At 56.0% G+C, this 44,365-nt stretch carries 36 protein-coding genes; 27 read left to right on the top strand and 9 right to left on the bottom strand.

Going from position 1 to position 44,365, the window contains the following annotated elements:
• The first annotated feature begins 197 nt into the window (after positions 1-197).
• The gene (gene carB / locus WCO56_10035) at positions 198-1,703 is read left to right on the top strand and encodes a carbamoyl-phosphate synthase large subunit (protein ID MEI7729899.1); all 1,506 of its coding nucleotides are present in this window, start codon (positions 198-200) and stop codon (positions 1,701-1,703) included.
• A gap of 86 nt (positions 1,704-1,789) precedes the next feature.
• The gene (locus tag WCO56_10040; GenBank protein ID MEI7729900.1) at positions 1,790-4,435 is read left to right on the top strand and encodes a DUF3516 domain-containing protein; all 2,646 of its coding nucleotides are present in this window, start codon (positions 1,790-1,792) and stop codon (positions 4,433-4,435) included.
• Between the two features lie 133 nt (positions 4,436-4,568).
• Here WCO56_10040 and WCO56_10045 read toward each other — a convergent pair whose 3' ends face one another.
• Both WCO56_10045 and WCO56_10050 read right to left on the bottom strand, forming a co-directional pair.
• Positions 4,569-5,093 (bottom strand): hypothetical protein, encoded by a 525-nt coding sequence (locus WCO56_10045; GenBank protein ID MEI7729901.1) that lies wholly within the window; start codon positions 5,091-5,093, stop codon positions 4,569-4,571.
• 396 nt (positions 5,094-5,489) lie between these two features.
• Positions 5,490-6,275, bottom strand: a complete 786-nt coding sequence (locus WCO56_10050; GenBank protein MEI7729902.1) for a hypothetical protein — start codon at positions 6,273-6,275, stop codon at positions 5,490-5,492.
• Between WCO56_10050 and WCO56_10055 the strand changes: the two genes are divergently transcribed.
• The 4 genes from WCO56_10055 to WCO56_10070 all read left to right on the top strand — a co-directional run bounded on the left by WCO56_10055 (position 6,186) and on the right by WCO56_10070 (position 12,897).
• Positions 6,186-8,726, top strand: a complete 2,541-nt coding sequence (locus WCO56_10055) for a DNA methyltransferase (protein ID MEI7729903.1) — start codon at positions 6,186-6,188, stop codon at positions 8,724-8,726. The genes WCO56_10050 and WCO56_10055 overlap by 90 nt on opposite strands.
• Positions 8,727-8,738: 12 nt before the next feature.
• Positions 8,739-9,476 carry a hypothetical protein gene (locus WCO56_10060; protein ID MEI7729904.1) on the top strand — a complete coding sequence of 246 codons (738 nt, stop codon included), beginning with the start codon at positions 8,739-8,741 and terminating at the stop codon, positions 9,474-9,476.
• Positions 9,466-12,639: a GH116 family glycosyl hydrolase gene (locus WCO56_10065; protein MEI7729905.1), complete on the top strand. Its 3,174-nt coding sequence runs from the start codon at positions 9,466-9,468 to the stop codon at positions 12,637-12,639. The genes WCO56_10060 and WCO56_10065 overlap by 11 nt, the downstream gene beginning before the upstream one ends.
• Before the next feature lie 78 nt (positions 12,640-12,717).
• Positions 12,718-12,897 (top strand): hypothetical protein, encoded by a 180-nt coding sequence (locus WCO56_10070; protein ID MEI7729906.1) that lies wholly within the window; start codon positions 12,718-12,720, stop codon positions 12,895-12,897.
• A gap of 75 nt (positions 12,898-12,972) precedes the next feature.
• Here the strand turns inward: WCO56_10070 and WCO56_10075 are convergent, their stop codons facing one another.
• The 5 genes from WCO56_10075 to WCO56_10095 all read right to left on the bottom strand — a co-directional run bounded on the left by WCO56_10075 (position 12,973) and on the right by WCO56_10095 (position 19,084).
• Positions 12,973-14,187, bottom strand: coding sequence for a hypothetical protein (locus WCO56_10075; protein MEI7729907.1), 1,215 nt, complete (start codon positions 14,185-14,187; stop codon positions 12,973-12,975).
• 59 nt (positions 14,188-14,246) lie between these two features.
• Positions 14,247-17,576, bottom strand: a complete 3,330-nt coding sequence (locus tag WCO56_10080; protein MEI7729908.1) for an efflux RND transporter permease subunit — start codon at positions 17,574-17,576, stop codon at positions 14,247-14,249.
• Between the two features lie 6 nt (positions 17,577-17,582).
• Positions 17,583-18,617, bottom strand: a complete 1,035-nt coding sequence (locus WCO56_10085; protein MEI7729909.1) for an efflux RND transporter periplasmic adaptor subunit — start codon at positions 18,615-18,617, stop codon at positions 17,583-17,585.
• Positions 18,618-18,719: 102 nt separating this feature from the next.
• Positions 18,720-18,887: a DUF6132 family protein gene (locus tag WCO56_10090; protein ID MEI7729910.1), complete on the bottom strand. Its 168-nt coding sequence runs from the start codon at positions 18,885-18,887 to the stop codon at positions 18,720-18,722.
• Entirely contained in the window at positions 18,875-19,084 is a 210-nt protein-coding gene (locus WCO56_10095; GenBank protein MEI7729911.1) for a DUF2892 domain-containing protein, read from the bottom strand. The genes WCO56_10090 and WCO56_10095 overlap by 13 nt, the downstream gene beginning before the upstream one ends.
• 238 nt (positions 19,085-19,322) lie before the next feature.
• On the opposite strand from WCO56_10095, the gene WCO56_10100 reads away from it, so the two are divergent.
• From WCO56_10100 to WCO56_10155, 12 genes are all read left to right on the top strand, one after another.
• Positions 19,323-21,272, top strand: a complete 1,950-nt coding sequence (locus tag WCO56_10100; protein MEI7729912.1) for a M48 family metallopeptidase — start codon at positions 19,323-19,325, stop codon at positions 21,270-21,272.
• Between the two features lie 245 nt (positions 21,273-21,517).
• On the top strand, positions 21,518-22,858 hold the full coding sequence (gdhA, locus tag WCO56_10105) for an NADP-specific glutamate dehydrogenase (protein ID MEI7729913.1): 1,341 nt from the start codon (positions 21,518-21,520) through the stop codon (positions 22,856-22,858).
• Between the two features lie 208 nt (positions 22,859-23,066).
• Complete coding sequence (locus WCO56_10110) at positions 23,067-24,023, top strand: exosortase/archaeosortase family protein (protein ID MEI7729914.1); 957 nt, start codon at positions 23,067-23,069, stop codon at positions 24,021-24,023.
• A complete protein-coding gene (locus WCO56_10115) occupies positions 24,020-24,769 on the top strand; it encodes an exosortase-associated EpsI family protein (protein MEI7729915.1) in 750 nt (249 codons plus the stop codon). Before WCO56_10110 ends, WCO56_10115 begins: the two co-directional genes overlap by 4 nt.
• Before the next feature lie 61 nt (positions 24,770-24,830).
• Positions 24,831-26,207, top strand: coding sequence for a sugar transferase (locus WCO56_10120; protein MEI7729916.1), 1,377 nt, complete (start codon positions 24,831-24,833; stop codon positions 26,205-26,207).
• Positions 26,208-26,237: 30 nt separating this feature from the next.
• Positions 26,238-27,227 carry a UDP-glucuronic acid decarboxylase family protein gene (locus WCO56_10125; protein ID MEI7729917.1) on the top strand — a complete coding sequence of 330 codons (990 nt, stop codon included), beginning with the start codon at positions 26,238-26,240 and terminating at the stop codon, positions 27,225-27,227.
• Between the two features lie 108 nt (positions 27,228-27,335).
• Positions 27,336-28,505 (top strand): aminofutalosine synthase MqnE, encoded by a 1,170-nt coding sequence (mqnE, locus tag WCO56_10130; GenBank protein MEI7729918.1) that lies wholly within the window; start codon positions 27,336-27,338, stop codon positions 28,503-28,505.
• A gap of 6 nt (positions 28,506-28,511) precedes the next feature.
• The gene (locus tag WCO56_10135) at positions 28,512-29,399 is read left to right on the top strand and encodes a menaquinone biosynthesis protein (protein ID MEI7729919.1); all 888 of its coding nucleotides are present in this window, start codon (positions 28,512-28,514) and stop codon (positions 29,397-29,399) included.
• A 335-nt stretch (positions 29,400-29,734) separates the two neighbouring features.
• The gene (locus WCO56_10140; protein MEI7729920.1) at positions 29,735-30,085 is read left to right on the top strand and encodes a type II secretion system protein; all 351 of its coding nucleotides are present in this window, start codon (positions 29,735-29,737) and stop codon (positions 30,083-30,085) included.
• 168 nt (positions 30,086-30,253) lie between these two features.
• Positions 30,254-31,276 carry a DUF362 domain-containing protein gene (locus WCO56_10145; protein MEI7729921.1) on the top strand — a complete coding sequence of 341 codons (1,023 nt, stop codon included), beginning with the start codon at positions 30,254-30,256 and terminating at the stop codon, positions 31,274-31,276.
• Positions 31,277-31,320: 44 nt separating this feature from the next.
• Positions 31,321-33,198, top strand: coding sequence for a M6 family metalloprotease domain-containing protein (locus WCO56_10150; GenBank protein MEI7729922.1), 1,878 nt, complete (start codon positions 31,321-31,323; stop codon positions 33,196-33,198).
• Positions 33,195-33,380 carry a hypothetical protein gene (locus WCO56_10155; GenBank protein MEI7729923.1) on the top strand — a complete coding sequence of 62 codons (186 nt, stop codon included), beginning with the start codon at positions 33,195-33,197 and terminating at the stop codon, positions 33,378-33,380. The genes WCO56_10150 and WCO56_10155 overlap by 4 nt, the downstream gene beginning before the upstream one ends.
• An 8-nt stretch (positions 33,381-33,388) precedes the next feature.
• Here WCO56_10155 and WCO56_10160 read toward each other — a convergent pair whose 3' ends face one another.
• Positions 33,389-34,861, bottom strand: a complete 1,473-nt coding sequence (locus WCO56_10160; GenBank protein MEI7729924.1) for a PA14 domain-containing protein — start codon at positions 34,859-34,861, stop codon at positions 33,389-33,391.
• 231 nt (positions 34,862-35,092) lie between these two features.
• Here WCO56_10160 and WCO56_10165 point away from each other — a divergent pair, with 231 nt between their 5' ends.
• The 9 genes from WCO56_10165 to WCO56_10205 all read left to right on the top strand — a co-directional run bounded on the left by WCO56_10165 (position 35,093) and on the right by WCO56_10205 (position 43,603).
• Entirely contained in the window at positions 35,093-36,388 is a 1,296-nt protein-coding gene (locus WCO56_10165) for an SUMF1/EgtB/PvdO family nonheme iron enzyme (GenBank protein MEI7729925.1), read from the top strand.
• A gap of 26 nt (positions 36,389-36,414) precedes the next feature.
• A complete protein-coding gene (locus WCO56_10170) occupies positions 36,415-37,086 on the top strand; it encodes a YbhB/YbcL family Raf kinase inhibitor-like protein (GenBank protein ID MEI7729926.1) in 672 nt (223 codons plus the stop codon).
• A 13-nt stretch (positions 37,087-37,099) separates the two neighbouring features.
• Positions 37,100-38,809 carry an aryl-sulfate sulfotransferase gene (locus tag WCO56_10175; protein ID MEI7729927.1) on the top strand — a complete coding sequence of 570 codons (1,710 nt, stop codon included), beginning with the start codon at positions 37,100-37,102 and terminating at the stop codon, positions 38,807-38,809.
• Positions 38,775-39,134, top strand: coding sequence for a hypothetical protein (locus WCO56_10180; GenBank protein MEI7729928.1), 360 nt, complete (start codon positions 38,775-38,777; stop codon positions 39,132-39,134). The genes WCO56_10175 and WCO56_10180 overlap by 35 nt, the downstream gene beginning before the upstream one ends.
• Positions 39,135-39,518: 384 nt before the next feature.
• The gene (locus tag WCO56_10185) at positions 39,519-39,728 is read left to right on the top strand and encodes an addiction module protein (GenBank protein MEI7729929.1); all 210 of its coding nucleotides are present in this window, start codon (positions 39,519-39,521) and stop codon (positions 39,726-39,728) included.
• A gap of 122 nt (positions 39,729-39,850) precedes the next feature.
• On the top strand, positions 39,851-40,021 hold the full coding sequence (locus WCO56_10190; GenBank protein MEI7729930.1) for a hypothetical protein: 171 nt from the start codon (positions 39,851-39,853) through the stop codon (positions 40,019-40,021).
• Between the two features lie 208 nt (positions 40,022-40,229).
• Entirely contained in the window at positions 40,230-42,575 is a 2,346-nt protein-coding gene (locus WCO56_10195; protein MEI7729931.1) for a protein kinase, read from the top strand.
• Positions 42,576-42,694: 119 nt separating this feature from the next.
• The gene (locus tag WCO56_10200) at positions 42,695-43,246 is read left to right on the top strand and encodes a hypothetical protein (GenBank protein ID MEI7729932.1); all 552 of its coding nucleotides are present in this window, start codon (positions 42,695-42,697) and stop codon (positions 43,244-43,246) included.
• 84 nt (positions 43,247-43,330) lie between these two features.
• Positions 43,331-43,603 (top strand): hypothetical protein, encoded by a 273-nt coding sequence (locus WCO56_10205; protein ID MEI7729933.1) that lies wholly within the window; start codon positions 43,331-43,333, stop codon positions 43,601-43,603.
• A 21-nt stretch (positions 43,604-43,624) separates the two neighbouring features.
• Here WCO56_10205 and WCO56_10210 read toward each other — a convergent pair whose 3' ends face one another.
• Positions 43,625-43,783 carry a hypothetical protein gene (locus WCO56_10210; GenBank protein MEI7729934.1) on the bottom strand — a complete coding sequence of 53 codons (159 nt, stop codon included), beginning with the start codon at positions 43,781-43,783 and terminating at the stop codon, positions 43,625-43,627.
• Positions 43,784-44,365 lie beyond the last annotated feature (582 nt).

The raw sequence follows: 44,365 nt of genomic DNA on the forward strand, positions 1-44,365 counted from the left end.
ATGTCCGGGCTTCTTAAAAAAACTGCTTTTCTAAGTCCGACAGGCTGCTAGCGCCTCAGTCACTGAGGCCAACAACGTCGTCGCATTCATGTTCATGAATTAACCCTCATTTTACCGGCCTGGCAAGAGCCGGTTTCAAAATCCTCGCAGAAAGGGGATGACAAGCGGGCCAAAATGGGTTTAAGTCGCTCGGTTTTATGCCGAAGCGCACGGACATACATTCGATTCTGATCGTCGGTTCCGGCCCAATCATCATTGGGCAGGCTTGTGAGTTTGATTATTCCGGTACCCAGGCGTGCAAGGCCCTCCGCGAAGAGGGGTACCGCGTCATCCTGATCAACTCCAATCCGGCCACCATCATGACGGACCCGGAATTTGCCGACCGCACCTATATTGAGCCGATTACGCCGGAGTGCGTGGAGAAGATCATTGTCCGCGAGAAAGCGACGATGGCGGCCATGGGTGCCCAGGGCAAACTGGTGCTGCTGCCCACCCTCGGCGGACAGACCGCCCTCAACACCGCCATGTCCCTTCACCGCAACGGCGCATTGGAGCGGCACGGCATCGAAATGATCGGCGCCAACGCGCACGCCATTGAACGAGGCGAAGACCGTCAGGTCTTCAAGGATTTGATGATTTCCATCGGGTTGGATGTGCCTGTCAGCGGCACCGCCCATACCTTGGACGAGGCCCGCACGGTGGCGGAGAGGATTGGCCGGTTTCCGGTTATCATCCGACCCGCGTACACCCTGGGTGGCACCGGCGGCGGTATTGCGTATAACCGCGAGGAATTCGAGGAAATTACCAAGCGCGGGCTCGACCTTTCGCCGGTGACCGAAATCCTCGTCGAGGAATCCCTGCTCGGCTGGAAGGAATTCGAAATGGAAGTGATGCGCGACAAGGCGGATAACTGCGTCATCATCTGCTCCATCGAAAATTTTGATCCCATGGGCATCCACACCGGCGACTCCATCACCGTGGCGCCGGTCCAGACGCTGACGGACAAAGAGTACCAGATCATGCGCGATGCCTCGTTCGCGGTCATTCGCGCGGTAGGCGTGGAAACCGGCGGATCGAACATCCAGTTTGCGGTGAACCCGGACAACGGGCGCATGACGATCATTGAGATGAATCCGCGGGTGTCGCGCTCTTCGGCGCTGGCCTCAAAAGCCACCGGCTTCCCGATTGCCAAGATTGCCGCCAAGCTCGCCGTGGGCTACCTGCTCGACGAAATCCGCAACGACATCACCCGCGAGACCCCGGCCAGCTTTGAGCCGACCATTGATTACGTGGTCACCAAGGTGCCGCGGTTTGCCTTCGAGAAATTTCCGCAGGCCGATCCCACCCTCAATACCCAGATGAAATCCGTGGGCGAGGCCATGGCCATTGGGCGCACCTTCAAGGAGTCTCTGCAAAAGGCGCTGCGTTCGCTGGAAATCGGGCGCTCCGGCCTGGGCGGCGACGGCAAGCCATGGCGCATTGGCACCGAGGTGTACGGCGACCGGGATATTCTCCCGCGCGATGTCATCACGCGCAAACTCAGCGTGCCAAACGCCGAGCGCATTTTCTTTTTGCGTCACGCCCTGCGGGCGGGCTTCACGCTCGAAGAAATTTTTGAGCTGACCAAGATTGACCGTTGGTTCCTGACGCAGCTCAAAGAAATCGTGGATTTCGAGGAAGTGCTGGCCGCCGAAAAACAGTAGGGAACGGGCAAAGCCGATGTTGTCCAGTATGAGTTAGCTCCCTATTTCCGCCTTTCCTATTCGTATGACGACGGTAGAGTCGCGGTGTGGCTGATAAACTTTACGATCTTCTACCGCGCGACGAGTGTCCCGGCAACGACCTGTTGCTGGGGCGGTTCCTGGAGTATGCGGAAGGCCGGGGGCTGACGCTGTATCCCGCCCAGGAAGCCGCCCTGCTCGAATTGTTCGAGGAAAAGAACGTCATCCTGAACACCCCCACTGGTTCCGGCAAATCGCTGGTGGCGGCGGCGTTGCATTTCAAGGCGATTGCCCAGGGCCGGCGCTCGGTGTACACGTGCCCGATCAAGGCGCTGGTCAATGAAAAGTGGCTGGCGTTGTGCCGCGAGTTTGGACCCGAAAATGTCGGGCTCAGCACCGGGGATGCCTCGGTGAACCGGGACGCACCCATCCTGTGCTGCACGGCGGAAATCCTGGCCAACATTGCGCTGCGCCAGGGGGAGAAAGCGCCCTTCCTGGATGTCGTCATGGACGAGTTTCATTATTACGCGGACCGCGAGCGCGGCGGGGCCTGGCAGATACCGTTGTTGACGCTGCCGCAGTCGCGGTTCCTGCTGATGTCCGCCACGTTGGGAGACACCGCCTTCTTCGAAGAAGAGTTGACGCGGTTGACTGGCAAAACCACGGTGGCGATTCAATCCGTGGATCGTCCGGTGCCGCTGGAATACTCATATGCGGAAACGCCGCTGGCGCAAACGTTGGAAATCCTGGTATCCAATGGGCGTAGTCCCGTCTATGTGGTGCATTTTACGCAACTCGAAGCCGCCCAAAGCGCGCAGGATTTCACCAGCATCAATGTCTGCACTCGCGAGGAAAAGAACGCCCTGGCCGCCGCGCTGGAAGGTTTCAAGTTCACCAGCCCGTATGGACCGGATTTGAAGAAATGGCTGCGGCACGGCATTGGCCTGCATCATGCCGGACTGTTGCCAAAGTATCGCGTACTGGTGGAACAACTCGCGCAAAAGGGCCTGCTCAAAGTGATCTGCGGCACGGACACCCTGGGGGTCGGCATCAACGTCCCCATCCGCACCGTGCTCTTCTCAAGGCTCTGCAAGTATGACGGCCAAAAGACCGGCATTCTCAGCGCGCGGGATTTCCATCAGATTGGCGGACGCGCCGGACGCAAGGGGTTCGATGACAAGGGCTGGGTGGTGGTACAGGCGCCCGAGCATGTGGTGGAAAATTTGAAGCTCGAGGAAAAATCCGCGCGCGACGGCAAGAAGTTTGTCAAACGCCGGCCGCCGGAACAGAACTTTGTCAACTGGGACAAGAACACCTTTCGCCGGCTCATCACCGCGCCGCCGGAGCGGTTGACCTCGCGTTTTCAGGTCACGCACGCCATGTTGCTCAACATGCTCAGCCGCGAGGGCGACGGTTGCCGGGCGATGCAGCGGCTCATAAAATGCTGCCATGATGCCCCCAAAGCCAGGGCTGTGCACCGCCAGCGCGCCTGGCAGTTGTTTCGCTCGCTGGTGGAACGCCGGATCATCGAGTTCATTCCCCGCACCGAGGCGGGCGCGCACCTGCGCGTCAATGTCGCGTTGCAGGATGATTTTTCGATGGATCAAACTCTGTCGCTCTACCTGCTCGACACGATTCCGTTTTTAACCACGCCGTCCACGGCCAACCCGGACACCGCCGCTGTGCCACCCGCTACGAATCAGGCACCCGGTGAGACCACGCCCGTCCCGTCGGAGCCACCCGCGCCGTCCACCGATAATTTTGAACTCGATCTGCTCACCCTCGTCGAATCCATTCTGGAAGACCCAGACGTTATTTTGCGCAAGCAACTCAACCGGGTGAAGGATCACAAGATGGCTGAGATGAAGCAGCAGGGCGTGGAATATGACGCGCGCATGGAGGAGTTGGAAAAGTGCGAATACCCCAAGCCGAAGCGGGAGTTTATTTACGCCACCTTCAACGCGTTCGCCGCCAAACATCCCTGGGTGGGCCAGGAAAATATCCGTCCCAAATCCATTGCCCGGGAGATGTTCGAGCAATTCCGCACCTTTGCCGATTACATAAAGGATTACGAGTTGCAACGCGCCGAGGGCGTGCTCCTGCGGTACTTGTCCAGCGTTCACAAGGTCCTGGCGCAAACCGTGCCGGACGCCGCCAAGACGGATACCCTGCGGGAAATGGAACTGTACCTGTACACCATGATCCGCCAGGTGGATTCCAGCCTGCTTGATGAGTGGGAAAAAATGCGGAATCCCAACTACCAGCCGCTCGCGCCGCAACCCGAGGCGCGGCCGCCGGGCGCAGAAGCCGCCGCCGCCGACATCACCCGCGACACCAAGGCGTTCACGGCCCTCATCCGCAACACTGTCTTTACGTTCTTGCGCGGACTCGCCGTCGGCGAATACGAACTGGCGCTGGGGCAATTAACCGCGCCGGAACCACCAGGTGAACCATGGACGGTCGCCCGCCTGGCGACGGCCATGGACCAATACTTCGCCGAGCATCAACAGCTTTGTCTGGACCCCAACGCGCGCAATGCACGCCACACCTACGTGACACCTTCCGAAGACAAAAGCGCCTGGCACGTTCAACAAATGCTGGTGGATCCCGAGGGGCACAACGATTGGGTGGCGGAATTTACCGTGGATCTGGCTCAATCACGCGCCGCTGGCGCACCAGTACTGCGGTTAATCAAGCTGGGCAGCCTCGGTTGACAGAAGGAACATGGCAGGAGTACGCCACTCAGGCCAACGGTCGGCACGCAGGATGGAAAAAAGGCGGCGAACGTTTACGGTGCCCGTTGGCAGGGTTATTGGGATTGGCTAAAGACCAAAACGTTTTGACCTCTCAACTGACGGCACGGTGCCGATCCAGCCAGCCGCGCCACAGCACCCACAGGCTGATCCCGCTCATGCCAAGCCAGCCCATGATTTTCACTGCGGCGGCAATCCGGGTATCATAGGAGAGGATTCCCCAACTGAAAAAGATGTGATTCCAATCATGGCCGCCGCCGCCCACCAATGGCAGCAACAAGGCACGGGAATCCGCCATATAGCGAGCAATGCCAATAAAGTTTTCAAAAAACCACACGAGCGCGATCGCATAAGAAATCGGTTGTTGTTTCCGCCAGAAAGTAATCGCCAACACGATAGGGAAGCACAACTGGCCGAAGGTGCCGCCATAAGGTTCCAGCCGACTACTGAAAATCCCAATCACCGGATGCCCGGCTTCATGAAACACCAGGTTGGCGTGATCCAAAAGGGGCAAGCCTTCATCCCCGGCCCGCCAGAGCAGGTAAAATAGCGACAGGATACCCAGGCCGAAGAGAATCAGCCGTCCTTTGGTTACCGGATTCCATTCATTCAGTGACATCCGCCCCAACTAACCACATCTTTTCACTGGCCGCCAGTGCTTAAATTCAGCCTCACAGGCATAACCCCGTCTCCCGTGACCGGGCAACCCTGAAGGTGGTTGGGCAATACAGACACCGTAAACAGCGGCGTGCAGGAGCGGAACCATGGGCGGTCGGTGATACCACGTTGATGGCGGATATCCCGGTTCACGATCTGCCGCAACCCGTATTGGGTAGGCGGGGAACCGGCGTGATTATGGATAAATTGTTGCTGGTGGATGAATTGAGGTGGATGACTTCCCATTGACCGCGCCGCCCCGTTTGGTATGGTTTGCCCATGCCGTTTTCATGGAATGAAGTCCGAGAGTGGGCAAGCGCCTTTGCCAACGAAGGGAAAGGTGGAATCCGCAAGCCTGTTAATTTTGCGGCATTACCGCCTTTCTAAAATGACAATCGCCGAGTTTAAAAAGAAATGGGCCCGCTACCAGGGCAAGGAATCCTCCGGTTACGTGGAGCATTTCAACGACCTTTGTCGTTTGTTGGGCCACAAGACCCCAGTGGAGGCCGATCCGACCGGCAATGATTTTTTCTGTTTCCAGAAGCGCGTCATCAAGGACGCCGAGTTGTTCAATATTGAATCGCCAGATTGCGGTGACCCTACTGAACGCGGGTTTGCCGATGTGTGGAAAAAGGATTGCTTCGGCTGGGAATACAAGGGCAAGAAGAAGAATCTGGATGAAGCGTACCAACAACTCCAGCGGTACCGGGAGGCGCTCTTTAATCCGCCTTTGTTGGTGGTGTGTGATTTCAACCGGTATATCATCAAGACCAATTTCAACGGCACGGTCCAGGAACCCCACGAGTTCACCAACGACCAGATTGACCGCCCTGAGAACTGGCGGATTCTGCGGGCCGTGTTTGAAAATCCCGAATTCCTCAAACCCCAGCGCACCACCGCGCAGGTCACTGAGAAACTGGCGCAGACCATTGCCGAGGTGGCCAAATCCCTGCAAAAACGGGAGGCCGAGGAATTGACCGATGCCAAAACGCGGGCCGAAGCCAACTTTGCGCAGCGCAAAAACCTGCGCATCGCCCGTTTCCTCAATCGCATCGTGTTCTGCTTTTTTGCCGAGGATACCGGGCTGCTGCCCAAGAATCTGTTCACGGAGGTGCTGAAATGCGGGCTGGATGATTTGCATCACTTGGCCATAAGCCTCGAAAGCCTGTTCGCCGTCATGGCCAGGGGCGGCGTGTTTGGCAAAGATAAAATCCGCCATTTCAACGGGCACCTGTTTGAAGACTCCTCCGTGTTTGAACTGACGGAGGAAGAACTCAAGAAGCTGGCCGAGGCCGGGGAGGCCGATTGGCAGTTCATTCAACCGAGCATCATGGGCACGCTCTTTGAACGCGCCCTGGAGCCGGAGCAGCGCTCGCAGTTGGGCGCGCACTACACCAGCGAGGGCGATATTAAAATGCTGGTGGAGCCGGTGCTCATGGCCCCGCTGCGCCGCGAATGGTCCGCACTCAAGGGCGAACTCACCGCCGCTTTTGCCAAAGGCAAAGGGAGCCCGGAGCAACGCCGCAAACTGGATGGCTTTCTCAAAAAGCTGCGCGACACCGTGGTGCTCGACCCCGCCTGCGGCAGCGGTAACTTCCTCTACGTGGCGCTGCAAATGCTGCTGGGCCTGGAAAAGGAGGTCATCACCTTTGCCACGCAACTCGGCTGGCGCATTGATCCGGAAGTCAGCGTGCAGCAACTCCGCGCCATCGAGATCAATCCCTATGCGTATGAACTGGCGCAGGTCTCCGTCCAGATCGGTTTCCTGCAATGGCGGCGCGATAACGGTTTTCTCAATGATCGGACACCGGTATTGCAAAATCTCGACGGCTTCCAAAACGAAGACGCGCTGCTAGTGCCGCACTTCCGCAACAAAGCCAAGACGCTAAAGGAAGCCCAGGCCGGCGAACACGTGGGCGATGATAATTTGAAGTTCTACACCGAACGCGAATGGCCGGAGTGCGATGTGATTGTGGGGAATCCTCCATTTCTTGGTGGCAGCGAAATAAAAGAAGAGCTTGGCCTGCAATACCAAAAAGAGCTTTGGCGAATTTTTGATGGCCGGTTACCTGGATTTGCTGATCTATGTTGTTATTGGTTTGAAAAGTCGCGCGAGCAAATCAAAAACAATAAATGCAACCGTGCAGGACTTCTTGCAACACAATCCATTCGTGGAGGCGCCAACCGTGAAGTCTTAAAACGAATAAAAAATGATGGGAATATTTTCTTTGCTGAGAGTGATCGTCCATGGATTCTTGCAGGCGCGTCCGTAAATGTCAGTATGATTGGGTTTGACGATGGTAAAGAGACAATACGAATTCTTGATTCAAAACCAGTGCCGGAAATAAATGCAAACCTGACCTCAAAAATAGATATTACATTCGCTGTTGCGCTTCATGCAAATCATGGGATTAGTTTCCAAGGGTCTCAAAAAATAGGGGCTTTCGATATTTCAGAAACACTTGCAATCGAATGGCTTGATCTTCCGAATCCACATGCTCGCCCAAACAGTGATGTTTTGGTGCCGCTTTGTAATGGCATCGATTTAACAAGACGTCCAAGAGGTATTTGGATTATTGATTTTGGATTATATACACCAGTCCAACAGGCAGCACCCTATGAAATACCTTTCAAATATGTTATTGAGAACGTCAAACCAGAAAGGGATCTAAATCCACGCGATGTTCGGCGTATTAATTGGTGGAAGCATGGAGATGGCCAACCAGCGATGCGTTCTGCGATTTCAACATGTCATAGGTTTATGGCAATCTCAGCACACACTAAACACACAACGTTTACATGGTTAAACGCCGGAATTTTGCCAGATAAAGCACTTATCGTTTTTGCTCGCTCAGATGATTTCTTTTTCGGTGTTATTCATTCACGCATCCACGAGATTTGGAGTTTGAAACTCGGTACCCAGTTAGAAGATCGTCCTCGCTACACACCCACAACCTGCTTCGAGACGTTTCCCTTTCCATTCCCGGATGATTTGCAGGCATCAGCTCTCCCCGCTCCGGAGCCGCTAGCGGCGAATGGTGGCTGGGACACTGTGATGACGACCCGATTCTACGAGGTAAAAGAAGATGCGTCACCTTACGGCGGTCCGCCCACCACGCCCGAGGGGCATCGCGCCGCGATTGCCGCCGCCGCCAAGGAACTCAACGATTTGCGCGAACGCTGGCTCAACCCGCCGGAATGGACGGAGACCCGTGTGCTCCAATTCCCAGGCACGGTGGACGGTCCCTGGGATCGCTATATTGACCGCAGTACCGTTCGGGATTGCGGCACCTTCCAAATCGGCACCGTGCGTTATCCGCGTTTGGAACCGCTCGACGCCGAATGCGCCGCCAAACTCAAGAAACGCACGCTGACCAATCTCTATAACGAACGTCCCATGTGGCTCGATCTGGCCCATAAGAAACTGGACGCCGTCGTCGCCGCCGCCTACGGCTGGCCCGCCGACTTGACCGATGAACAAATCCTGGAACGGTTGCTGGCGCTGAACTTGGAACGTGCCGCCCAAGAGGAAAAACTGGCTAAAACCAAAAAAACCAAAACATCCCGTGAGAAAGCGGATGATGAACTGATATAACGAGGCAAACTTATGGGCCTGACCATTCATTATACATTGTTTGCCCCCGAGACCACCGATGCAGCGGGGGCGCGTGAAATCGTCCTCCGAATGCGCCGCCGTGCCTTCGGCTTCAAGCAGCGCGGGCGAGTGGATATGGTGCATCCGCTGGGCGACGATCGCAAATCCCTGCGTTGGGCGCGGGAATGGATGTTCCGCCGTGATCCGCACCATCCCACTCGCGAGTATCAAGCTGAAATTATGCCGCGGGCGGGTTGGATATTCCCGGTCAGCGTGGGCAAAGATTGCGAACCGCTTTGGCTGGGGTTGTGCCAGTATCCGCAGGAGGTGTTGCTGGGAGGCAAATGGGCGCGCACACGGCTCAAAGGCTGGCGGTTGCACGGTTTCTGCAAGACGCAATATGCCAGCTTGCACGGTTGGGAGTATTTCCAACGCTGCCATTGCGCGGTGATTGATCTGTTGGTGGAGGCTCGATCATTGGGGATGCGAGTGGTCATTAACGACGAGGGCGAGTATTGGCCGCGTCGTTCGCTCAAGACCTTGCGTGTGGAATTGGATCAGATGAATGGCGTGGTCGCCGCCGCTGCCGGTGCGCTGAAGGACTTGGCTGGGGATGACGCTGGAACAGCGCCCGTCCAATCGCCCATCTTCAAACATCCCCACTTTGAGCATTTGGAAGCCGCAGGAGCAAAACACACCGCACATCTGACGGAAGCAGTCGAATTGATAAAACAATCCTATGAAACATAACCCTTCAACTAACGGCGAGGCAAATGCCCCTCACCCAAGGAACGCCCTGGAACGTCGCGATTTCCTGAAAACCATTGGCCTCGGTTCGGCAGTGTTGGCGTACGCACCTTGGCGGGCCATGGCCGGGCCGTTTGATCCGAAAGAGTTTGAGAAACTGGTCCCCGCCGATAAGAAACTGGCGCCGGAATGGGTGAAGTCCCTGTTTGAACGCGGGACCCGTACGGTCTATCGCGGGGCGGAGTTGGAAAAGATCGGGATGCCGGTGGGCGGGATTTGCGCCGGGCAACTCTACCTGGGCGGCGATGGCAAGCTGTGGCATTGGGATATCTTCAATAAACATATCGGGACGGGCGATAGCCATTATCGCAATCCGCTAAAGCCCTCGTCGCCATTGGATCAGGGGTTCGCGTTGTTGGTGTCGGCGGGAGGTAAGTCGCAGTTGCGTCCGCTGGACGGCACTGGGTGGAGCGACGTGTCGTTCACGGGAGAATATCCCATTGGTTATGTGGAGTATCGCGATCCGGAATCGCCGGCGAGCGTATCTCTGGAGGCGTTCTCGCCGTTCATTCCGCTTAATCCCGAGGATTCGAATCTGCCAGCTACGGTCATGCGGTTCACGGTCAAGAATACCAGCGCGCAGCCGTTGGAGGCGGAGCTGGCCGGTTGGCTGGAGAATGCCGTGTGCCTGTACAGCAGCGAGACGCGGGACATCGTGCGGCGTAACCGGGTGGTGAAACGCGACCAATACGTGTTCCTCGAAGCTTCCGCAGAAGCGGCCCCGATGGAGAAGAGCGCGCCCAAGCGGCCAGAGATTGTGTTCGATGATTTCGAACGGGAGACCTACGAGAGTTGGATTGCGACGGGCACGGCGTTTGGCACCGGCCCGGTTGAGAAGAGCAAGGTGCCCGGTTACCAAGGGGAGCTGGGCATGCACGGCACGCACGTGGTGAATTCGCATGCCGCCGCGCCTGGCAACAATACTGGCGGGAAAGACGGTGCCACCGGTACGCTCACCAGCAAACCGTTTACCATTGAACGCCATTACATCACCTTCCTCGTTGGCGGCGGATCGCACAAAGGCAAGACCTGTGTGAACCTGCTAGTGGATGACAAGGTCGTCCTCTCCACCACTGGCGCGAGTGACAATAAGATGAGCCCGGCCAGTTGGAACGTGCGCAAGTGGGAGGGCAAGGTGGCAAAGATTCAACTGGTGGACAACGAAACGGGGGCCTGGGGCAACATTGGCATAGATTACATCGTGTTCACGGATCAATCCGGCGAGGCGGCGGGGACGCTGGCCGAGGAATCGGATTTCGGCACGATGGGGTTGGCGTTGCTGGATCCCAAACCGGATGATCTGGCCGTCACGTCGTTGCCGGAAACGCCGGTGCCTTCCGGTCTGTTTTCAAAAAGCGCAATCGTTTCCGATGCGCTGGCCTCCAAACCGGCCGGGCACAAACTGGTCGGCTCGCTCACGCGCAAGCTGTCCCTGGCACCGGGGCAATCGGGCACCGTGACGTTCCTGGTCACGTGGCATTTCCCGAACGACAAGATCAAGGGCTTGAAAGCCACGCCGGTCCGGCATTACGCCGTCCGCTTCAATTCAGCGGTGGCCGTGGTCGAATACCTGGCCCGGAACCTGGAATTGCTCGCCAGCCAGACGCGACTCTGGCACGACACCTGGTACGATTCGACGCTGCCGTATTGGTTCCTGGATCGCACGTTTCTCAACACCTCCATCCTGGCCACCTCCACGTCGCACTGGTTCCAGGACAACCGTTTTTATGGCTGGGAAGGCGTTGGTTGCTGCCCTGGCACCTGCACGCACGTCTGGCATTACGCCCACGCCATGGGCCGCCTCTTTCCGCAACTTGAACGCAGCCTGCGCGAGTTGACGGATTATGGCACCGGGTTCGAGGAAGAGACCGGGCGCATCCGGTTTCGCGCCGAGCACAACAACCACTGGGCGGTGGATGGCCAGTCGGGCACGATCCTGCGCGTGTATCGCGAACACCAGGCGAGTGCCGACAACCAGTTCCTGAAAAAAATCTGGCCGCGCGTGAAGAAGTCCCTCGAATTCATGATCAGCAAGGACGAGGGCGGCGACGGCATCATGGATGGTCCGCAGCATAACACGCTGGATGCCGATTGGTGGGGGCAGGTGGCCTGGCTCAGCGGCTTGTATCTCGCCGCGTTGCGGGCCGGGGAAGAGATGGCGAAGGAATTGGGCGATGAGGCGTTTGCCCGGCAGTGTCGCGAGATTTTCGAGAAAGGCCGGCGGAACATCGGGGAGAAACTGTTTAACGGCGAGTACTTCGTTCAACAGGGTGATCCGGCTCACGCCAAATCCGTCGGGTCTTATGACGGCTGCGAGATTGACCAGGTGTTCGGCCAAAGCTGGGCGTGGCAGGTCCACTTGGGGCGCATCCTGGATGAGGACAAGGTGAAGACGGCGTTGCGCTCCTTGTGGCGTTACAATTTCACGCCGGATGTCGGCCCGTATCGCGAAGCGTACAAGTCGGGCCGCTGGTACGCGATGCCGGGGGAAGCCGGGTTGCTGATGTGTTCCTGGCCGAAGGGCGAGGCTGCGCGCGTCAAGGTGAGTTACGATTATTATTTCAACGAATGCATGAACGGGTTCGAGTACCAGGTGGCCGGGCATATGATCTGGGAAGGGATGGTGCAGGAGGGGCTGGCCATCACGCGTGCCGTTCATGACCGTTATCACGCATCCCGGCGCAACCCGTGGAACGAGGTGGAGTGCGGCGATCACTATGCGCGGTCCATGGCCAGCTACGGTGTGTACCTGGCCGCGTGCGGCTACGAGTATCATGGCCCTCAGGGGCGGCTTGGCTTTGCTCCGCGGCTGACACCGGAAAAGTTCCAGGCAGCCTTCACGGCGGCGGAAGGGTGGGGGACCTTCACGCAATGGTTGGAGAACGGGACGGCCATGGCACGGGTGGCGCTCAAGTGGGGGCAATTGCGCGTGCGCACGCTGGCGCTCGGGTTGCCGCCGAATACTGCTGCCGCCAAAGTGAAAATCATTGTGGCAGGGAAAACCATTCAGGGCACCCTGGCCAAACAAGGCGACCGGGTGGAGATTCAGTTAAACGCAGACGTCCTGCTTAAAGCGGGTGAGACGCTGGAAGTGATGGTGAGTTGAGATAGGTTTGTGACACTATTTACGCAATAAACGCAAATTTACTCCTGCATTATTATGGGTATCCAAGATCGAGATTACATGAAGCGACCAAGGGACGATGAGGATTCAAGTTATTCATCGTCCGAGAGCAATGCCGAGGAATTTCTCGCTAACTTCCTGCAACGGCATCCCCGATTCTTTATCTACGTTGGCATCGGCCTCGTCGCGCTCATCGTCATTGCGGTTGTCGTTACCATGATCGCTTCCAAGAGGCAGTAGGCGGGCTTTGGATTTGCGTTAATGGACTGCATTTTCAGCAATGGGTACATTGTGTCGTATTTTCTGTTCAAAGGATCACGGTGAAGGTTTGCCTGGTGCATCGCGCAAGGGGGCGCCTGCATCGGTTGGGAGTCGCATCGGACGGCGAACGAGATAATGCGGTTTTCGGGGCGGCTCGTGTCCCCAGTTCTCGCTGTAGCCGTAATAGAGCCAGCCGCGCAGGCCATCGGCTTCATCAGGGATGAAGGTCGGATGCCATGCCACCTCGCAGCCGGTCCGTGCGATTACCGGCACGCGCCAAACCTGCTGCATCCGTTCGCGTGGCCAGTGAATACCATCTTCGGAAAAGGCCGCCCAAATGCCGCTGCGCCGCGCTTGGCATGCCTCGCGCCAGACGTTCATGCAGAACAGCATCATGTATTGCCGCAACGCGAGAACGAACACGACGTGAGGAAATAGTGCGTCGGCTTCCGGCTGGCCACTGGTCAAGACCGGAGTGTCTTTGCCTCCCAAGCCTGGTTGGTCGAAATTTCCCAAATGATACTTCATCCATGCACCCGGTTTTGATGCTTCACTCACCGGACAACGCGCCATGCAGATTTGCACACCGCGACCATCCACGCGTTCGTGGGAGGTGTAATACGCATAGAGAAATTCACCGCGCGGTTCCGCGAATACCCATGGTTCGCCGACGCCTTGATCACCCCGCCCCTTGGGGTCTTTCGGCAACTGCCCGGACAGTACCGGCCCACGCTTTTCAAAAGTGATACCGTCATCCGACGACACCGCCAGCGCCACGCTGCAATAGAAACCGGGGATGCCATTGCCAACGCTGGCCATGTTCTCCTGGTCTTCGGCGTGGTAGAAGGCCAGCAACTCGCCGGTCTTCGCCCGCACGGCGGCGTTGATGCCGGCATAGCCATTGTCAAACGCGCCGGGCTTGCCTTTGTCGAGTACCTTGGTGGCCTTGGTGAATTTTCCATACTCCGGCCCTTCGAGCAGGAACGACGATACCCCGGCGGAAACCAGCACGCGATACTCTGGTCCGGATCGAATCACCGCCAGCCGCCCATCTGGGAAATACCGCAAGCCCAAGGCTCGGTCGGCAAGCACGGTTTCAGGAGGGCCAAGGGTGATGGGCTTTTCGCCGACGGTCCGGCGCACGGCTGAAAGCGGCAAGGGCTGCGCCTCCTCCGCTTGGGTCTGGGCAGCGATGCAGGCTGTGCCGGACAGAGCCCAGCTCAGCAGGCTTATCACCACTTTGCCGAAAAGGAACTGTAATCGTCGCATATTCCGCAAGGTTTTCTTGCGGAAGAATCCTGACAGTAAACCGCCATCAGGAACAAGATTTATGATTTGGACGCGGGTTTGCCCGCATAGGCCATGTAGTACAGTATTGGCACCGCCATGCGGCTAATGGTCAGACTGGCAATTTCCCCGGCCATCAGGGCGATAGCCAGCCCCTGGAAAATGGGATCAAACAGAATGACGCCCGCGCCTACCACGACCGCCAGGGCTGTGAGTAACATAGGACGGAACCGTACCGCCCCGGCATCAATAACTGCCTCCGCCAGGGGCATGCCTTCCGCGATGCGTTGTTCGATGAAGTCCACCAGGATGATGGAATTGCGCACCACAATACCGGCGCCCGCCATGAAGCCAATCATGGAGGTGGCCGAGAAGAATGCGCCCATCAGTCCGTGCGCCGGGAGAATGCCCACGAGCGAAAACGGAATTGCCACCATGACGATGAACGGCGTCAGGAAGGATCGGAACCAGCCGACCATCAGCACGTAGATCAGCATTAGCACGGCGGCGAAGGCCATGCCCATGTCGCGAAATACCTCGATGGTGATGTGCCATTCCCCGTCCCATTTCATGGATGGTTGCGTATCGGCGAAGGGTTGCACTGCGTTCCAGATTTTTAACTCCGCCGTCGTGCCGCCGTATTGGCGCGGGTCAATTTTGGCCAGCGCTGTGTTCATTTTCAGGATGGCGTACACGGGGCTTTCAATGACGCCCGCCACATCGCCAATCACATAAGTCACCTGCATCAAGTTTTTGTGATAGATGCTCTTGTCCGTGATGGTTTGCTCCATGCGCACCAGTTCCCGTAACGGGATCAAGGCGCTGCTGTTGGTGCCGGGTTCCGCGAGCATGTTGCCGTCCCCGGAGCGTACGCGCAGCGCCAGGAGTTCTTCCGGAGTGGTGCGACTGGCGCGCGGCAGGTGCAGCACCAGTTCCACGTCTTCCTTCTCACGCGGCAGGTGGACGAGGTCCACGGAAAGTCCTTCCACCGCCAGCCGTAAAGTCTGGGAGATGGTTTCCGCGCTGACGCCATTCAACGCGGCCTTTTCCTTGTCAATGATGAACCGGGTTTTGGGCTGGTCCGCTTCCAGATACCAGTCGGTATCCACCACGCCCTCGGTTTGCTGGAAGATTTCCCGCACCTTTTTCGACAGCGCCAACCGGGATTCTTCGGTGGGGCCATAGATTTCCGCAACCAGCGTTTGCAGCACCGGCGGGCCGGGTGGCACTTCCGCCACGGCCACGCGCGCGCCGTATTTGTTGGCGATGGCAGTGACTTGCGGGCGCACCCGCCGGGCGATGTCGTGACTCTGGGCCTTGCGTTGGCTCTTGTTGACCAGGTTCACCTGGATATCCGCCACGTGTGAGCCGCGCCGCATGAAATAATGGCGCACCAGCCCGTTGAAATTGAAGGGGGCGGCGGTGCCGACATAAATCTGGTAGTCGGTCACTTCCGGTTCACCGCGCACCACGGCGGCGATCTCGCGCGCGGCCTGGGCGGTGCGTTCCAGCGCGCTGCCTTCCGGCATGTTCAGGATGACCTGGAATTCGCTCTTGTTGTCAAAGGGCAGCATCTTCACTTTCACCCAGCCGAGCAACACCGTGCCCATGACGGCAAGCAACAGGGCCGTGATGATCCCCAGGAATCCATAGCGCCACTTTGCCTGCCCAATGAGCGGCCCCATGATCCGCCGGTACAGCCGCGTGAAGAAATCCTCCTCATGCTCAAAATGGGAATGCGGGGCGGAAGTTGTGCTGACGGAAGTGGATGCCGCTACTTTGCTGGCTCCCCAGCGCAGGATGCGCACGGCTGCCCAGGGGGTGACAATGAATGCGATCCCCAGCGAGAACAACATGGCCGCGCTGGAGCCCACCGGAATGGGCCGCATGTAAGGCCCCATCAGGCCGCCCACAAATGCCATTGGCAGCACCGCAGCAATCACGGCGAAGGTGGCGAGAATAGTCGGGTTCCCGACTTCGTTGACGGCCTCAATGGCGATTGCACTCCAAGGGCGGCCCTGGTTGTGCGGCAGGTGGAAGTGGCGCACAATGTTTTCCACCACCACAATGGCGTCGTCCACCAGGATACCGATGGAGAAGATCAGTGCGAACAGCGTGATGCGGTTCAGCGTGTAGCCGTACAAATAGAAGACCAGCAATGTCAATGCGAGGGTCGCGGGAATGGCGATGCCCACGATCAGGGACTCGCGCCAGCCCAGGGTCAGCAGGATCAGGATCGAGACACTGACCACCGCGATGCCCATGTGGAACAGCAGCTCATTGGATTTTTCCGAGGCAGTTTCACCGTAATGGCGAGTCACGGTCAGCGTGATGTCAGCGGGGATCAGGCGGCCCTTCAGGGCGTTCACCTTTCGCATTACGTCGTGCGCCACGTCAATTGCATTGGCGCCAGGGCGTTTGGCTACCGTGATCGTGACCGCGTTTTGTTCGGTGGCCAGGGATGCGCTGGCGATGCCTTGGCCAAACAGCACATACTGGGTTGGCTCTTCTGCGCCATCCACAATGGTCGAAACTTCCCGGAGATAAACCGGCTTGCCGTTGAATACTCCGGCGACCACATTGCCGACTTCCTCCGCGCTGCTTAGAAATGCGCCGGTTTCCACAGCGACCTCATGATTGTCGCTGGTAAGCCCCCCGGAGGCGGTTTGCCGATTGGCCTGTTGCAGCATAGGGATCAGGCCGGCGGCGCTAAGGTTGCGGGAAGCCAGCCGTGCCGGATCCAGGAGCACTCGCACCTGGCGTCGTGCGCCGCCAATGATGGTTGTCTCCGCCACCAGCGGCACCTGTTTGACCGCATCGTCCACCTGGGCCACCAGTCGCCGCAAGGTCAGATGATCGTAGCGCGAGCTGTGAAACGTCAGCGCGAGAATCGGCACGTCGTCAATCGAGCGCTGCTTGATGAGCGGCGCGGAGACTCCGTGCGGGATGCGGTCGTAATTCGATTGCAGCTTCTGGTTCAACTTTACCAAGCTGCGCTCGATGTCCTCCCCAACCTTGAAGCGTACAATGACGAGGCTTTCGCCGGGTTTTGAGGTGGAATATACATACTCAACGCCCGGGATTTCCCATAACAATTTTTCCATCGGACGCGTGACGCGCTCCTCAACTTCCCGGGCATTGGAGCCGGGCATGGACACCATCACATCCACCATCGGCACCTTGATCTGCGGTTCCTCCTCGCGCGGCAACAGCAGAGCGGCGCCTACCCCCAGCAACACGGAGGAAAGGATGATTAACGGCGTGAGCTTGGAATCAATAAACAAACTTGCCACCCGACCGGCCACGCCAAGCCCGGATGGCGTGTCCTTGGGCCTTTGAGTCCCTTGCGATTTGGTGTCGTTGCTATTCATGGCGGGTTATGGCGCGTTGGCTTTGATCGTCAACGGCTGGCCATCCACCAACGCCGCCGCCCCCTCCGTTACAACCAGTTCTCCCGCTTCCAAGCCGGATACCAGCTCGATTTCGCCATTGATCAAACGCCCGGTTTTTACCAATCGCAATTGGGCTCTACCGCCTGTCGTCACAAACACGCATTCCATTTGTCCACGATGAACTACTGCGCTGTCCGGCACGCGTATCTTGGTGCTTTCGCCGACTGGCACGCTGACTCGGCCAAACAGTCCGGCTCGCAGTCCGGCATGGGCTGGCAAACTGAATTTAACCAGGAAGGTGCGGCTTTGGGGATCCGCCACGGGTTCCACCTCGGCCACCTGCCCGGGAAGCGGTTCAGATAGCGTGGAAAGGAGGACCGGCATTTTTGCACCCAATTGAATGCGGGACAACAGCGCTTCTGGCACGTCTGCCTCGAAGCGCAAGGTGGCCGGGTCTTCCAGTTCCAACAGGGTGCGACCCGGTCCGGCCAGATCGCCCACTTCAGCCAGTTTTCGGGTGATGACACCGCCAAAGGGCGCCAGCACCCGACCATAACCCAGCATGGCTTCGGTTTCCTGCACGGTGGCTTCCGCCACCAGGAATTGCATTTGGACACGTTCGGCTTCCTGCGGGGTGGTCGCCTGCTTCAGCAGCAATTCGTTGTAACGCTTGCGCTCGGCGTCTGCCTGTTGTCGCACCGCCTTGACCTGCGCCAATTTCGCACGGATTTCCTGCACATCCAATTCGGCCAGCAGTTCGCCCGCCTTGACCGTTTGTCCGGCGTCCACCGGCAATTGGGTGATGTGCCCGGAAACTTTGGCCTCAATGTGCGTGCGCACCTTGGCGCGTACTGTGCCCACCACTTCTTCCACGGCCTGGTGGTTTTTTCCCTCCGCTTTGGCCACGCGCACGGCTGCCGTTGGTAGTGCGGGCTCGGTGGCTACATGAGATTCCCGGCCGCATCCGCTTACCCATGCGACGGTGACTATGCCAATCAGAAGAACACCTTTGGTATTCATAATGTCATTTAGAAGATTAGCGCATAAAATCGCTATGAATCAGCGCAGTTTATATACCACGTCGTTAAAACAAGCAAGCCTGACGATGTTATTTTTTAATGGTTATCGCCGGGAGGTGACAAACATCACGAGGCCCCAGAATCCGCCATAAAGCGCGCCCCGCCACCAAGTGGCAGTCAAGGGACAGGTCCCGGAACTGCATTGGCCGTAATACCCCAGCAACGACCCCAACCCGGCCCCGATGCCAAGAAAAAGAATCAGCGGCAACATGAGCCACCATCCTTTCCAATCCCGAGTTTGCGCAGGATGTTTTCCGCCGGGCAAAAGCCGGTGAAGGCGGATTGAATGAGGTTCAGGCCGACAAAGGCGGTCAGGGCATGCCCCCACGGGGAGACCCAATGGGCGATGGCGGTGCCAATCAGCACCATGGTGCCGGCCATAATTCGAATCACATATTCCATTTTCATAAAAAAATCACGTAACGTTTTTAATATGAGTATATGATTATACACAATTGTCAAATCTCTTTTTTATCTGTTTTTTGCCAACTTGCTCCACCTGCGTCTGTCGGGCGGCGATCGGCCACTGTGTTTGTGGCTGCCCGCCCGCTTTTCTGACATCATCCATCCCGACATAAACATTCTGATTTCATGCTTTTATCGTGGCGGGATATTGGTGATGAGCATAGAGTGACGTACGGCAGCTATGACTGATTTTTTTGCCAGGCAGGCGCAAGCGAAAGCGCGGACCGCGACGTTGCTCATGTATTTTACATTGGCAGTCGGGTTGACGGTGTTGGCGGTTTATAGCGCGGTGTATTTGACGGCCTCGCTGGTGTTGGCGAACCATGCTCATAAGCTCGCATTTTGGAATGGGCCATGGTTGGCAGGCACCGGCGGTGTCGTGTTGCTGGTCGTCGGCATTGGTTGCCTGATCAAGCATCAAGAGTTGGCCGTCGGCGGGTCGTCGGTCGCGGTCGCGCTGGGCGGGCGGTTGGTGTCACCTCGCACCAGTGATCCGTATGAACGCCGGTTGTTGAATATTGTGGAGGAGTTGTCTATTGCCTCGGGGTTGCCGGTGCCGCAGGTATATGTGTTGGAGCGTGAGGAAGGCATCAACGCGTTTGCGGCAGGGCGCACCCCCGGCGATGCGGTCGTGGCAGTGACGCGCGGCGCCTTGCAATGGCTGACCCGCGCCGAGCTGCAAGGGGTGATGGCCCATGAGTTCAGCCATATATTAAATGGCGATATGCGCCTGAATTTCCGCCTCATCGGGTGGATCGCGGGGATTCTCGGGATTTCCCTGATCGGCAAAGTGCTGTTGTTCGATATTACATTTGAGAAGGAGACCATTCCGCTGAAACTCCTGGGTTTGCTGCTCGTCGCTGTGGGGGCGGTGGGGGCGTTCTTCGGGTATCTGATTCAGGCGGCGGTATCGCGGCAGCGGGAGTACCTGGCGGATGCCTCTGCCGTGCAGTTCACCCGGCTGCCGGATGGTTTGGCTGGGGCGCTGAAGAAAATCGGTTCCGTGGCGTCCGGGGCGACCATCAAAACCACCAAGGCATGTGAGGCGAGCCACTTGTTTTTCGGCAATGCGAAGGTGAGTTGGTTTGAGACGCATCCACCACTGGTGCAGCGCATTCAGGCGTTGGATCCGACGTTCACTGGCACGTTCCCCGCCATCACCAAACCGCCGCTGTTTGACGTGCTGTGCCCGGCCGTCCATCCGCCCCCGTTGCCACGTAAGTCTGCGGTGGCGGCTATTCCACCCGTTATTCCACCCGTCATTCCGCCAATGCTGCCGGTGCCACCGGTGGGGAAGGTGACGGTGCAACAGTTTTTCCAACAAGCCGCTGCTCCCATTTGCTTGGAATTGCAAGGGGCAGCGGACATCCGGGAGGCGTTGCCGCCGGCGGTGCTCGCCGCGACGCGTGATCCCTTCAGCGCCATGATGCTGGTTTATGGGATGTTGCTGGGCGATGGCGACGAACCGGTGCGCACCAAGCAGTGGCTGGAATTGGAACAGGAGACTTCTCCGGCCATCACGCAGGAGGTCCGGACGTTGTTTCCGAGCATCCAAGCGGTGCCCCGGAAAGCCCGGCTGGCCGTTGTGGATCTGGCCATTCCGGCGCTGCGCACGATGTCCACCAACCAATATGAAGGTTTTCAACGGGTGTTGACGGTGTTGATCATGAGCGACCAACAGGTGGACCTTTTTGAGTTTGCCCTGCAACAGGTGCTACGAAGGCATTTGGATGCCGCTTTTCGCTCGGCCCCGAAACGGGTGATTCATTATTATGCGCCTAAGGCGCTGTTGCGTGAAGGAGCCTTGTTGGTCTCCGCCCTGGCGTGGGTGGGGCAGGATGGCCCAGCCCAAGTGGAGGCCGCCTTTCAGACTGGCGTCCGGGCGCTGCCCGCCGCTTGGGCCGGGTTGACGCTGCTGTCCCGGGAAGAGTGTCATCCGGGGAATCTGGAGGCCGCCTTGGATCGCTGTCGGCAGGCTGTCCCGGGGCTGCGCTCCCAAATCCTGAATGCCTGCGTCCACACCGTGGCGGCGGATGGGGTGCTGCGGGAGGCGGAAATTGAGTTGCTGCGGGCGATTGCGGATGCCTTGGAATGCCCCATTCCCCCCTGGCTGACGACGCATCCGGAATGATTAATATATTTAATACAAAATTTTTAAGGAAAAGTTTGACAAGCAACGTGAATGCGTCGTAAATGCGCGCTGACCAATGATGTTGCGGAAAAGCCATGTAGCGATTAGCCAGCAGCAGTTCTGCCCCGGTTGCGGGAGCAAGACGTATTTTCGCAGCATCCCATCAGTTGCTGGCCGATTGCGCCCGGTCGCTAATTCACAGCGTCCGGAAATCACAAACCCACAAAAAAACGAAAGCTCAAATTATGGGCAGCATAATCCAAGAAACCCTGGAGGTCGTCCGCCGCCGTAACGGTAACGAACCTGAATTCTTCCAGGCGGTCACTGAAGTACTCGAATCCATCGAGCCGGCGATTCAACGTCACAAAAAGTATCGTGACGGGAAAATCCTGGAACGCATTGTTGAACCGGAGCGGCAAATCATCTTCCGGGTCCCTTGGCTGGATGACAAGGGGCAGGTGCAAGTCAACCGGGGCTTCCGCATCCAGTTCAGCAGCGCCATCGGGCCGTACAAAGGCGGGCTGCGTTTCCATCCCACGGTGTGCGCCAGTATCCTGAAATTCCTGGCCTTTGAACAAATCTTCAAGAACTCCCTGACCACGCTGCCGATGGGTGGCGGCAAGGGCGGTTCGGACTTCGATCCCAAGGGCAAATCGGATAATGAAGTGATGCGCTTCTGCCAATCCTTCATGACGGAACTGGTTCGCCACATTGGTCCGGACCTCGACGTGCCCGCTGGCGATATTGGCGTGGGCGGACGGGAAATCGGCTTCATGTTTGGCCAATACAAGCGCCTGAAGAACGAGTTCTCCGGCGTGTTGACCGGAAAAGGATTGAACTGGGGCGGTTCCCTAATCCGCCCGGAGGCCACCGGCTACGGTGCAGTATATTTCGCCGAGGAAATGCTGAAGACCCGTAACCAAAACCTCGAGGGCAAGGTCTGTACGGTATCTGGCTCCGGCAACGTGGCCCAATATACCATTGAAAAATTGAACCAGCTTGGTGCCAAGGCGGTGACGCTGTCCGATTCCAACGGCTTCATCTTCGACAAAGACGGTATCAACGCGGAAAAACTGGCTTGGGCGATGGATTTGAAGAACGTCCGCCGGGGGCGCATCAAGGAATACGCTGATAAATTCGGTGCCCAGTATGTGGAAGGCAAACGCCCATGGGGTATCCCTTGCGATTGCGCGTTTCCTAGCGCCACGCAGAACGAAGTCACGGGCGAAGATGCCAAAACACTGGTTAATAACGGCTGTTTTGTGGTGGCCGAAGGAGCCAACATGCCCACGGAACCGGAGGGTGTCGAAGTATTCCTTGGCAAGAAAATCCTGTACGGTCCAGGCAAGGCCGCCAACGCCGGTGGCGTGGCCACATCCGGCTTGGAAATGTCGCAGAATTCCATGCGGCTCTCTTGGAGCCGGGAGGAAGTGGATCAGAAACTGCACAACATCATGATCACCATTCACAAGAACGCCTCCCAGACGGCCGCAGAATATGGTCAGGCGGGTAACTACGTTATGGGCGCCAACATTGCCGGCTTTACCAAAGTGGCCGACGCCATGCTGGATCAAGGTCTGGTGTAAAATCGGTAGTTTTCAGGGTGGGCGTGGTTGGTGGCAACATCAGCCGCGCCCGCCGTTTTTTACTGAACTTGTTTTTGATCAGTCTATTGCAGCAATTAGCTGACGGCGAGTGGTGATTCATGACCAGTGCAAAAGTAGCCTGGTTGTAACACGCGGGCAGGGTTTTTGCATTGTGTTTGAGTGTGTGGTGTATATATTGAGACCGTTCATGGCTAGTGACGAAACAAATATCCAGCAGCCGGTGAAGACTGCCGGGAAAGAAATTCGGGAATTCCTTGAGGCATTCCCGAATAAGGCTTTTTTTTCTGTGGTAGCTTTGGGATGGTTGGCGCTGTTTTATTTCTATGGGAACTCCACCTTTGGTTATGTTTCTACGAACAGTTTGTTTCGATGGTTGCATGGAGTGTACCAAAGTAGCGATGATGATGCGCACGGTTACCTGATCCCCTTTGTGGTGGTTGGCTTATTGTGGTGGCGACGCAACGATATTATCGGGCTGAAAAAGGATGTGTGTTGGCCCGCATTGTTACTGGTTATCCTAGGTTGCGCGATGCATGTTCTGGGCTATATGGTGCAACAGCCCCGTATTTCATTGGTGGCTTTTGTATTGGGGTTGTATGGGATCACCGGGCTGTTTTGGGGGGGGGCTTGGATGCGTCAAGCGTTCATTCCATTTTTCATGTTCGTTTTTTGTGTTCCGGTATCGGCGATATCTGAATCTTTGACCGTGCCCTTGCGGTTGTTGGCCACCAAGATCACTGCTTGGGTGGCGCAGCACATTCTCGGCATCGGGGTATTACAAGTGGGTAATCGGCTGCTGGAGCCGGAAGGCCGGTATAGCTATGAAGTGGCGGCGGCTTGCAGTGGCATTCGCAGCCTGACGGCCATGCTGGCCATTACCACCGTCTTTGGTTTAGTGCAATTTAACCGTTCGTGGAAACGCCTGATGATGATGCTGTTAGCAGTACCATTGGCGATTGTGGCGAACGTCGTGCGCTTACTCATGATCGTGGTTGCGGCGGAAATATTCGGTCAACGCGGTGGGTATTATGTGCATGATAGCGAGTGGTTGAGTCTGATACCATACGTGCCCGCCATGGTCGTCGTTTTCCTGATTGGCAACTGGATGCGTGATAAGACCACTAAGGAGGACCGTCCCGCGTGAACGCCAAAGTCATTGTGGCCGGGTTGCTCGTGTTGGCATTTGCCGGTGTGACCGCCGTTACACTGGATTATGTGAAAGGCCATCATCGCCTGACGCCGCCGGGAGTCAAGGTAGTACCGGAAGCGCTGAAAGACGAAGATGGCAAACCGGTGGGTACCAACAGCGTGTATTTGCCACCGGTTGTTTTGGGTGGCAAAGGCAAACTCATGCCGGTAACCAAAATGGAACGGATCATGCTGCCGTCTGATACCACGTTCGGGCGCATGCTCTATGAATGGCCTGATCAACCAACGTTGTACACCAGTGTCGTTTTGATGGGTGCCGACCGAACCAGCATGCATGCAGCCCAGTATTGTTTGATTGGGCAGGGTTGGACGATCGATGATACGCGGCAAATCTCGGTTCCCATCGCTCAACCGCGCGCTTACCAGATGCCGGTGACGCAATTACTTCTATCGCGTCAAGTGTCGCACAAAGAGGAAATGATGACGGTTCGGGCGATGTACCTCTATTGGTTTGTGAGCAACGATGGAGTTGTGGCGCAGACCGCCAAACACCACTGGGCCTCTTCCATGCAGGTTATCCGCGAAGGCACTGTCAAACGGTGGGCCTATGTGTCCATGTTAGCGTTGTATGCGCCGGGACAGGAGGCGTCAACATTGGCGCGGGTGAAACAGCTTATAGCTGAAATCGTGCCGCAAGTGCATCTTGATTCCACCCTTCCCGCCATGCTAACCAAACGCTAAATAAGACTTTCTTTTTTTGAAGCGTTGTGGTACCAGTGGTCTTCTCGGACAACGATAAGTTATGTTACGGCGATATCGCCAATTGCGCACGCGAATGCATCAGGTCGTGGACACGGCCTTGTTTATGGTTGCGTTTTGGCTCGCGCATATCCTTCGCACTTGCTGGGGCTGGAGTCATGATCCCATCGGGCCTTTCGATGATTATATCTGGCTGTGGGCGGTGATTCTGCCCGTGTCGCCATTTGTGCTGGAATGGCAGGGCGTCTATGGGCGTCCGGTGATTGCTACGCGTCGGGAGATGTTTTGGCCGTTATTCAAGGCCAGCGCGTGGGTGGCCGTGATCTGCATTCTGGCGACGTTTTTGGTGCGGGAACAGTTGGCGCGCGGCGTATTCCCCTTGTTCGGTGCGATTAGTTTGTTGCTGGTCCTCATCAAGGAAGAGTGTCAGCGAGCGATTTATCGCACGAATTTTGGCATGGCTCAACTAAAACGGCGCGTCATCCTGGTGGGACGCAAAGTGGACAGTGACGGTTTCCGTGAAAGACTCCAACGGTCGTCGTTGCCCATCGAATTGGTGGCGGAACTGGATTTGAACCAACAATCCATCGAGAACCTGGCCGATCAGTTGCACGAACTCTCTCCGAGCGGGGTGATTCTTTGTGCCAATCATGCGTACTTCCCTCAAATCGAGAAAGCCATCCAGATTTGTGAATTGGAGGGGGTGGATACCTGGTTGGTGGCCGACTTTTTCCGAACCAAGACCTTCCGCTTGAGCGCGGATGATTTCCACGGTCTGCCGGTGCTGGTTTTCAGCTCGGCACCCGAGGCATCCTGGCAGGCCGTGGTCAAGCAGTTTATGGATGTGGTTCTGGCGTTGCTGGGGTTGGTCGTATTGAGCCCCTTGTTTATGGTTCTGGCCATCCTCATCAAATTCACCTCCAAAGGCCCCGTTCTGTTTCGTCAGCAGCGTTGCGGGCTGAACGGCCAGCCTTTTACCATGTATAAGTTTCGCACCATGGTGCTGGACGCGGAGGCGCGCCAGTACGAACTCGCCGCAAGGAATGAGATGAGCGGCCCGGTTTTCAAGGTGACCAATGATCCTCGTATCACTTCGGTTGGCCAGTTCCTTCGCAAGTTCAGTTTGGATGAATTGCCGCAAATTATCAATGTCTTGCGCGGTGAAATGAGCCTGGTGGGACCGCGTCCGCTCCCAGTCCACGAGGTCAAGCGATTCGATAACCACGCTTTTCGCCGCCGTCTAAGCGTCAAGCCCGGGCTAACCTGCCTCTGGCAAATCAGCGGGCGCAACCAGGTGCAGGATTTCCGCGATTGGGTCCGCTTGGATCTCGAATATATTGATAATTGGTCCCTTTGGCTGGACATCAAAATCCTGTTCAAAACCGTTCCGGTCGTCATTGTGGGCACCGGTGCCAAGTAAAACCCAATCCACATCGTTCCGTTTTTACTTATGAAAAAAAGCAAACGTCCGGCGGCCGTTGCCGCCCCAGTCGCCAAGACCGCCCTTCAACCTGTTTCTGTGGTAATGGGAGGCGCTGGTTTTTTAGGTTCGCACTTGGTGGATTATTTGTTGGCCCGCGAGCACAAGGTGGTGGTCATGGATAATTTCGTGACGGGCTCGGTGGATAACATTGACCATCTGGCAGGCAACCGGAATTTCCGCTTTATCCAGCAGGATGTTACGGAATTTCTGTTTTTACAAGGCCCGGTGGATTACGTATGGCACTTTGCCTCACCCGCCAGCCCGGTGGATTATCTGGAGTTACCCATCCAAACCTTGAAAGTGGGTTCGCTGGGCACCCATAAAGCGCTTGGGTTGGCGCGTGAAAAAGGCGCTCGCTTTCTGCTGGCTTCCACCTCGGAGGTCTATGGTGACCCTTTGGTTCATCCCCAGCGTGAGGAATACTGGGGCAACGTCAATACCATTGGGCCGCGCGGATGCTACGATGAATCCAAACGATTCGCCGAAGCCATGGTCATGGCGTACCAACGCGAGCACAAGATGCAGACGCGCATCGTGCGCATTTTCAACACGTATGGACCGCGCATGCGCCTGCGGGATGGCCGGGTAGTGCCGGCGTTTGTCAGCCAAGCACTTAACCATGAGCCGCTTACCGTGTTCGGCGAGGGGAATCAAACCCGTAGTTTTTGTTATTGTGCTGATTTGATCGAGGGCATTTACCGCTTAATGATGAGTGACTATTCTTTGCCGGTAAACATTGGTAACCCGCACGAAATCACGGTACTGGATTTTGCCAAGGAAATCATCCGCCTTACCGGGTCTCGCAGTCGTATCAGTTATAAGCCATTGCCGCAGGATGATCCTAAACAGCGCCGGCCGGATATTACCAAGGCGCGTACCATGCTTGGTTGGGAACCCGCCGTCAAATTGGAAGAGGGGCTGGCCAAGACAATCGCCTATTTCCGCAACAAGATTTGAGCGCGTCCGAGGTAGTACGATGGCTTTAGTATCTGCGCTTGGCATCCGCAGTTGCGTTTGGGTGAAATTCCATTATGGTTGGCTTGGTTTGATAATGGATTGAAGCCCATGAATTGTTTGGCGGCACATTATCCACTGCCTCGCATTCGTGAGAAGGTGGAGCGCGGCGAACGGATTAATGAATCCGAAGCGTTGCAATTGCTGGAGTGCCGCGATCTGAATGCCGTCGGCACGCTGGCGGATTTGGCCCGTGAGCGGCGGGTTGGCAACCGGGCCAGCTATATCGTCAATCGCTATATCAATTATTCTAATTACTGCGTTCTTTCCTGTCAGTTCTGTGCCTTTTCCCGTAAGAAGCGCAATGGGGATGGATTTGAATTATCCATTGAGGATATTGTCCAAAAGGCTCGGGAAGCCTTGGCGGTAGGCGTCACGGAATTACATATCGTTGGCGGGCTGCATCCCGGCCTGCCATTTTCATATTACACCGACCTGTTGCGCACGCTGAAAGCGTTGGATGCCCGACTGCAACTGAAGTGCTTCACCGCCATTGAGATCCGACACTTGGCTTGGCTGGCCAAAAAGGGAATCGGTGATACGCTGGAGTTGTTGAAAGACGCCGGATTGGATTCCTTGACGGGTGGCGGGGCGGAAATTTTTAAAAAAGATGTCCGGGAAGCCATTGCGCGGGGTAAAGAGACTGCCGAAGAGTATCTTGATGTCCATCGCGTCTGGCACCGCATGGGAGGACGCAGTACCAGCACCATGCTCTATGGCCATGTGGAAACACTGGCAGATCGGGTGGATCATTTGCGCCACCTGCGGGATTTGCAGGATGAAACCGGTGGATTTTGTGGTTTGATTCCGCTGCCGTACCAACCGGAAAACAATGCCATCCCGGTCCATCATGCTCCCACCGGATTTGACTCCCTCCGTACCATCGCGGTGAGCCGGATTTATCTCGATAATGTGGATCATATCACGGCGTACTGGGTCGGCCTCGGGATGAAATTGGCCCAGGTGGCGCTGAGTTTTGGCGCGGATGATTTGCATGGGACGATTGGTGAGGAGCATATTTTCCGCATGGCGGGAGCTAAATCTCCACAATTGCAAACCGAGTTGGAGATGGTCAAAGCCATTCGCGAGGTTGGACGGATACCGGTACAACGGAACACCTTTTATGAGCCGATCAAGATTTGGGAGGACTGGCAGACTGTGAAAATGGCTAATCACAAACAGGTTTCGCATATTTTACAGGAAAACTTGGTAACCGGGTAGTCAACCATGGATGACACTAACAAATTACCAAAATTGCGACTGGCCGCCAGGGAGACCATCGAGGAAATGACCCGGCGTGTGGACCGCCAGCAGCGTGCGGAAGGATTGCAACGGGAATCGCGGTTGGAAAATTCCCTTGCCCCTTTCCGGGTTGGTTCGGTGCCACACCTGAATGCCGCGCCGCTCACGCGTGGGTTGGAGGATCAAATTCTGTACGCCCCTCCCTCCCAATTGGCCGAGTTATTGCGGAATGACCAGTTGGATGCCGCGCTAATCAGCGTCACCGAGGTGTTGTTTTCTGATCGGTATGACGTGCTGGATGGGGTGGCGATTGGCTCTTTGGGGGAAGTGAAAAGCGTTTTTTTGGCTCATCGTAAGCCATTGGAAAGCCTGCGCGAGGTCTATTGCGACACGGCTTCTCTCACGAGTGTCAATCTGTTGAAAGTGATCTTGGCTGAGCGCGGCTTGCATCCTGAATATAAACCGCTTCCAGATTATGAGTCTGCGTCCAATTTGGACGCTGTGATGCTGATAGGCGATCACGCGCTCAATTTTCTATTTAGTGGTCCACCGCATGAAATTCTCGACCTGGGGGCCGCGTGGAGCGAGTTGACCAGCCTGCCTTTTGTTTATGCGGTCTGGGCGTTGCGGCGCGGTGTTGAAAATGAGAAATTACGACGAATATTATTGGAAGCCAAGGACTTCGGGTTGGATACCATGGAGACATTACTCCTGAGTAGAAATGAATATGACTACGATTTTCGCAAGGATTACTTAACTTGGCATATTCATTATCATTTCGGTACCGACGAACGTTGTGGATTGAACAAGTTTGCCGAACTGCTACAAAAACATCAGCAGTCGCCAATCTACCCTATTCACTTTGTAGCCTAGTGCTGTTTACGATATGTCTATTTATTGGACAGTCTGTCTTAAAACTGTACACTTAATGTACAGTTTTCGGTTTTTCTGGCATGGTTTTAAACAGTATTCGTCACCTGTTTGAATTGGTATCCCCCTTTGTTTTCAGGGATAAATTCTGTCTGTAGGGTATTATGGGCATATATTTATAGTTCATATTTGACATTGGCACAAGGTGTGCTATACTATTTTGTACGGTCGGCATACGGTAATCAGTGAACGAAGATTGTACTAATAATTGGACTGTATGCCATGTTCACGCCGTGTACGGTAAAACAAAAAAACAAAACACAGAAAGAACAAAGCATATGAAACTGCAAACCTCGCGCCAGAGCGCCTTCACATTGGTAGAAATCATGATCGTTGTGGCGATCATCGGCTTATTGGCCGCCATCGCCATTCCGAACTTCGTGAAAGCCCGCACCACGGCCCAGAAGAATGCCTGCATCAACAACTTGCGGCAGATTGATGGTGCCAAGGAACAGTGGGCGCTCGAAAATAAGAAGACCACGGCGGATACCCCCGTGACCTCCGATCTGATCGGGGCCACCTCTTATATCAAGCAGTCCCCGTCCTGCCCTGGTGCTGGTACGTATTCATTCAATGCGGTCGGGACCAAACCGGCCTGCAGTGCCGCGACCAGCGATCATACCCTGTAATCGTAGGGTTGACTTCAAAGCTTGGAGGCTCGCGCTTCCAAGCTTTTTTTTTGTCTGCAAGAGCATCCGATAGAACGATTGGTCTGATTTGTGAAGCTGAGAGATGTTGAAACACTGTTTATGACACCGTGCGCTTGCTCCTCCCGAAGGGATTTCATACGGAATTCATTGCACGGTGCTGCCGCGCTGGCCGCGTGGAAATTGCCCGTTGCCTTTGGCGCTGAAGCCGAAACGGTCGCCAAAAACTTTACCAGCCGTGTGGCACTTACCTCCGGCAACGACCGTGCGGATCTCGCCTTCAAGGCGTTGGTGCCTTTCAAAAAGGAAATAGCCGCCGCCATCGGTGATAAACGGGTCATCCTCAAGCCGAACAACGTCGCCATTGACCGTCCCCTCTGCGCCAGTGATGCCGCCAATCTGGAAGGCATCTTGGAATTCCTGAAGTCCATTGGCAAAACCAACGTTGTCATCGCCGAGTCCGCCGCGAACGGTCCCTCGCTCGAAGGCTTTGCCAATTACGGCTACGATAAGCTCGCTGGCAAATATGGCGCCAAGCTGATGGATCTCGACCAGGAAGGGTTCGAGATTCTGCATTGCTTCGACGAACTGGATTTTCGGCCGCACCCGCTTCGCGCCTCCAAGGTGTTACTTGATCCCAACAACTTCATCATCTCAGCGGCGAAATTCAAGACGCACGACCGCGTCCTCGCCACCCTGTCGCTGAAAAACATTGTGGTCGGTGCGCCGATCAAGGATGCCGGTTTCAGGTGGGGGCCCGGCAGCAAACGCGGGGCCAAGAATGACAAGTCCCTCACTCATGGCAGCGGTTTCCGGGGCATCAACTATAACCTCTTTGCGCTCGCGCCGCGCCTTCACCCACACCTGGCGGTGATTGACGGCTACGAAGGCATGGAGGGCAATGGTCCGGTCGGCGGCACACCGGTGGACCATAAAGTGTGCGTGGCAAGTTTGGACTGGCTGGCGGCGGACCGCACGGCGGTGGAATTGATGGGCATTGATTTCGCCCAGGTTGGCTACCTGAATTTTTGCGGTCAGGCCGGCATGGGTGAAACCGACTTGGCAAAGATCGAAATCCTCGGCCCCAATCTCAAAGACCACATTAAACCCTACAAGCTGGCCAAGAACATTGAGCAACAGTTGATCTGGATGACGCCGGTGAAGAAAAGCTGAGGATTCCCGCAGGCTAAAACGCCAAATTCATAATGGTTTGCTTCATGAACACGGTAACCCGAGTGCTCCTGTATGGCGGCTTGCTGGTGGGATTGTGCGCGTGCCGCCTCGTGCCAATGGCACCGGCTGATAAGACCGGCTCGGCCACGCCGACCGGCGGCGCACTGAATCTCAAGGAGTACCGCACTGTGGCTACGGCGATTACCGCGGTGCAATCGCCGGCCAGTGCCACGGTAACGGTCAATCAGTCGGGATATTTGGGGGTGGAAGTTGAATCACTCCGCAACGGCAGTTTGCGCGTTACCATGGTTGAACCAGCCTCCCCGGCGGCAGTGGGCGGAATTCAGGCCGGCGACCTGTTGCTGGCACTAAACGGTGAAGCACTCAAGACCCGGGAGGGCTTGCATGAACAATTGCAGTCGCTTGAGACCGGGAAACCAGTTCGCTTGCGCTTGGCGCGTGCCAGTGCGCAACTGGAAGTCCCCGTAACACCGGGGCTTCTCAGCCAGCCGTTGAAGGTGGCGGGCGAACGCGGTTTGTTGGGACTTTCGGTGGGCGAGCCTACCGATGGCGCTGGGTTGCCGATCACTCGCGTCACCACCGGTTTGCCAGCGGACAAGGCCGGAATCCGCCACGGCGACGTGTTGTTAAAAATCGGGGATACGCCACTTTTCACACCATCCGATCTCACGGTTCTCCTGACGGAACACAGTCCGGGTGAGACGGTCACGGTAACCTATCGTAGCAAGGAGAAGGTTGCCAAACAGGCACTGACGCTGGTGCCGGATCCGAACGCGGAGGATACCTCGTACATTCGTTCAACACATAATCTCTGGAAACAACCCGTTTTTCGCGTCGCCGTGGTGCCGGTCGAATATTTGGATGTCAAACACAACCCGCGCATCATCACGAACGAATGGGCGCAGGCCTTTTTCAGTCGGGGTGTTTATCACGATAAAACCAACGCTACCGGGCAGACCGTATATGGAAGTCTGGCGGATTATTATGCGGAACAATCCGGCGGGACACTGCGGGTGTCGGGTAGCGTGTTTGATTGGGTGGAGTTGCCAAAGAAACGCGCGGATTACGCGCCGTCTGGAAGCAACGTGAGCCACAGTGTTTTCTTCACCAACGCGCTGAATTTGCTGATGGCGAGAGTGGGGCGGGAGACACTGACCAATTTTGACGGATTCGTGTTTGTTTTTGCCGGCGACCGCTTTCCGGGAGCCAGCCGTAATAGTTTATACTGGCCGCATAAGTCCAATCTCAATTGGCAGGGCCGGCGCTGGCCGATTGTCATCTGCCCGGAAGGTGGCGCACGCATGAACAACATCAGCGTGTTCTGCCATGAATTCGGGCACGTCCTGGGGTTGCCTGATCTTTATGCCCGGCCGGAGAATCCGGGTTCCGAAGGGCTTGGCCGGTGGTGCGCCATGTCCCATCAAAGCCCCGGCGGACAACCGCAGCATTTCTCGGCCTGGTGCAAGGAACAGTTGGGCTGGCTCAAACCGGCGGTGCTGGATCCGACCGTGAAACAAAAACTGCTGCTCGGTCCGGTGGAAGGGTCCACTCGCGAATGTTACAAAATTCTGGTGCGGCGCGACGGCTCTGAATATTTCCTGCTGGAAAATCGGCGAAAGACCGGTTTTGACCAAAGCCTGCCGGCGGAGGGATTACTGATCTGGCGCGTGGTGAGAAATCATCCGATCCTGGAGGAATCCCATGGAGTGGAGGGGCCGTTGGGGCCACGGGTTTACCTGCGTTCAGTTCCTTATCCCAGCGAGGCGAATCACGCCTTCACGCCGTTTACAATTCCCTCCAGCCGGTCTTTGCTTGGCGGCGGCCTGCCCGTGCACCTGACCGGCATTCGCCGGTTATCCGATGGCCGTATCGCCTTCCAGATCGGATACGAATATGAGTGATGGCTTGCATCATGTTTGAGCAGAACTCCGGACTTGGATGCTATTATCTGAGCCTGTTCGGCAAGGACGTCAAGAAGGGCCAGACTCTCATCGGCCATGCGCGCATGGCCTTCGGCAAAAATATTACCGAAGAACAGGCCATCCAAAAATATCAGGACTATCTCAAGGGCCTCAAACGGTAGAAATCCGCTCAATGGGTCAAAACACTGGCTGGCACAATGCGCTTGGGCTGACCCGGGGGTTGCCACAAAAACCGGCAACCGGCATCCCCTTCGTTCTCATAGTACTCCAGCTTCAGCGCGTGTTCGCCGGCTTGTAGTTCCACTTCCCCGGACTTTTCCACCATGGGATGCATGCCGTCGTTATCCACCACCTGGTTACCATTAATGAACAGGCGTGAACCATCATCCGATTCCACATAAAAGGTGTAACGGCCCGGCTCGGTCACCTTCAATTTGCCAGTCCAACGAATATAAAAGTGATCGCTCAGCGTGGTGCCGGGCCAGGAATCCGTGCCCACATTCACGTTGATCTTGCGGTCCACCCGCTCCACGGTGGGCCGTTTGTCCGCACTGATACTGGGAAAACTCTCCACGGCCCCATCCAATGCGAACAACTCCGCCTTCAAACCCGCGTTGGGCTGGTCTATCAGCTTGGAGGCTGGGCAGTAAAGCGCGGTTGCCGGGACGATTTGTTTCTCCCGATCCGGCTGTTGCCAGGAGAATTTGCAGCCTGCCTGGCCATCGTTTTCATAATAGTCAATCCGCACCTCGTGTTCCCCGGATCGTAATTCTATCTCGCCGGATTTTTCCTCCATGGCGTGCAGGCCCCCATTATCCACCACCTGCCGTCCGTCAATAAACAGACGCGACCCATCATCCGATTCGAGAAAAAACGTGTATTTGCCATCGGTCGGCACGCGCAAAAAACCGTCCCAACGAATGGAAAAATGATCCTTCAACTCGGTCCCCGGCCAGGCCTCATCACCGACATTGACATCAATTGTGGCGTCCACTCGCTCCAGGGTCGGCTTTTTCCCTTCCGCAATGGTGGGGAAGTCTTCCAGCGCCGATTCAAAGGCATGGATTGTCGCCCGCAAACCGGCGACCGTGCCCTTGGGGGATGGTTCGGCCGGGGGTGCCTGACAGGATAGCACATTGGCAGGCACGATTTCCTTATCTTTACCCGGCGCCTGCCATAGGAACTTGCAGCCGGCCTGCCCGTCATTTTCAAAGTACTCGATTTTAAGGTCATGGTCCCCGGCTTTAAGCTGTGTCTCCCCCGATTTTTCCTCCATGGCATGGAGTCCGCCGTGATCCACGACCTGCTGGCCGTCAATGAACAGGCGCGACCCGTCATCTGACACCAGGAAAAATGCGTATTTGCCTTCGGCGGCAATACGGATTTTACCGGTCCAGCGAATGAAGAAATGATCACTCCAACGGGTGCCGGGCCAGGCATCATCGCCGACATCCACATTGATCGTGGCATCCACGCGTTTAAGCGCTGGTGCCCGCTCCGCCGGAATATTGGGAAACTCCTCAATGGCATTATCCGAGGGATAAAACTCCGCCAGCAATCCAGGTTGGGTGGTTTCTGCGGCTGCCAGTGCCCAGCCAAGCCCGGCGGAACAACAAAGTAAAAAGGCAGTGATAATCTTCATAATCAGGTTTTCACGTTGAATGTTTATGATGCACGGTTTCGACTTCTTGCTTCATTGAGTGGCACCGTAGTTCCTGCTGATAGAGTCGTCAATCTCTTTTGCCACCAAGCTTTAGTGTGTAGTTTTGGTTTTGAACGTCGGCTGTTCAGAATTGGAAGGGCTTGCTTGGATTAAATTTTTTTAATGAAACCCAGCGGGCTTTTTTAATCTGGCGGATGTCTAGTTGGGTATATGAAATTGTGTTATGCAATGTTGCGGTTGGTGCTGACGCTCACTTTGGGCCAGTCTGCGGTCATGCCGGTCCAGGCTGCGTTGCCGCCCGGGATGGCGCTGATTCCTGTCGGCACCTTTGAAATGGGCGATCACCATGGCTTCGTGGACCCCAAGCATGGTAGTGACGAAATCCCCATCCACAAGGTGCAACTGGATTCGTTCCATATCGGGATCAACAATGTGACGACGAAGGAATACTGCGAGTTTCTCCATGCTGCGCAGGGGCAGAAACTGATCGAGGTGCGGAATGGCGGCGTGTACCTCGCGGGCGGCAAGGACCTGCTTTGTGACACGCGCCAGACATCCACGTGCAGCCGGATTGGTTGGGACGGCAAGACCTTCAGCGTGCTCGATAAAAAGGAGCGCCATCCGATGGTATGTGTCCGCTGGGCGGGGGCGGCGGTTTACTGCAACTGGCTGAGCGCAAAAATGGGAGTGCCAGCGTGCTATGACACGGCCACCTGGGACTGCGACTTTAACAAAAGTGGTTACCGGCTGCCCACTGAAGCCGAGTGGGAATACGCCGCGCGCGGTGGCCAGTATAATCCTTACTGGAATTTTGCCACGGCCAACGAGGCGGATCCCACCAGAGCCAACTGGCCGGAATCCAAGAACCCCTTCCGCAGCGGTTCGCTGCCGTGGACCACGCCGGTCGGTTTCTTCGACGGCAAAGTGCATCAAAAAGCCGAGGCCGGTTGGCCCGGGGCACAGGATACGTTTCAAACCGCCAATGGCGTGAATGCCTTCGGCCTTAACGACATGGCCGGCAACGTCTGGCAATGGTGCACCGAGTGGTATGAGCGCAATTATTATGCGTATTCGCCAGCCACCAATCCGCCCGGTCCGGCCACGGGCAGTCCCATGCCGGATGGCAAACCGTACCGGTGCATGCGCGGCGGCAGTTGGTTCAATGGCGAGTATGGGCACAGCCGCGTCTCGAATCGCGATCCCTCGTATTTCCGCGGCCCTGACCCCATCACCCACCTTAGCGATCCCGATGGTCCCTATTTCCATATCGGCTTCCGGGTATTGCTGCCGATCAACGCCGAGAGCCGTCCGGTGATCAAGCCAACCCCCGTCCAAAAGGTACAACAGAACGACGGCGGTGGCGGCGGCGGTGATCGTCCGCCGCGCGATCCCAATCGCCCCGGTGGCGGGCAAAAAGGCAAAGGCAAGGGCGGCAGAGACGGCGGCGGACGAGGCCCCGAGGGCGGGACTGGTGACCGCCCGCCGCGTGATAATAATCAGCAATAGGAATTCCCGATGCACCTCCCAAAATTATGAACGCACGAAAACAACTTATTCAATATCTGCCCCTGCTGATTGCGGCACTAACGCCTGGTGTATTCTCCCTATTGGCTCTGGCCGCCGAACCGAATGAAACTGGAAACACCGGCGCGAAACCGAAGTCTGCGTTGGTGCTGCGCAGTTCCGAGGTAACTAATGGCGGAACCTTGCCCAAGGATTACACTGGGGATGGCACCAGTTCCACCCTGCCGCTGGAATGGAACGGCGCACCGGGCAACACCAAAAGTTACGCCGTCATCATGCACCATATTGATCCCAAAGGCGAGGCCAAGTGGTACTGGACTCTCTATAACATTCCGGCCAGCGTTCAGTCCCTGCCCAAAAATGTGAAAGGGGTGGGCACGCTGGGCAACAACAGTGTCAACAATCGCACCGAATATGCGCCCCCGCATTCCAAGGGGCCCGGTCCCAAGACCTATATCTATACCGTCTATGCGCTCTCCGCACCGCCGGAAATCACCGTTCCGCCCGCCAAAGTCAATCGCGAGGTGTTGCTCACCGCGATGAAAGATAAAATCCTCGCCACCGCAGAACTGAGCGTCGTTTATTCACGGCCCGCCGGTGCGACGGATGGCCCGGCTGACCACCCCCCGCGTGATCCCAATCGCCAAGGGGGCGAACGCAGACCGCCAACCCAACCATGAACCAACAAAAATTATGAAAACAGCATTCAAAACCATCGTTAATACAATCAAGGCCGCCCTGTGTGCGTTGCTGGTCACCGGCGGAGTTCTCCAGTTCCCTTCCAGTACCTCCGCCCAGGAAGAACCCAATAGTCACCCGCCCCGTCCGGACGGTCAACGGCAAGGCCAAGGTCAGGGCCAGGGCCGGGGTCAAGGCCGCGAGGGTGGCGGTGGCGGCGGCGGTGGAGCACGGCATGACATGCCGGAGAACAAAACCCCGACGTCGCCCAATCCCGGCCAGACCGTGGGGCTATTCCTCAATACCTCCAAGGCTTGCAGCGGCTATACACTTTTCGCGCCCAAGCATAACATGGTCACCTATCTGATGGACAATCAGGGACAGGTGATACACCAGTGGAAAAGCCAATACGAACCCGGACAATCCGTTTATCTGCTGACCAATGGCCACCTCATCCGTGCCTGTATGCTTCGGGTGCAGGGCGGCACCGGCGGCGGCGAAGGCGGACGGATTGAGGAGTACGACTGGGAGGGCAACCTCGTATGGGAGTTCGATCATGCCACGCGCGACTATCAACTGCATCATGATCTCAAGCCGATGCCCAACGGTCACATTCTTGCTTTGATGGTCGAGCGCAAGTCGTCCGAGCAGGCGCTGGCGGCTGGCTTCACTGCCAACCTGCTGCGTGATGAATATCTGGTGCCCGATGCCATTGTGGAGATCGAGCCCATCAAGCCCAAAGGCGGCCGTATTGTCTGGGAGTGGCACGTCTGGGATCACTTGATTCAGGATTTGGACCGGACCAAGCCCAATTACGGTGACGTTGCAGCGCACCCGGAGCTAATCAGTGTGGCCTGCAATGGGCGGAGTTCACCCGCTTTCTGGAATCACATGAATTCGCTCGATTACAACCCGGCGCTCGACCAGATCGCCTTGAGCGTGCGTGGTTGCAATGAGATATGGTTGCTGGACCATAGCACCACCACCAAGGCGGCTGCCGGCCACAGTGGCGGTAAACACGGCAAGGGTGGGGACCTCATTTATCGCTGGGGTAATCCGGCTGCCTACAAACGCGGCACGATGCAGGATAAACAACTGGTCCAGCAGCACGATGCCCAGTGGATTCCCGCGGGCTATCCCGGCGCCGGTCATCTCACTATTTTTAATAATGGCTACGATCGCGGTTACACCAGCATCGAAGAAATCGTGTTGCCGGTGGATGCCAATGGCCGATACATCCTCGAGCCGGGCAAAGCATACGGGCCCGAAAAACCTGTCTGGCATTACGAGGCGAAAATTCGCACCGACTTTTTCTCCTCGGAAATTTCCGGGGCTCACCGGCTGCCCAACGGCAACACCCTCATCTGCGCGGGCATCGTGGGCAACCTGTTTGAAGTTACCCCGACGGGCGAGATGGTATGGCAATACGTGAACCCGATGGTGCGTGGCGGCATCCTGGCGCAGGGCGAATTGCCCGGCAAAGACATGCGCGGCCACTTGTGGAACGCCGTCTTTAAAATCCATCGCTACGAGCCCAATTATCTGGGTCTCGCTGGACGGGACCTGACGCCCAAAGGCGTGGTTGAACTGCCCGCATCGCAAAAAGGCAAAACCGGCCTGCATCTCATGACCGAAGCCCAACGCACAGATCGTCCCGGCGGTGGTGGTGGCGGTGGTAAAAAAGGACGCGATGGCGGACAACAACCTCGCGAGCGGCTACAGTAAATGCTGCTGTCCTGGATATTTCATCGCCGGGATAGAATTGGGGGTTGGGCCTGGAGTTGCAGCGGTGACCGACGAGCCCACCCATTCTGTGCCGGGAAAAATCCGGGGCTCCGCCCTCGTGGGCCTGAGCTTCTTCGGGCTGATGCCCTTTGCCAGCCTGGGCATCACGAGCCTGGCGGATTGGGTGGGCATGCGGGAATCGCTGCTGATTGCGGCGGGCCTTTACGCGGCGGTTTCCATTCCCGTCCTGATCGGGTCCCGCAAGCGAATCTGTGAAGAATCAGGGAAGAATGCCGAAAGCCCGAACGCCGAGCCGGGGAAGTGATGCTAGGTTGTCCTTCAGTTTATCAAGGAAGACCCCGGGTGTGCTGTTACGCATTTGACTTTTTTCTCACGGGGCTGCCCCAGATATTGGAGGTAGTGATCCTCAGCTCCAACGGAGTTGCGGTTTCCCAAAACAAAACCGTGTTCCGTTGAATCCACGTCAGGAACGGTAAAAATTTCTTTTATTCCAATGAGCTTTCAAGATGAGGCGAAGGCGCGCAGGATTTTGGGCGGCTGGCGAGACGCGAGCGAGGCGCATACCCGCAGCGGTCTGCAACGAGCGAGCAACGAAGCCAGCAGCTCAAAAGACCAGCGAATTAGTCTCATCTTGATAACGATTTGGAATTAGCTGGCAGATTTGCCGGGAGCAAGGTATTGTTACTGCATGATAGCGGAAGAAGTTAAAGCACTGCCGATTGACCGAAAGCTTCAGATCATGGAGGCTATCTGGGAGGATTTCCGGGACCGCTTTGACCGGTTGGACGTACCCCAGCAGCAAAAAGACCTTTTGGATCGCCGTCGCGCACGGGTGCGAGCGGGCGTGGCACAACTCCTGGACTGGGATTCGGTAAAAGGAACCATCGGCAGGCCATGAATCGGGTGCGGATTTCAGAAGACGCACTTCAGGATCTAAACGATGGATTCCTGTTTTACGAAGCGCGGGCGGCTGGACTCGGTGAATAATTTGCGGCTTGTCTTCGCGCGGACATTGAGGGGTTGAAAGTTTCAGCGGGCATTCACCGGGTTGTCTATCTCGACTACCATCGCCTCCTAAGCAAAGTTTTCCCGTATGGCATTTACTACACCACCGAGGACGAATATGCTGTGGTGTGGGCAGTGATTGATCTGCGAAGAGATCCCGTGTGGATACGGGAAAAATTGAAGTAAGGGGGAGGCTGAATGGTTGAATTGGGAACCGAACTCCGAAGTGATCCTCGGTTGTCCTCCAGTTTATCGCTCCACCACCCTCTCCGGCGGCGACCTCCGCCACAACCCCGAAATCAAACGCGCGTATTTTTGGAAATAGTGAGTTGGCCTACAAGTGGTACCACCTTTTTTCTTTTCTCTGCCCACCAATTTCCTGTAGCATCTGGATATGCCAGCTCCGATTGGTGACGCAAATTTTGCACCCGGCCAAAAGGTCGGGGCGGGACGCTTTACCTTGGTCAAGCAACTGGGGCAGGGCGGCATGGGCGTGGTGTGGCTGGCCGAGGATGCGGAATTGCTGCGTTCCGTCGCGCTCAAGTTTGTCTCCCCACTCTTGCAGGCGGACCTGGATGCCATGGAAGGGTTGAAGCGCGAGACCGCCCGCGCCCTGATGCTCACCCACGACAACATCATTCGCATTTATGATTTCCACCGCAATACCGGGGAACTGCCGTTCATCTCCATGGAATATGTGGCGGGCAAGAGCCTGGTGGAATTGCGTTACGAACAGCCGGGCGAGGTGTTCACCTGGGAAGTCCTGCGCCCGTGGGTGCAACAGCTCTGCCAGGCGTTGGAATACGCGCACGGCAAGGGCGTCATCCATCGGGACCTCAAGCCGGGCAACCTGATGGTGGACCAGTCCGGGACATTGAAGCTGGCGGATTTCGGGATTGCGGCGGTGATTCATAACTCCATGAGCCGGGTATCGGTACAGCACGCGTCGAGCGGCACCCCGGCGTACATGAGCCCGCAGCAGGTGGAGGGTGAACGCCCCAAGGTGGGTGATGACATTTATGCATTGGGAGCAACGTTGTACCATCTGTTCTGCGGAGAACTGGTCTTTGATGGTCCGGCACTGTTGCACTTGGTCAAGAATTCGCCTCCACAACCTTTGCCCGCAAGGCTGGCGGAATTGGGCATTGCCAATACGCTGCCTCCGCAAGTAGTCGAGACGGTGATGGCCTGTCTGGGCAAGAAACCTGAGGAACGGCCCGTCAGCATCAAGGCGGTTTGGGAACGGGTGGAAAGTGGCATGGGCGTTCCGCCCGTAAGTGTGCCCGCTGCTATACCGCTCAAAACTACGTCCTTGTCGGTCACCATTCCTGTTGAAACGGGTGAAGGGGAAGTCTTGCCTGCAACTGTGGCAGCCTTGCAAGCTGAGGTAATCCCCGTCACGATTCCGGTGAAGCAAATACAAGCCATCCCTGCCACTAAACCGGCGATGCACCTGGAACTGCCGTCCACCATTGCGGCGCGCCCGACGGAACGTCCAGAGGTAATCAAGCGCCGGTGGATCTTGGCGGTTGTGGTGCTGGTGGCCTTGTTGGCGGTGGGGGGATGGTATTGGGGAATGTATTTACCAATCCAACGCAAGACGATTGCAGACTCAAATCAACTCAGCCTGCGACTGGCGAGAGACCAGCACTTGCGAGTAAAACTGACCAGCTTCCCTGACGGTGCAGAAATGATATTGAATCCGAAAAATGAACAGGGCATACCGATTACTCAAATTACCAACCGAAATCAGATCACATACAACGCCAGAGTGTATCATCGTAAATTTGACCTGAGTGAACTGGAAGAGCCAGGTGCGGTCACAAACCAGCAGTCGGGGGTGGTGGAAATGTTCTATAAATTCAAATGCGGGGTGGCGGATTTGAATAGTTCTCCAACGGGGGCAGTGGTTTATTGTGGCAACCGAAAGATTGAAACCCCAACGCAATGGTGGTTCAAACCCGGGCCTTTGGAATTAGCCATGGTGTTGGGAGGTAAAACCAATCTTATCAAAACCTATATTGTTCCTGATCAATCCACAAACATTACCGGCATCTTTGCCGCCACTCCGGAAATGTCCCCTGGTGTTGTTGTCAGCGCTGGCGGCTACAATAAAGCCGAAACGTTTACGAATACCATCGGCATGGTGCTATCGTGGGTCCCCAATCTGCTTGGGACCAAAGGCGCGTATGTGGGGAGGTATGAAGTTTCTCATAGTGAATTCTTCCAAGTAACCAGCAGGGATCCCAGCGTCGTTAATCAAAGTCAACTGACCATGTGGAGTCCGGATCTCCCGGTGGACTCTGTAAATGTCAAAGAGGCACTGGAGTTTTGCCGGAAATTGACGGAAAAGGAACGGGGAAAAACGTTGCCAGACAATGCTGAATACACACTGCCCACACTTGCGCAATGGCGGGTTTTCTCGGATTTATTTGGCGCCGGGATGGATCAGTTGCGCGATGATAACGCCTATGCGCATGTCGGTTGGCCGTTGAGATACAGTAGTGGTAAAACCAATAAATTCGGGCTGACCTTCACCATGGGTAATGTCAAGGAGTGGTGTAAAAGCGAGGGGGCATCTGGGACGTCATGGTATTTGGCAGGGGGATGTTACACGAATGCGGCGGCTTTCAATGTCAAAAAACTTGTGGGGGGTATCATGAACGCTTCCGCTGATCCCGTAGGCCCAGATACAAAATCCACCGTGGGCGGATTTCGTTGTGTCCTTATTGAAAAATAACTACTGTCTTCCATGTGGAACTCAGTGGCCGCCACCATGTGGGGCGGGGTACTACGCAGATATGACCAGCCGACATAAGTTCGATGAACAATGGACGGTTATTGAGTCTTAAAAAATAAATGCTAACGACAATAATCACAATGACCGGTGACGAGTATTTCAATGACCATATTCCGCATCGCGTAAATCTGCTCACGACGTTTCGTGAGCGGTATGGTCCAAAGCCGAGTAGACCTGGATACCGCGACGGAGAGCCACCTGACTTTTTTCGGTGCTCAAAAGATATTTCGATGTTGATGGTACGATTTTTTTGCACAGAGATGGGACTACATCTTCCGAAGCGAGGTATGGGAAAGAAGCAGGGTGTGGAACTTGAGGAAAGCCATAAATTGCCACATTCCTTCAATATTCAAAGATTTACTGTGCTCGAAGCTAAAAGTGATTCTCGTTACCAGAGCCTTTTGGCAGTCATGAAAGCAGCAAATAGAGCTGTAGCGCACATTGAGGATCTGGATGTCAATCACCCTATCCAAACTGAGGCTGAACACTACATGCTTATTGATAGCATTGATTGGGTTGAGGAACTGATCCAATCCCACATGTATGGACCCAATAGGCGGTTGTTAAAGCATGCAATGACACTTCCTCAAAATGTTATGGACAGACGTTAACAAGGTAATTCATGCAGCGTTACCAGCGGCTGTTTTCAGTCACTGGCCACCAAAGCTATTGGTTAACATTATTATAAATATCATATGGAACGCATCTATTACAAATCCAAGTGGAGGTATGAAGACCTTCAGGATAAAAAAGTACAGTTCACTTTAACTACCCAAAAGTTATCAGTTAAAGGGTTTGGCGTTTTTCAAGTCCACGTACGCGGAGAGTTAGTTTCGATCGATATTGTTGTGCGTGATCAGAAAAATGAGGCTGAACATATCCACCACCAGCTTTACGAGACTTCGCTTGCTGATAAAATTGAACGTCATCCAGATCAATCAGTGGCCGATTTTCGACTTTTGGGCTAGTCTTTCTGATCTTCTGAAACCCTACCGCCCCGCTGCATGTTTCACGATGAACTCCACAACAGGGGTGGGATCGGTCAGGCCATGGGAATGCTGTTTGATGCCGGGTTTGCCGATCAGGACAATCGTGCCGCCCAACCTGCGATAGCGTTCGGCGATATCCGGAAAGACATCTGAGCACACATTGTACTTTGGAGGAGGCCAGACGTAACTTTAACGCCTGCTATTAAAGTTAGAGGCTATAAATATTTTCGTGTAAGTGGCCGACGATAGCTGAGAGGATAAGAAACTATGGCCATTACCGATGACATGCTGGATGAATTATTGAAAGATTATCAAAAGCCCGAAGATTTGTTGGGGCAGAACGGGTTGCTCAAGCAAGGTTCTTCGCTATTTTCAGTGGAGCAAGGGCCATACCGTAGTCAAAGTGGATTTTCCTGGCACTCGTTTGACGAAACCCGATGGCGGCCGCTAAACACCAACGGTGTTTCGACCTCCAGCCCAGGGCTAAATCGCCGGGGGCAAAAGGGCGGTGATTTAACCCTGGGGATAAGCCCACCGATGGGACCAACTCCAACGGAGTTGCGGCCGTCCGAAATCGAACCGTGGGGCGTTAAATCCGTTGTTGAAACGATGAACTGGGGAGGAAAACAATGGCCGCCAGTTAGTCCTGCCACAACTCCGTTGGAGTTGACGAGCCCTTAACCTCATACCCAGCAACGGTGTTAATTTTTGCAACTGTTTTCGGTGATTTTTTTATCCGTG

The organism is Verrucomicrobiota bacterium (genome assembly GCA_037139415.1).
GTDB lineage: Bacteria > Verrucomicrobiota > Verrucomicrobiia > Limisphaerales > Fontisphaeraceae > JBAXGN01.

What these genes read in the sequence shown, in the direction of transcription:
- WCO56_10100 (MEI7729912.1), top strand. Translation starts at nt 19,323, where the DNA reads ATGACTGATTTTTTTGCCAGGCAGGCGCAAGCGAAAGCGCGGACCGCG.
- WCO56_10195 (MEI7729931.1), top strand. Translation starts at nt 40,230, where the DNA reads ATGCCAGCTCCGATTGGTGACGCAAATTTTGCACCCGGCCAAAAGGTC.
- WCO56_10185 (MEI7729929.1), top strand. Translation starts at nt 39,519, where the DNA reads ATGATAGCGGAAGAAGTTAAAGCACTGCCGATTGACCGAAAGCTTCAG.
- WCO56_10165 (MEI7729925.1), top strand. Translation starts at nt 35,093, where the DNA reads ATGAAATTGTGTTATGCAATGTTGCGGTTGGTGCTGACGCTCACTTTG.
- WCO56_10200 (MEI7729932.1), top strand. Translation starts at nt 42,695, where the DNA reads ATGCTAACGACAATAATCACAATGACCGGTGACGAGTATTTCAATGAC.
- WCO56_10135 (MEI7729919.1), top strand. Translation starts at nt 28,512, where the DNA reads ATGGATGACACTAACAAATTACCAAAATTGCGACTGGCCGCCAGGGAG.
- WCO56_10160 (MEI7729924.1), bottom strand. Translation starts at nt 34,861, where the DNA reads ATGAAGATTATCACTGCCTTTTTACTTTGTTGTTCCGCCGGGCTTGGC.
- WCO56_10150 (MEI7729922.1), top strand. Translation starts at nt 31,321, where the DNA reads ATGAACACGGTAACCCGAGTGCTCCTGTATGGCGGCTTGCTGGTGGGA.
- WCO56_10080 (MEI7729908.1), bottom strand. Translation starts at nt 17,576, where the DNA reads ATGAATAGCAACGACACCAAATCGCAAGGGACTCAAAGGCCCAAGGAC.
- WCO56_10095 (MEI7729911.1), bottom strand. Translation starts at nt 19,084, where the DNA reads ATGAAAATGGAATATGTGATTCGAATTATGGCCGGCACCATGGTGCTG.
- WCO56_10180 (MEI7729928.1), top strand. Translation starts at nt 38,775, where the DNA reads ATGGCGGACAACAACCTCGCGAGCGGCTACAGTAAATGCTGCTGTCCT.
- WCO56_10120 (MEI7729916.1), top strand. Translation starts at nt 24,831, where the DNA reads ATGTTACGGCGATATCGCCAATTGCGCACGCGAATGCATCAGGTCGTG.
- WCO56_10140 (MEI7729920.1), top strand. Translation starts at nt 29,735, where the DNA reads ATGAAACTGCAAACCTCGCGCCAGAGCGCCTTCACATTGGTAGAAATC.
- WCO56_10090 (MEI7729910.1), bottom strand. Translation starts at nt 18,887, where the DNA reads ATGTTGCCGCTGATTCTTTTTCTTGGCATCGGGGCCGGGTTGGGGTCG.
- WCO56_10070 (MEI7729906.1), top strand. Translation starts at nt 12,718, where the DNA reads ATGAAGCGACCAAGGGACGATGAGGATTCAAGTTATTCATCGTCCGAG.
- mqnE (MEI7729918.1), top strand. Translation starts at nt 27,336, where the DNA reads ATGAATTGTTTGGCGGCACATTATCCACTGCCTCGCATTCGTGAGAAG.
- WCO56_10085 (MEI7729909.1), bottom strand. Translation starts at nt 18,617, where the DNA reads ATGAATACCAAAGGTGTTCTTCTGATTGGCATAGTCACCGTCGCATGG.
- gdhA (MEI7729913.1), top strand. Translation starts at nt 21,518, where the DNA reads ATGGGCAGCATAATCCAAGAAACCCTGGAGGTCGTCCGCCGCCGTAAC.
- WCO56_10170 (MEI7729926.1), top strand. Translation starts at nt 36,415, where the DNA reads ATGAACGCACGAAAACAACTTATTCAATATCTGCCCCTGCTGATTGCG.
- WCO56_10110 (MEI7729914.1), top strand. Translation starts at nt 23,067, where the DNA reads ATGGCTAGTGACGAAACAAATATCCAGCAGCCGGTGAAGACTGCCGGG.
- WCO56_10175 (MEI7729927.1), top strand. Translation starts at nt 37,100, where the DNA reads ATGAAAACAGCATTCAAAACCATCGTTAATACAATCAAGGCCGCCCTG.
- WCO56_10065 (MEI7729905.1), top strand. Translation starts at nt 9,466, where the DNA reads ATGAAACATAACCCTTCAACTAACGGCGAGGCAAATGCCCCTCACCCA.
- carB (MEI7729899.1), top strand. Translation starts at nt 198, where the DNA reads ATGCCGAAGCGCACGGACATACATTCGATTCTGATCGTCGGTTCCGGC.
- WCO56_10125 (MEI7729917.1), top strand. Translation starts at nt 26,238, where the DNA reads ATGAAAAAAAGCAAACGTCCGGCGGCCGTTGCCGCCCCAGTCGCCAAG.
- WCO56_10045 (MEI7729901.1), bottom strand. Translation starts at nt 5,093, where the DNA reads ATGTCACTGAATGAATGGAATCCGGTAACCAAAGGACGGCTGATTCTC.
- WCO56_10205 (MEI7729933.1), top strand. Translation starts at nt 43,331, where the DNA reads ATGGAACGCATCTATTACAAATCCAAGTGGAGGTATGAAGACCTTCAG.
- WCO56_10075 (MEI7729907.1), bottom strand. Translation starts at nt 14,187, where the DNA reads ATGCGACGATTACAGTTCCTTTTCGGCAAAGTGGTGATAAGCCTGCTG.
- WCO56_10060 (MEI7729904.1), top strand. Translation starts at nt 8,739, where the DNA reads ATGGGCCTGACCATTCATTATACATTGTTTGCCCCCGAGACCACCGAT.